Genomic DNA, 42,780 nt, shown 5'->3' on the forward strand with positions numbered 1-42,780 from the left:
GACAGCAGACAGCAGACAGCAGATGCCACTACTTTGACTTTTTGAGGATAGCAGCAGCATTCGGAGTAATCGTTATGCATACGTCTATGTGGCGTATATATTTGAGGGAGGTAAACTCATTTAGTTTTCTGTCTTCAATCATCTATACATATCTGTGTGAATGGTCTGTTCCTGTGTTTGTCATGATAAGCGGGGGATTATTCCTCAGCAGGGATATACCCATCAGGAAAATTTACGGCAAGTACATATTCAGGATATTTACGGCGTTCATATTCTGGTCATTCGTTTATAGCGTATTATTGTTTATATTCAAGAAAGCCGGATTTCTGGAATGCCTTAAACACTTTATAAAGGGCAACTATCACATGTGGTTTCTTTTCATGATTGCGTGGATGTATGCTGTAATGCCTATTGCGAAGAAGATTGCAGAATCTGAACACTTAGCGAAATATTTCATTGTGTTATGGTTCATATCGTTTATCGTACTACCCCAGTCAGCAAATATAGCCGGATTGTTCTCAAAAAGTCTCAGGGATTTCATGAAGGAAATTACCGACAGTTTTTATTTCGGCTTCACAATGGGATTTACGGGATATTTTATTCTGGGCTACAAGCTGAACAACACAGAGATAAGCGCGAGGACTGAACGTTTAATTTATGCCGCCGGGATATTTAGTTTTCTGGCTTCCTGCATGACCGGCGTAATATTTTCCAGAATAACAGGCAATGCTTATACTTCATTGAGAGGAAATAATATCTGGAATGTGTTTGAGAGCATCGCGGTTTTTGTATTCTTCATGAAACATTTTCGCAGCGGCAGCAAGTTGATTGCTAAATTATCACAATACAGCTTCGGTGTGTATCTGGTTCATGATGCCGCTATACAGTTTGTCATAAAAATTTGCAGAGTTACCCCGTTTTCATTCAATGCTGTTTTATCAGTCCTTGTAATTTCTGTGATAGTGTTTGTGATTTCGTTCGCAATTTCCGCAGTGCTGAATCATATTCCATTCATCAACAAGTACATTGTGTAAAGTAAATACAGCCCGTGAATCATTCCCGGACTCACAGGCTGTGAACTTCTTCATGATTTCCCGGCAAACTTAGCGCGCATTAACGGCTTGATTCCCCCGGCCTCAAGAATCTTCATGGCCTGATCTCCGAGCTTCTCGCACGGGAAAATTTCCCCGGTGTCCTCAGATTTCACGGTCCCTGCTTCAAGGTCAAGCGTGAGAGTCTCCCCGGCCTTCACGTGCTGATTGATACCCTTGCAGACTATCGGCAATAATCCCAAATTCACGGCGTTGCGGAAAAAGATTCTTGCGAACGAATCAGCAAGCACCGCCCGCGCTCCCATGTTGAGCAGGGCAATCGGGGCATGTTCCCGCGATGACCCGCACCCGAAATTCCGCCCGGCAACAACGAATCCCCCCGCCGGAAAATTCGCGGCTATGTCCTCATTCACACCGCAGAGGCAGTGAGAGCCGATCTCTTTCGGGTCAGTGATTGCGAGGAAACGCCCGGGGTAAATCTGATCCGTGTCGATATTGTCGCCGATTACGATACATTTTCCCGTCAAAACTTTCTGCATGATATGAGCCTCCATTAGCCGAGATATTCGCGGGGGTCTGTGATTTTCCCGTTCAGCATACTTGCCGCGACAGTCGCAGGACTCGCAAGGTACATCAATGCTTCCGTTGAACCCATGCGGCCGGGGAAATTCCTGTTCGTGCTGGTAATGCAGACTTCCCCCGGAGCAAGTATCCCTTCATGCGCTCCGAGGCACGCCCCGCAGCCCGGAGTCGAAATCGTTGCGCCCGCGTTCATTAAGTCCGTGATATATCCTCTTGCTATGCACTCAAGCATTACTTCACGGGAGGCCGGAATCACAACAAGCCGCGTGTATTCGGGAATGTGTTTGCCTCTGAGAATCTTTGCGGCGATCTCTATATCCTCGACTCTTCCGCCCGTGCATGAGCCTATATAGCCCTGGTTGAGTTTCACGTCTCCCTCAGCAACAACGCTCCTCAGTGTGTGAACGTTCTCGACACTGCTGGGACATGCTAATTCCGGCTCTAATGTCGACACGTCAAATATATAGCTCTCGGCGTACTTATAGCCCTTGTCGGTGTGCTGGACTTCATACGGTCTTACGGCTCTTTTGCTGACGAAAGCAATCACATCATCATTCGGCTGCATGTAGGCAGTTTTCGCGCCCATTTCTACGGCCATGTTGCAGATTGTCATTCTCCCGGCAACGTTAAGCCCGTCAACGTAGCTTCCTGTGAAATCGATTGCCTTGTAGACAGCACCGTCAGCGCGTATTCTCCCAAGCACAGCGAGTACGACATCTTTCGGGAAAACGCCCTTGGGAGTCTCGCCCTCTAATCTGACCTCGATAACTTCCGGGACTCTGAACCATAATTCCCCGGTCATCAGAATCGTAGCCATGTCGGTAGCACCGCAGCCCGTACCCATTGCGCCGAAAGCCCCCTGAGTCGTGGTGTGGCTGTCAGTCTCAACAACAATCATCCCCGGATAGATGAGTCCGGCTTCCGCCAAGACCTGATGACAGACTCCGGCGTTTGTGTCAAAGTGATACTTCAGATTATTCTTCACGGCAAATTCGCGCATGGCCTTGTGATTTTCCGCGCTCTTAATGTCGGGGCATGGGGCGTAATGATCAAACACGAAAGCGCACCGCGTATTGTCCCAGACTTTTACCCCGCCCATCTCGTAGAATGAGTAGACAGTCTGCAAATACAAGTCGTTGATTTCGGCAAAGTCAATTTTTGCGCTGACTATTTCGCCTGTCTGAATGGATGATTTTCCGCTGTTCCTCATCAAAATTTTTTCGATGGCGTGCAAACAGATTCCCTCCTCTGAAATTTTTTGTGTGAATGCTATGATTATATATTATGGCGACTAACAAAATCACAAAATACATTTGCACAGAATGCGGCCATGTTACGACAACGAAAACGGGAAAATGTCCCTCCTGTGATTCGTGGGGAACGCTTGAAATTTTGCAGGAGACGAAAGCCGAGTCCCAGTCCCAGAATCTTCCGGGCGTGAAAATCATCAGCGCGCTTGACGTTAAAGCCCCTCCGAGAATCGCGACAGGTATCGGCGAGCTTGACCGGGTATTAGGGGGCGGGTTAGTGCCGGGGGGAGTCGTGCTTATCGGAGGCCAGCCGGGAATCGGGAAATCGACTCTTCTTTTGCAGGCGGCCGGGAGTGTTGCACGGAGTCAGAACAAGCCGGTGCTGTACATTTCCGGGGAGGAGGCAGAAGCTCAGGTAGCATTGAGGGCTTCACGGATTAACGTTGCGGCGGAGAATTTGTACCTTTACTCAGGTGCGAATCTTGATGACGCGCTGAGGAATGCTGACGGGGGAAAATTTGCGTTCATTGTATTGGACAGCGTACAGGCCATGACGACAGGAGGCGACTCAGGCTGGCCGGGGACGGTTACGCAGGTTAGAGCGGTCGCGCAAAGGGTAGTAGAAACAGCGAGGCAGCAAATGATTCCGGCGGTAGTAATCGGACACATCACAAAGGACGGAAAAATAGCCGGGCCGATGATGCTTGAGCATATGGTTGACACTGTGCTTAGTTTTTCGGGCGAGGGGTATTCGTCATACAGAATGCTGCGGGCTGTGAAGAACCGTTACGGGAGTACGGACGAGCTTGGAGTGTTTGAGATGACGGAGGGCGGGTTGTCGCCTGTTGCTGACAAAAGCGGGCTGTACTGGAATCGTGATGATGCGGCTGTGGCGGGAGTGGCTATGACGATTGCGTTAGAGGGGAACACGCCACTTGCAGCGGAGATTCAGACATTGGCGGTCAGGACAATATTCCAATATCCGCGGCGGACATCACGAGGGATTGAGCTTAACCGATTTCAATTGCTGACGGCTGTAATAGATCGGCGGTGCAGTATCTCAACGAACAATCACGATTTATACATTAATGTTGCGGGCGGGTTAAGCCTTCAGGATCCGAGCGCGGATCTTCCTGCATGTGCGGCGATAGCCTCAGCCCTGAAGAATATTCCGCTGGCGGCGGGAACGTGCTGGCTTGGCGAGGTTGGACTCGCTGGTGAAGTCCGGCCTGTTACGCGGATTGATTTGCGTCTGAAGGAGGCTGCCAGGCTTGGTTTTCACACGGCGGTAGTAAGCTCGCGGGAGAATGTGAAATTTGACGGTATAAAGATTGTGCGCGTTACTCACATTGACCGGGCATTAGCGGGAATGATTACCAGCTGAAGCCCTCAAGATTATTGAGCTTCCACGATGCGCGGGAAACGTAGACTATATGATGAGAGTATGTGCTGTAGTCTCCTGTTCCCCATTCTGATTCTGTCGGGTGAGCGTCCTTCGGCCATGTTTCCGGGCGTTTGTTGTTGAGGCTCTCATCATATCCGCCGGTGGCAAGAACCCAGAGCGTGAAAGTGTTGCTGTCTTTGTCGCGCTCCATGTAAATGTCGAGGATTCCCTTCTCCTGATTATATGTCTTGTCCCAGGCACTGCCGCCCTCCTGAAGCTCACGGTACGCGAACTGCCTGCCCTCTCCCTCGTCAGTCCCGTGTACGAACATCTGCATACAGTCGAGTCCCATAAGCTCGCCTGCCGATGGCAATATTATATTTGTCGACTCTGATTCCGGCACACCATAGACTCTTATGGTCAGCCCCGCAGAAATTGCCGAGCCGTACAAATGTATAGGGTATCCGAATGATTCCATGACAGCATATGATTTTATGTTTCCCTCACTGCCGCCAAGTTTGAACAGACTGCTTTTGTTAAGGAGATTTATGTTTTTGGAGCTGTTATCAAGCAACGGTGCTGTGCCATATACAAATCCGGCATAAGCTCCGTTTGAATATTTATAGGGAGTAAGCGTTGTTGCTGACTTAAACGCTGAAATAACCTCATAATCTCCGCCCGCCGATAAATCTCTCTGCGCGTAAAGTAACGTAAGCACATCGCCTTTTGCCTGATTGTCGCTCTGGAGTGGCATATCATCTTTATTTGTCCCATTTATACCCCATTTGAGCGAAACAGGCAGCTTATAGCCGTGGCTTGCGTAATGCGTCCAGCTCAACATGTTTATCTTACTGAGACTTGCTGCTATTGTCTCAGAATTTCCGCACCTCCACAAACCCAGCCCCGCATAGCGTATTTTGTTGTCCACGAACGAAATAACCCTCTCGGCGTGATTCCTAGCGGTCATAATCTGCTGAGTCTGGGTGTAAAATGTGGTGAGCATATAGAACGACATGCACAGCACGAGGATGAACCCTGCCTGAAGCAACATAGTCATCAATTGTTCCGTCAGAATGAAAGCTCTTGAACGTTTCATGATATGCACCTTATTTGCGTAAATTATTCTTGCCTAAAATTTTGACACAGGATATTATTATTAGCATTCTACCAAAAATACAATAGGGGGTAAAATCATAATGGAGAAACTGAGCGTATACAAGTGCGGGAAGTGCGGCAACATCGTTGAAGTCATGCATGTCGGTGGGGGAACTCTGTCCTGCTGCGGCGAGCCTATGAAGCAGCTGAAGGAGAACACGACAGACGCGGCAACGGAGAAGCATGTGCCAGTGTTTGACGGCGGAAAGGTGAAAGTCGGAAGCGTTGCCCACCCGATGGCGGAAGATCACTATATCGAGTGGGTAGAAGTCATCAACGGCGAGAGGGTATGCCGTCAGTTCCTGAAGCCGAATGAGTCGCCCGAAGCGGGATTCGAGTGCGTGAAGGCCGGAACGGTAATGCGGGAGTACTGCAACAAGCACGGACTCTGGAAGGCCGAAGCGTAAATGAAGCTGTCCGACTCAATGGTCGCCGCCATAAATGACCAGATAAAGGCGGAATTTGACTCAGCGTATATCTATCTTGCGATGTCGGCATATTTCGAGGACTGCGGGCTTTCGGGAATGGCTCACTGGATGCACAAGCAGTACAAAGAGGAAGAAGAACACGCCGAGAAGTTCATAGAGTATCTTTACAGGCGCGGTGCAAGGGTGATAATCCCTGAGATTGCCCGCCCGAAAGAGTCCTACAATGACGCGCTTGATGTTTTCAGGACGGCTTACGCTCACGAGCAGTATGTTACCTCGCGTATCTACAAGCTGGTTGACATGGCCGAATCCGAGAAGGATTACGCAACGCTGTCAATGCTGAAGTGGTTTGTTGACGAGCAGGCAGAGGAAGAAGAGAACGCCGGCGCGATAGTGTCAAAGCTGGAATTTCTCGGTTCGGACAAGCACGGTGTCTACATTGTTGACCGGGAATTATCAGCAAGGTAATGTGAATTTTGACGGGGGAGTCTTACGGGGCTTCCCTGTTTTTTGCTGACATGGACACAAGGCTGAAAGCATTTCTTGACGGACTATATTACGTATACCAGCGGCGCGAATTAATCAACCCTGACCCGCTTTATTTCCTGTATAAGTATGATGATGTGCGGGACAGGGAGATTGCCGGGCTAGTTGCTTCATCGCTTGCGTATGGGCGAGTAGCTCAGATAATGAAGAGTGTTGAGCGAGTATTGTCCTGCCTGACTGAAGAGCCGCATAAATTTCTTCTCACAAATAATAGGTTTGACATAGTGCCGGAGGATTTCAAGCACCGTTTCACGACAAGCGAGGACATTAACATACTGCTGAAGAACTCTGCTGAAATTCTGCGTGAATATGGAACTCTTGAAGAATTTTTGCGTGAATGCCTGAAGATTTCTGACGGTGATATATTTTGTGCGCTTGATGAATTTTCGCTGAGACTGTCGCGGGGGAGGAAGCCGGGAAGTTTTTCGCTTGTTACAGCACCTAGGGATGGGAGTGCGTGCAAGCGTTTATTTTTGTTCCTGAAATGGTTAGTGAGAAGTGATGAAGTTGATCCTGGCGGATGGAAAGTGTTGCGGCCGGGGAATTTAGTTGTGCCTACTGACACTCACATGCATAGCATAGCGATGAAGCTGGGATTTACGCGGAGGAAGAACGCTGATTTGCGGTGTGCAATTGAGATAACGGAAGGTTTTCGAGAAGTCTGTCCAGAAGATCCTGCGAAGTATGATTTTGTGCTTACGAGATTTGGTATAAGAGCGGGGCTGAGTATTTCCGAAATATGTATGACCTAGCGAGCGCGAGAGCGCATACGCCTATATTGCAGACTGGCTTGTTTGTGCTTGACATTTTGCGGGGGGATTGCGTATAATTCTTGCCGTTGTTCACATACCGGGGATATAGCTCAGTTGGGAGAGCGCTTGAATGGCATTCAAGAGGTCAGGGGTTCGAATCCCCTTATCTCCACCAGTAAAGACTTCGACACAAAATTTGATTGTCGATTTAAGATAGATACAGGGTTTCTCGATTTTAACGGGAAGCCCTTGAAATTTTTTGTGGCCTTCTTACGTTGCACTTATCTGACACAAATAACGTACACAATTTTTTAAGAGCAAAAAAAGAGTACCCCGTGTGTGAGATACTCTAAAGATTTTTCATCACTTCAGCACTTTTACTCGTAATTATCAGTTATTGCAAGTATTTACGCGACTTCACTCTCAAAAATTCGTCCCTTTTTCGGCACTATTCCGGCACTGCTATGACCTTTTTCAACGTCCTGATACTCAAGCCGTAAATTTTTCACGGTCTCTTCGCTTTTCATCGGGGCTACTTCACCAGTCCCTTTATCAAAGACATTGACCTTAAAAAATACCTCAACTTTTTCATTGTAATCTATAACATTTTCAACGTATGACTTAATGAAGTTTCGACACTCTGAGATATTATGCGCCCTGATAAATTCGCCTGACCTGATAAATATCTCTTTTACCTGTTCTTCTGATATTAGGCTTGCTTTGTTCTTGAGTTCAAGCTCTTTAAGCGTATCTTCAAATTTTTGTCTTTGCGCCTCTAATTCTTTCAGCTTGCCCCCTATAGTGTCAATTTTAACGCCTCCATCTGATACTAAATCGAGAAGATTGCCAATCTTACGGTCTATATCCTGAATTTGCGTTTTTATGGCGGTTATTTCGTTGTCTGACTGAGAAGACATCATAGCGTTATAGTCATTCAACATCTCCGTCAAGTTCTTTAAGGAAACTTTAGAGAACAGACGGTTATATAGCTCATCAAGTACGTAATTATCTACATAGTCCCTTCGGATTTCCTTATTGTGGCAGCCCTGCTTATTATGTTGCCTTGAACATCTATAAGAGGCATAATTACCTGACCGCCTGCCGTTAGTCCTGACATTTCCGCACATGCTCCGACCGCACTCACCGCAGAAAATTAACCCTGATAATAAATAAATCTCTTTTGCTGTGTATTGTCCGGCTTTGCATTTATTCTCTGACTTTTTGGCTTGAACTATGTCAAATGTCCTCTGGTCAATTATCGCAGGTATTACATCTTCAGCAATAATCCATTCTTCTCTTGGTCTGACTGTCGGATTTCGTTTCCTGCTACGTTTTTCTCAAGTCGCTTATTGAAAACATAAGTCCCAACGTACTTTTCATTTTCAAGTATGGAGTACAGGCTATTTTTACCGAACTGGTTACCTCTCTTTGTACGATAGCCAATACTGTTGAGATAATTCAAGATTTGATTATAACCTATTCCGTCTGCATACTTTTCAAAAATTATCCGTACTATTTCGGCTTCTTTCTCGTTGAGAGACATATTTTCGTGTATCTGGGTCAACTTCAAGACCTAAAGGCGGAGTTCCTCCGAGATGTTTATGCTGTAAAGCCGTTTCTCTCTGCCCTTTTCTGACTTCACGGGCTAAATTTGAACTGTAATATTGCGCCATGCCCTCAATCACTGACTCAAGCATTATGCTTTCTGGCGAGTCATAGAGATTTTCTGTTACTGATATGATAGTTACGCCATTCATGCGTAGTTTTTTCTTAAAAATTACAGCATCGTACTTATTACGAGAAAATCTATCTAATTTGTGAATTAAGAGATAACGGAATTTTTTATCTCCGCTGTCCTTTATCATTCGCTGAAACTCTTCACGTTCTGAACTTGTACTAGATTTTGCCCTGTCTGCATAAATTTCAATAATTTGCAAACCATTACGTTGAGCATATTCACGGCAAGCTCTTTCCTGAGCATCTATTGACTCGTCTCTTGGGTTATGGCTTGAAAATCTCGCATAAATTACCGCTATTAGAGTCTGTAAAGTTTTCTGTGTATAGGCACAATTTTTTCTAGATTTTCTAGAATTTGCAAGGTGTTCGTTTCATCAAAACACACTTTTCTGCACAGACTCCTCTATTATCAGAATTATTGGTGTTTAACATATTATTGTCTCCTTAGTGTATAAACTATGTTCATAGTTATAATATCTTTCTATCATGCTTATTCTTACGGCGGAAAGAAGCCGGAAATAATAAATCTCCGGCTCTCGGTCTTTCATACCGTTTAGCAGTTTTTCACTTGCTGATAGACCGCATAAAGCATTTTAATCATTGGCATTATTCCGCCTCGGTCTAAATTTATTGCGTACACTCTACCTTTATCAAAAGCTATCCCTTTTCTATTGCTGTTCTGATAGTCAGCTTTTATCTTCTGTCTTGTTGTAGTACTAATCATCATTTAGCAACTCCTCTCCGTCGTTCTTCTTGAAGCTAATTCCACGAATATACGGCTTGCCTCCGCTTTTATAGGGTTTACCGTTACTGCCAGTATCCTCATAAATCAAGCCGGAATCACACTCACCGTTTCAGGAGTCTCGTGGAAAAATATTATCCTGCTTGGCGCGAGGCAAAACAAATTTTAGCGGACATGCCTTTAGATTATTGGGAAAAAAACTATGCGTAAATTTCCCCTTTTGTTTTCATAGCTGGCAGGGATTATTTTTTCCGCGTATTTTTCGTTAATGACGCTTGCCAAAAATTGTTATCGTAGTGTAATATTCACTCATCCAAAAAATTTTTTGACAACCAATCTTCACAGAAAAGAGATGCAGCTATGTCATTCAAGTATGCAGGGCGTTTCAACTCCTTTGTGTTCAAGAATGCGACTGTTTATGACGCAATAGACAGCTACACGAACATGAAGGGAATAACACATCTTGAGTTCAATTACCCGGAACATTTCACGGGCTATGACATTGAGGAGATAATCAAGCGCAAAAAGCATTTGGGCGTGAACGGACTCGCGGTTCGCTGGCGCGGTGCTGACTTTAAGCCCGGAGATTTCACGAACGAGAATCCCAAAACACGCGAAAGAGTCATCACAATGTGCCGTGAAGCTGTTGACGTTTGCAGAAAACTTGACGGCTCTGTAGTAACTTTGTGGCTTGAGAATGATGGATTTGATTACCCGTTTCAGATGGATTACTCGCGGGCATGGGAGCAAATTGTAGAGGGCGTGAGAGATGTCGCGGATTATGCGGCGGGCAGTGAGGGCAAAAAGGAGATAAAAATATCGATTGAGTACAAGCCCTACGAGGAACGTAATTTTGCGATGATCGACAGCACCGGGATGACAATGTATCTTCTTGAGGAAATCGCCCGGGATAATGTCGGCTGTACTCTCGACTTCTGCCACATGCTAATGAAGCACGATAACCCGTCATTCGGAATCGCACTTGCGGCGCGGAAGGGAAAACTTTTCGGCCTCCACATGAATGACGGCTACGGATGGCAGGACAGCGGGATGATTTTCGGCTCGGTGAATCCTGTTTTAGCGTTAGAGTTCATATATTATCTCAGGAAGTATGACTATCAGGGAGTCGTATTCTTTGACACATTCCCGATTCGTGAAGACCCGTTCAAAGAGACTCAGGCCAATATTGACGCATTCGAGAAAATCAACGGGATAATTGACCGCATAGGCATGGAGGAATTTGCAGAGGTAATACGCGCTAAAGACGGCGTGAAGGTTAGCGGGCTTGTGCTTGACATGTTCAAGTGAAAGCATAAATACACAAGGAGGAATAATCGTAATGAAGAGAAGTTACACCGCGTTAATTTTGGCTGTGCTTGCAGTAATGGCACTCGTATTCACGGCATTTGCTGACGAGTTCAACCCCGACTCAGATCCCAGCGCAAAGACAATCGAGCAGGTTCGCGCGGAATTGGGCGAAGAAGTTCCCGTAAAAGATGTGCATAACCTTTCAGCCATCATGAAATCAATCTCAAATGAATTTTGGCGCAGTCTCAAAGAAGGCTATGACCTTGCGGCGAAAAATTCAGGCGTGAATATCCGCGTTGACGCAACAACAGATGAAGGCGACGAGATCGGCCAGCAGACAATGATGGACAACGCAGTGAATCAGGGAGTCAAAGCTGTAATGGCAAGCCCGATTTCAGACTCTAATCTCGCGGCGGCTGTCGATAATGCAAAGTCAGCCAAAATTCCTGTCGTCAATGTCAACGATGGATTAATCGCAAATTGTGATTACTACGTCGGCCCTAACGCCTACATGAACGGACAGCTCGCGGCTGAATGGATCTCAAAGAAGCTCGGCGACAAAGGCCAGGTGGGAATCGTTATCGGAATGGCGAAAGCGTTTGCGGCTCGTGAAAGGACTCAGGGCTTCGAGGACTGGATAAAGGATCACAAATCAGGACTCGAAATCGTTGCGAAACAGAATGCAGACTGGGACAGGCAGAGGGCTAAAGAGCTTGCGTCAACATGGATAATGCGCTTCCCTGATATGAAGGCTATCTTCTGCAACAATGACGATATGGCACTGGGAGTCGTCGAGGCTGTCGATGAGGTTGACGCAGATATTCTTGTGGTCGGTGTTGACGGAATCGGCGAGGCTTATACGTCAATCAAGGAAGGCAAACTTGACGCGACTGTCGACTCATTCCCCTACTACATGTCGCAGGTTGCTGTCGAATGCACGCTGAGAGTCTTGGCAGGCCAGAAAGTTCCGCATGTCGTTGCGACTCCTCAGGCGTTAATCGACAAGGACAACGTGAACAAGCCCGCAAAAGAGATAATCAACTGGGTAGATACAGTGTACACGAAATAGCATAAGGCAAAAGCAAACGGGGTGTGAAAGACTGCATCCCGTTTTTGTTTAACAGAATGGAGCGTGTCAATGTCTAAGGCAGTAGAATTTGTGAAAATCAACAAGCACTTCCCCGGCGCACACGTCCTAAAGGATATATCATTCAGCGTTGAGGAAGGAGAAGTAACAGCTCTTCTCGGTGAAAACGGCGCAGGAAAATCTACAATCCTCAACATACTTCACGGCGTTTACCCCGAATATGAAGGCGATGTGTTACTGCACGGGAAAAAAGTACAGTTCCGCAACCCGAATCAGGCAATCGTTGACGGCAAAATCTCAAAGGTACATCAGGAGACATTAATCGTCAGAGATTTGACGGTCGGCCAAAACGTAACACTCGGCCATGAACCTACAAAGGGATTCTTTATCGACTACGCGAAAATGCACCGTGATGTGAACGCGATACTGACGGAATTACACTGCAACTTCAGAAGCGAGGAATTAGCCGACAAATTAACGTCCGGCCAAATGCAGATGATGGCGATTGCGAGGGCGTTATATCACAAGTCAAACATAATTTCTCTTGACGAGCCTACAGCGTCATTGTCGATTCGTGAGACTGAAGCACTTTTTGACGTAATCAAGCAGCTAAAATCTCAGGGAGTAACAATCCTCTACGTTTCACACAGGCTTGAAGAGATATTCAGGATTTGCGACAAGGCCGTTATCATGAGAGACGGAGAATATATCACGACTCTTGAGGTCGCAAAGACAACCCGCGATGAATTGATACATGCGATGGTCGGGCGTGCGGTGAGTGCTGTTGCGTCGCGTAATGTTCCCTGCATGGCAAGTGATGAAGTTGTGCTGAAGGCTGAGAATCTCACAGGGCCGACGGGATTCAAGGATGTATCATTCGAGCTTCACAAGGGGGAAATTCTCGGCTTCTTTGGGCTTGTCGGCGCGGGACGTACTGAAACAATGCGGGCGATTTTCGGGGCTGACATGATTACGGGCGGAAAAGTCTACATGAAGGGCAAGCGCATTCCTACAGGCTCGTGGAACACGTCAAAGGCTCTGAAGGCAGGTATCGGACTCATTCCTGAAGACAGAAAGACTCAGGGCTTCATGAAACTCTCAAGCAACACACAGAATATTTCAATCTCAAGCCTTGAGGATTACGCAAACGCATTCGGATTCCTCAGCGATGACAAAAAGCTGAAGAACGCCGAGCACTTTTTCAAGGAGCTAGAGATTCACCCGAACAAGCCCGACTATCTCACGCTGAACATGTCAGGCGGGAATCAGCAGAAAGTAATTCTTGCGCGGTGGATGAGTACGAAAGTCGACATAATAATATTCGATGAGCCGACAAAGGGAGTCGACGTAGGAGCAAAGGCCGAAATTTATCGCCTCATGGAAGAAATGATACAGAACGGAAAAAGTATCATCGTCATATCATCGGAGCTTCCTGAAGTAATGGGACTCAGCGACAGGATAATTGTCATGGGTGAGGGAAAAGTGAACGCGGTCTTGAACCGAGGGGAATACGGAACAAGTGATCAGATGCTTGACTATGCTATAGGAGGATAACGACAGGTGAAAAACTTTGTGAACAAATACAAACGCGAGCTTGTAGTTCTGCTTGCGACATTCGGAATGGGATTAATCTTCACGGTAATGAACCCTAACTTTATGCGGGTCAGCAACATCATTACGATACTTCAGCAGATGGTGTTGAACGGAGTATTAGCCGCGGGGATAATGTTTGCGATAATCACGGGCGGTATTGACCTGTCTATAGGCTGTACGTTCGCGATTACTGGAATCGTTACGGCCTCGATGGCGGTGAAGGGGATTAATCCGTGGATCGCGATTCTTGCGGGGCTTGCGGTCGGCGCGGTTCTCGGTGCGTTCAACGGCTTTCTTGTTACAGGTCTCAAGCTACAGCCGTTTATAGCGACTCTCGGCACAATGTCATTATATCGCGGTATTGCTTACGTAATCACAGGAGGAATGCCCGTAACAGGAGTCCCGTCAGTGTATCGCGACATCTTCAACGGCAGGATGTTCGGTAATGTCCGCTGGTATATCCTCGTAATGATAATCATATTCATTCTCATTCACATAATGCTCTCACGGACTCGCACGGGCGATTACCTTTACGCTGTGGGCGACAATGAAGAGGCCGCGAAATTATCGGGCGTTAATGTCGTGAAAGTGAAGTATGTCGCGTATATCGTCTGCGGAATCTGCTCGGCTGCTGCGGGGTTAATCATGCTTGCGAGTCTGGGAAGCGCGGAGTCAACAGCGGGACTCGGCTATGAGACTAACGCAATTGCGGCGGCGGCTATCGGCGGGACTCGTATGGCGGGCGGACGCGGTACGGCATTCGGGACGTTTGTCGGAGCGTTAATGCTCGCGGTTCTCCGTGTCGGAATGGTAGTCATTAATGTTGACTCATTCTGGCAGTATGTCGTTACGGGTATCATCATCATAGTAGCGTCATATTTCGAGTTCATTCAGCAGGACATCGCTAACTTCCTCGCGAGAAGAAGAGCCGCGAAATAATGAAGAGAGTCATAGCTTTAGTATTAGCGTCATTGCTTGTTACGGGCGTTTGTTTCGGTGCTGAAAATGAAATGATTCTCGGACACCTTACGAAACTTGGAGTCGATGAGGAGACTCTTAACGCAAATCTTGCAGAGCCGTTTTTCTCTCTGACTCCGTTTTCCCGCTTCAAGTATTTCAACACTCTTTACGGAATGATTGCGGCGTTGATGAGCGGAAGAATAGCGGCTCTTGAGATTGACAAGAACACAGCTGATTACCTAATTTCACGGACGAAACGATATGCAGTATTCGGCCTTCCGAAAACATCGGTGTACAACGTGAAATTTTCGATGCTTCTCCGTGAGGAGGACGCGGAATTTTGCGAACGTATCTCATCAGCAATCAGGGACATTAAATCAGATGGCACACTTGCGGCCATAAAGAAGAAGTACATTGACGACTGCATAGCCGGAACAGACCCTGAAACCGTGAAGCCTGAACATTTTGACGGAGCTTTGACATTCAAAGTAGCGTTGACGGGAGATCATCCGCCGATGGATTACTTTGCTGATGCTGGCGACCCGATAGGCTTTAACACAGCATTAGTCTCTGAGATTGCGAAACGCCTCAAAATGAACGCAGTATTTATTTCTGTACACAGCGGAGCGCGCGCGATCTGCCTTGAGTCAAAGGCTTGCGATGTAGTTTTATGGACAGAGGAAGGAGACTACAAAGACCGTGAGGGCTGGGAACTGGATGACAGACCCGAACATACGCTAGCAACAGAGTCTTACTTGGACAGCACGCTGACTTACGTAACAATGTCAGACTCACCGCTGCTGAAGAAGTTAGCATAACGATCAACATTTATCCCCCTTCGGCGCGAGGGGGGTTTTTTGTGGAGAATGGAGAGCGAACAAATGATAGTAGTAGCAGGAAGCATGAATTATGACATTATCCTGAAGGTTAAGAGAATGCCTCGTGAGGGCGAAACAATGACGTGCGAGTCAGCGTCAACATCTGCGGGCGGGAAAGGCGCGAATCAGGCTGTGCAGTCGGCAAAACTCGGAGTCAAAACGTTCATGATCGGCGCGGTAGGTAATGACAACATGGGAGAATTTCTGCTTTCTGAAGCTGTGAAATACGGCCTCGATGTCTCACACGTGAAAAAGTCTTCAGTGTCGAGCGGTATGGGATGTGTTCACGCATTGGAGGACGGGAGAGTCTTTGCGACAATCAACAGAGGCGCGAATTACGACATTAACGCGAAAGATATTGACATGGCCGATGAATTATTCCGTCAGTCAAAAATATTAATCCTGCAGAATGAAATCCCGCATGAAGTAAACATTTACGCCGCGAAAAAAGCAAAAGATTCCGGCCTCAAAGTTTTGTACAACGCCGCTCCGTCATTCACAGACCGCCGGGAAGTTCTGCCCCTCTCAGATGTCGTAATCGTGAATGAAGTTGAAGCCTCTGAATATTTAGGCGTGAAAATTTCTTCCGTTGATGATGCTGTTCGTGAGGGACTCAAAGTTTCAGCGTCAATGAAAAATACGTGGGTTATCACTATGGGCGGCCAGGGTTCTGTGATATGCTCTGAGGGAAAATCGGAAACCGTGAGGCCGTACAAAGTTGACGCAATAGAAACGACAGGCGCAGGCGACTCGTATATCGGCGGACTCGGTTATGCACTGCTTCAGGGAATGGATATATTCACGGCGGCGAAATTCGCGACAAAGTGCAGTGCGGTTACAGTCTGCGGAATCGGTGCACAGTCATCAATGCCGACACTTTCACAGATTCACGAAAAATTCGGGGAGGAATAGTCATGCTCAACATTGCGTATGTAGGATTCGGAGTAAGCGTGAGGGAGTATCACATACCCTACGTAGAACACAGGAAGGATTGCAGGGTCAAGTACGTATTCAGGCGCGAGGAAGATATAGCGCAGTTCGCGGAATATGAGCCGTTTTACCCGGAAATAACATTCACGACAGACTTCAGCACGGTGCTGAATGACCCGGATGTTAATCTCGTTGTCGTGAGTGCGCCGGATAAATTTCACGTCTCATACGCTGAACAGATTCTCAACGCCGGAAAACATGCGCTCATTGAGAAACCTTTTGCACCCACAGCAGAGGAAGCCCGCAAAGTTTTCACGCTCGCAAAAGAGAAGGGGCTAATATGTATGCCGAATCAGAACAGGAGATTTGACGCAGATTTTCTTGCGCTGAAGGAAGTATTAGCCTCCGGGAAAATCGGTAAGCTCGTCAGGCTTGAGAGTCATTACGATTACTTCAAGACTAACGGATGGTATGACCATCTCGGAACGCTCTACAATCTCGGAGTTCACACAACCGACCAGATAATAAGCCTCTTGGGAATGCCCGACAGTGTTCGCTACGATGTGAGGAGCATACATCATCCGGGTGTCGGCGATGACTATTACGACATAGAATTATTCTACGGGAACGCGAAAGCCTCCGTGAACACGTCAATGTGCGTATTGATTGATTACCCGCGATTCACACTTCACGGCACAAACGGCAGCTTCACATTACCGCCCGTAATCCACAACTCCGGCAAAAAGAAAGTTATCGGCCGTCATGTTATCGACACATCACCCGCTCCCGAATCGCGCTGGGGGACTCTCGTCTACATGAAGGACGGCGAAAAAGTTACGGAGAAAATCCCGGTCGGCTGCGCTCACTATGAACGGATATATGACAGCCTGATTGACGCAATCGAAAACGGCGGGGAAAAATGCGTGAAAGATTCTGAGGTCGTGAAGGTGCTTGAGATATTAGAGTCAGCAACGGAGGTCGCAAAGTCATGGAAGCAATAAGGCTCGGCACAATAGGATCGGGCGTTATCGTTCATTCGGTTCTCGACAATGTAATGAAGACTGACGGGATTTCGCTTGAGGCTGTCTATTCCCGCACAAAGGACAAAGCCGAATCCCTCGCAAAAGTCTACAACGCTCCGAAAATTTACACGGACATTAACGCGCTGTTGAGTGATGAGAGAGTCAACACGATATACATTGCGACACCGAATCTATTGCACTATGAGCAGGCAAAAATTTCACTCATGGCCGGGAAAAATGTCATCTGCGAGAAGCCTTTTACGACAAAATTCACACACGCTCAGGAGCTTTTCACCCTCGCAAAGTCAAAAGGACTCTTCATCTTTGAGGCTGCTCCGACAATTTACCTTCCGAACTTCCGTCTATTGCGCGAAAAATTGAGTCTCATAGGCCGTATACGTCTCGTAATGTCGAACTACAGCCAGTACTCAAGCCGATATGATTTAGTGCTGAAAGGTGAACGCCCGAATATCTTTAACCCCGAATTTGCCGGCGGGTGTCTCATGGATATAAATTTCTACAACGTATTACTGAACACGGCATTGTTCGGACGGCCTGAGAGCGCGAAATATTACCCGAATATTTACCCGGGACTCGCGGACACTTCCGGGGTATTTGTGATGAGATATGACGGATTCGTTTCGACGAACGCGGGCGCAAAGGACACATTCGGGCTCAATCACTTCACGATTGAGGGGGAAAAGGGATTTATCTATGTCGATGAGCCGAACGGGTTAAAGAGCGTCAGAGTCGTAACAAAAACTTCTGACGAGACATTCAATCTTCAGCCAGTCCCGGACAGATGGCACTACGAGATTGAAGAGATTGCGCGCTTAATGCTGAGTGATGATTACGAGTCTGCATATTCATTCATGGGCGTAACACTCGACAACGTAGCAACGATTGAGACTGCCCGCAAGAATGCAGGAATAATTTTCCCCGGCGATGAATAAGATAATCGGAATCGACATAGGCGGGACGAATTTCCGAATCGGTTTTGCTGACGACTCCGGGAATGTTCGAGATTTCCGCAAACAGCCAGTGAAGAGCATACTGAAATCAGATGATGTACTGAGAGATGTTGCGGACTTCATAGAGAGTTACGCGGGAGGCCGGGAATTTGACGCTGTTGCGGCCGGTTTCCCCGCGACTCTTAACCGTGAACGCACGAAAATTTTGCAGGCTCCGAATCTCAGCTACATGGAAAATCTGCCTGTCGTTGAATATCTTTCAGGCCGTCTGAATGTTCCTGTCTTTGCCGAGCATGATGTAACATTCGCGCTTTATTACGACATGAGGAAGTATGATGTACCTTCAGAGGGAATAACCTGCGGGATATATTTCGGGACAGGGATCGGGAACGCGATAATGATTGACGGAGTGCCGCTGCTGGGCCGTAACGGAGTCGCGGGTGAACTGGGACATATTCCCGTTTATGGGAGTGATGAGCCGTGCGGGTGCGGTCTGAAAGGGTGCATGGAGAATGTTGCGGGCGGGAAATATCTTGCGCGTATTCGGCGTGAATTGTGGCCTGAGTCTGACATCGCAGAAATTTTCACGGAACACGGAAATGATTCGGCTGTGCGTGAATTTGTCGCGATGATCGCGGCGTGTTCTGTAACGGAGATAAACATTCTTGATCCTGATTACGTGATAATAGGCGGGGGAGTCGTGAACATGAAGGGATTTCCGCGAGAGACTCTTCACCGTGAAATTATTGCGGGGACTCGAAAGCCATACCCTGCGGAAAATCTCAGGATAATATATGCTGATGATGAGCCTGAAAAATGTGTTGCGGGAGCGGGGTATTATGCCTGTGATAGGATGATGGCCGATTCGTGATAAAGTTACGCATTGAATCCTATTTTAGCTGGCTTGAGATGGCAAGGGCATAAGAAATGTACGGAGTTGTGTAAAAGGCGACTCCTTATTTTTATGAAGGAATGAAGACGAGCGGAAGTGAAAATACTCGGTGAGATTAAAAGCATCGTCCGAATTGAAAACAGATTTGCCCGCTACACGGCTCGCGCTGTTCTCAATTTTGCCGTCCTTCCACCAGCTAGGCCGTGAAGCGTAAAAGTCTCCCGAAATGTTATACAGTATGTCGGCGATAATGAGCTGTGCTTTCGGCAGGCCGTAAGAGTGTATAATCATCACCATATTCAGGAAAATCACGAGAATGAGGTATAGCTAGACAGCCAAATAGTATGAACAGGTAAAATAAAGTATCCTGAAAAGCACGGTTGACGAAAGGCTAAAGGAGGGTTAATCTGCTACGTAATGTTAGGTGCTGGACAGGCATCACCAAACCTGAGAAATCAGGCTACCTCCGGCTAGGGGGGAAGTAAAAGCCTCTGGACTGCCGTACAAACTCAAGTAGGCTCGCCGAACGAGGGCAGGAAATGTCTCAGAAATGAGGAAAGAACGAGGAAAACTCGAAAGAGTGTACACAGCACTTTATTACACTTTTTACGTAGCAGAGAAAAAGCAATGTTCTCCGACAAATCAGACGGGACTTTCTTCACGGGCTACGTGAAATCTGGCGCACTCGTAAACAGAAAGTTTCTTGAATTTCTTATTCCCACGTTCTTAATGTCAATGTCAGCACAGCTAGGAGTCGTCATGGACGGCGTAATAGTCAGCTACCTTATCAGCGCAGTGGCTATGGCCAGTGTAGAAGCGTCAATGCCATTGACTCAAACCGCCGCGGCCCTGTCTGTAATGATTTCGGTCGGGGCTGTCGGGCATATCACAACAGCATTAGGACTCGGCGAAAAGGAAAAGGCTAACCGCATATTCAGCACAGTGTTCTCTTCGTCGTTAGGAATCGGCATATTGCTGACGGCCTTTCTTTTTACGTTCACTGATGAGCTGTCAGAATTCATATCTCCTGCTAAATCTATGACAGATAACTGTGAAGATTATATTGAAGTTTTATTGTTCCGTTTTCCGTTCAGCGTTTCATTAATGGTTATGTGTGATATTGTCCGCTCCGATGGCATGGCTAAACTTGCAAGCTACTCAGTTATGATTCAGCAGTGTTCAAATATCATCATGGATTTCATATTCATAAAATTTTTCGGACTCGGTCTTGGAGGTGCCGCGCTCGCTACTGTACTTAGTGATGTTGCCGGAATCGTTTTCCTTCTCCGGGTATACAGCCGCTCAAAGGAACGTACACTCAGATTCATTAATCCCCTGTCAGAAGGAATCATGAGATTCATATCGCGAACGTTCGAGATATGCCGCACAGGTCTTCCCGCTACATTCGGCATGATATGCATTGCTGTGAAAGTATGGTGCATATACAAGATTTTAGGGTCAACAGGCGGAGTCGGGGCGACTGAGATTTACGCGGCCTGTATGCTTTATCTCTCTCTGCTCTCGATGTTCGTTTTAGGTACGAATGACTCCGCGTATCCTATAGTGGGAGTGCTTTACGGAGAGAAAGATTACCGCGGTATTCGTATGTTCATGAGGTATGTATTCAGGTTCACGATGATGATTGCCGGTTTCTTTTTGCTTCTGTCGTTCCTGTTCCCGCGTGAGTTTCTGACTCTGTTTGGGCTTTCTGATGAGCTGGCCTTATCCGGCGCGGCGGCGGTTCGGCTTTTCTCCGTGAGTCTTGCTGGCGTGGCGATGACATTCATTATGATTTACTACTACACGGCAGTGAATCAGAACACAGCGGGCAATATATTATCGCTGACGGAGGGATTTTTTGCGGTGATTCCGGCGGCGTGGGTGTTCTCGCGATTATTCGGGCAGATTGGCGTGTGGGCCGCGCTTGTTTTTGCGGAAATTGCCGGGTTCGCTGCGATATGGATTTACGTCAAGTACAAATGCTCTCATTCTGACGGAAAATTATCGGACTTCTATCTCATCGAGAAAAACGGAAGCGAGCTTCTTTATGATGTCTCACTCAAAGCTACGGAGTCTGACGCGTCGAAATTGTCGCAGGAGTCAATTAGTGTTCTTGAGTCTCGCGGAATGGATCACAGCACGGCCATGAAGGTCGGAATCGCTCTTGAGGAAATCACCGCGAACATGGCACTCATTAACGCAAAGCCGGTTGATTTTGACGTGAGAATTTTGGACAGCGGCAGGGATATTCTTCTTGCATTACGCGACAACGGAATAGAATTTAACCCGATAGAATATTAGCCGTCAGCAGAAGAGAAATCCGATTACCGCAGTGATAGAATTATGGTTCTCCGTGCTTTGTCAGGCGACATCAAATATGACCGAGTTTTGTCGCTGAATCAGACACTCATCACGATAAATATTTCAATGAAAGGTTAAGCAGTAATGGAAACAAAAATTAGGAAAGTCCCATTATCGCAGACTCAGTTAGGGATGTATTTCGAGTCCGTGAGGATGGGCGGATGTGCGTACAATAGGCACTACCTTTACACGCTCGACAAGAGTCTTGACATGGAACGATTAGCGCGGGCAATCGAAAAAACCGTGCAGGCTCATCCCTATATGGAAGTCCGAATCTCCCAAGACGATAACAGCGGAGCAATCACTCAGTCAATCCCCGAATCTGAATCCCAATATCAGCAAACCGTAATGAAGATGTCAGAATCACAATGGCAGGAGCGTCTGAAGACTCTCACTTCCGAACCTCTGACGTTAAACGGCGGGCGTTTGTTCCGTTTTGATCTCGCTGAGACCGAATGCGGGAAATACATGCTGAGGACGACTCATCACGCAGCCTTTGACGGTATATCGTACAATGTCATAATGAACGATATTGCGGCGGCGTATAACGGTGAGAATCTGACTCAGGAAACGTATAACGCTCTCGATGTTGCGGAGGAAGAGTCAAAACTCAGAGAAGGCGAAGAATACCAGCGCGCAAAAGAATGGTACGTGAAAAATTTTTCCGGGCTTGATGTCGTAAGTTCACCTCTTGCGGGTAACAGCGGGAATAATTCGGGCGAATGTTTTGTTTACACGTTCGATTTGTCCGAAGCTGACATGAAGAATTTTTGCCGTGAAAAGCACATCAGCACCTCAGCTTTGACTTCAGCAGCATTCGCCATTCTCACAGGAATTTACACGAACCAGCAGGAGTCATTGTTCTCGACAATATATCATGGCCGCAGCAAGAACGCCGCGCATATCATCGGAATGTTCGTTAAGACTCTCCCGGTCTATGCGAAATGGGACAACGACACACGCACCGGGGACTTTCTCGCGGGACTGTCGGAACAGATTCAGGGCGCAAGGGACAATGATATATTCTCGTTTGCTGAAGTGAATACCATATGCCCGCTGAATGAAGCTCCCTTGTTCGCGTGGCACGGGTCTGTGAGGACTCATGTTGAAGTCTGCGGAATGCCGGCAAGCGAGGATCTGTTAGACAAAACTACTGATGACACCGCGCTGTCTGTAGAGTTGATGTCTGTAGCTTCGGGAATGTCGTTGAGAGTCGAATACGATTCGGGGAAATATACACGTGAATTTATAGAGACGCTCGCAGAAACTTACGGCAATATTCTCCGCCAGCTTATGACAAAAGAATTTGTGCGCGAGATTTACCCGTGCCCTGAAGGAACAAAGGCCGGGAATTTCAACGATACAGATTACCCCGTAGAGCTTTGCGCCGTTCATGTACTTTTCGAGGAACAAGCGAGGAAGACTCCCGACACTGTAGCATTTGTTGCGGACGGTGAACGACTCACTTACAGAGAGCTTAACGGAAGGGCGAATCGGCTCGCGCATTCCCTCATTGAGCGGGGCATTCAGCCGGAGGCAATTGTCGGATTGTTACTGCCGAGAACGATTGCCGTCCCGGTCTGCGAATATGGCGTATGGAAAGCGGGCGGAGCGTTTCTGCCTATGTCGGCGGAATATCCTGATGAACGAATTGATGTCTGCCTGCGTGATGCCGGGTGCAAATTCTGTATCACAACTGAGGCGGTAAAGAATCAGCGCAAAAATCTTTTCACGTCCGACAAGCCTTATACCGTCCTGACCGTCGAGGAGCTTTGCGGGAATGACAACGCGGAGAATCCCGGCTTGACGGTGAGTCCCTCATCGCTTGCCTACGTGATATACACATCAGGCTCAACAGGCCGTCCCAAAGGCGTAATGCTTGAGCATGGGAACTTGTGCAATTTCGTCAACGCAAACGAAAAGAACATGGAGACCCGCGAATTTGTCGGGGGCGGAAAAACAGCTCTTGCTCTTGCGGCTGTGTCGTTCGACGTGTCAATGATGGAGATTCATATCTCGCTGACTCACGGCATGACATGCGTTATGGCGACTGAGGAAGAAATACATAATCCGCTGCTTTTGGCCAAACTGATAAAGAATGAAGCTGTTGATATTGTATGTTTCACGCCTTCATATCTCGCTAATCTCTTGCAGTTCCCGGAGGCTGAAGAGGCTTTGCACAGGGTGAAAATGTACGATATGGGCGCAGAGGCTTTCCCGCCATCGCTTTACGGCAAAGTGCGCTCTGCGAGTCCTGACGCTGTAATAGTCAACGGCTACGGCCCTACAGAGGCAACAATAAGCTGTGTCGCCCGCATACTTTCAGGCGGTGAGAAAATCACCATCGGCAGACCTTCAGCGAACGTGAAAGCGTGGGTTATGGACAAATTCGGCCATGAGCTTCCCGCCGGGGCTGTCGGTGAATTAGTGATTGGCGGACTCGGTGTAGGACGGGGGTATGTGAATCTCCCTGATAAGACTTCAGCGGTATTCTTCACGCACAGGGGAGTCCGGGCTTACCGCACTGGCGATGTAGTGAGGCTTCTGCGTGATTCTGACGGCTTTACGGCTGACTATACTGACTATATCGGACGCGGAGACAGGCAGGTGAAAATACGCGGGCTGAGGATTGAGCTTGACGAAGTGGAGTCGGTGATACGTGAATTTCCAGGCGTGAGTGATGTTTCTGTCGTTGCGTTTGACGGGGACTCAGGCAAATTCATGGCCGCTTATGTCGTGTCATCCGGGAAAATTGACATTCCCGCGCTCAATGACTTTATACGCGACAGGAAGCCGCCGTATATGATTCCTTCAGCAACGATTCAGATTGACGCAATCCCCCTCACGCCGTCTAGGAAAGTAGACCGCAAAGCCCTGCCGAAGCCGGACATTTCAGCCCTTACATCAGGCGCGGAAATCATACAGCCAAGAACAGACTCAGAGAAGAGAGTCTGCGCTGTAATTTCAGGGATCACGGGCGGAAATAATTTCGGTGTGAATATGACGCTTGAGGAAATCGGCATAAACTCGCTGGCTATGATGAGGCTTGCAGTAACACTCAGCAGGGAATTTTCGCATCCCATGAATTTCGCGGATCTTCAGCAGAACAACACGCCGGAGAAATTAGCGGCATTTCTTGAGGGCGGGACAAACGATGAGGATTTCCCCGTTCTTGATGATTCCCCGCTGACAAAGATACAGGAAGGAATATTTTTCGAGACGCAATCACATCCCGGGACAACAATCTACAACATTGCCACACTGCTTGAGCTTGCCGGGACTCCTGATGTTTCGCGAATAAGGGACGCTGTAATCTCTGCGGTGAAGGCTCATCCGTATTTGCTGACTCGATTTTTCCTGAATGACAACGGGGAAATACGGCAGAAACGCCCGGAAGATTTCGCGTTTGACGTTGAGGAGTCTCGCTTCAGAAATCTTGACGAGCTAAGGAAAAATCTTTTGCGGCCCTATGACTTGCTGAATGACAGACTCATACGCGCCAATATTGCCCGGACTGATGACGGGAAAATTTACGTTTACTTTGACATGAATCACGCTGTCTTTGACGGAATGTCGCAGCAAATTTTCATGCGTGATATTGAGCGGGCATATAACGGTGAGACATTAGAGCCGGAGAAATTCAGCGGATGGGAGGCGGCTATTCTTGAGGAGCGTTTGAGGAGCAGTCCTCAGTATCAGAAAGCGAAAGACTATTACACCGGGCTGTTCAGGGATTGCGAGCCTGACTGTCTGCCCTTGCCCGACATGCAGGAGGACGCAGAAGGAAGCCTCTCGATGATTATTCCCGGCCATGCTGACGCGGAGTCGATCAGAAAATTCTGCGATGATAACGGCATAAGCGAGAATGATTTTTACACGGCGGCTTTCGGGTATGTCATCGCAGGTTTCAGCGGGCGCGAGGACTCAATCTTCACGACAAACAACAGCGGACGGAGCGACTCCAGATTCATGGACAGCGTTTCAATGTTCGTGAGGACTTACCCGGTAATCTGCAAAACCGCAAAAGGCACTGTGCTTGATTATATCCGTGAGACAAAACGACAGCTAACCGACAGCCTTTCTTACGGGGCGTACTCATTCGCAGAAATAAGCCATGACTTAGGTATTCCGGCTGATATTCTCTTTGCGTTTCAGGGTGCTGTGAGCGGAAAAATAGAGTCATTCTGCGGCTGTCCCTGCGTTGAAGTGGATGTATCACTTGACGAGGCAAAAGCGGGTATTGAGATGTCAGTATTCCCGGAGAACGGCGGACTCTCATATCATTTCACATGCCGTAAAAATCTCTATACTGATGACTTCATTCGGAATTTCGCGGGCATTTATGATAATGTTCTCACGGAGTTTACGCGAAAAGTGAATCTCAATGACGCAGAATTTCTTGACGCTGAAACAGAGTCCCTTCTCGACAAAGCCAATGACACAGCAACAGACTACGACAAATCGGACATTGTAACCCAGTTCAGGGGGACAGCAGAGAAATTCCCGGATAATATCGCAGTAGTGTACAGGGAGAAGCGTTACACCTACAGAGAGACGGACGAAATCACCGAAAGAATCGCGGCATACCTGAAGGGGCGCGGAATAGGTGCGGAAGATGTCGTGTCGGTTCTGATTCCCCGCTGTGAGTATATGGTGATTGCCTCGCTTGGAGTCCTCAAGACTTGTGCCGCCTATCAGCCGTTAGATCCATCGTACCCTCCTGAACGGCTCGAATTTATGATTACGGACGCTTCCGCAAAATTGTTGATTGCTGACAGGAGTCTCATCAAAGACTGTGTGCCGAATTATCACGGGGATATACTCTTCACTGACGAAATACCCGCATTGCCACCCGCGCAGAAACTCACGGAGACTCCGAGTCCGTCAAGCCTCTTCATTATGCTTTACACTTCCGGCTCAACAGGAGTCCCGAAAGGCGTAATGCTCGAACATGGAAACCTCGCCTGCTTCACAGCGTGGTACAGTAAGACGACTCATCTAACGGAAAAATCAAGAGTCGCGGCTTATGCGAGTTACGGATTTGACGCTTGCATGATGGACATATATCCCGCTCTCACATCGGGCGCGGCTGTTCATATACTTGACGAGGAAATAAGGCTTGATTTCGCGGCTATTCAGAAATATTTTGATGACGCTGGAATCACTCACTGCTTCATGACAACACAAGTCGGGCGGCAGTTCGCGGAATATTACACCGGGCAATCGCTGAAATATTTATCTGTCGGCGGTGAGAGGCTTGCTCCAATTTTCCCGGAGAATAAGAGCTTTGCTTTGCTCAATGGCTACGGGCCTACAGAATGCACAATCTTTACGACAATTTTCCCCGTGAAGAAACTTTACAGACGGATTCCAATCGGCGCGGCTCTCGACAATGTGAAGCTGTATGTTGTCGACAAGAACGGGCGCAGGCTTCCTCCGTATATGCCCGGCGAGCTTTGGGTTTCAGGTCATCAGGTCGGGCGCGGCTATTTCAACAGGCCGGAGAAAAACGCAGAGAGTTTCACCGCAAATCCTTTCACGAATGAGGAAGGCTGCACGAGAATTTACAGGACGGGCGATATTGTCCGCAATGTTTATGACGGCGGGAAAATGGTCATTGATTTTGTCGGCAGGAATGACGCTCAGGTGAAAATTCGCGGTTTCCGTATTGAGCTGACAGAGGTTGAAGCGGTCATCAGAGATTTTCCGGGCGTGAAGGATGTTACTGTTCAGGCGTTCGACTCAGACAGCGGGGAAAAATATCTTGCGGCTTATGTCGTGAGTGAGGGGAAAATTGATGTTAATGCGCTGAATGAGTTTATCGGCCGGAACAAACCGCCCTATATGATTCCCGCCGTAACAATGCAGATTGACGCAATCCCGCTCAAGCAGAATCAGAAAGTCAACCGCAAAGCCCTTCCCAAGCCCGAAATCACAGCCACGCGCAAAGAATCCGAGTCAGTCTCAGCACCGCTAAATCTCTTGGAGAAAGACATAAAGGCCATAATCGCTGAGATAATCGGCACGGACTCTTTCAGCATAACAGACGCTCTCGGCAATTTCGGACTCACGTCAATATCAAGCATACGGCTTGCGACTCAGATCTACAAGAAATACGGCGTTCAGTTGCAGGTGAGAAAGCTCGTCTCAGAAGGAAGCATACAGAGCATAGAGAATGAAATTCTGCGTAAAGTTTTTGCTGAGACTCACGAGGAAAAATCAGAGCCGGAAAAATCACATGAGCCGTCAAAAAATTCATGCCCCCTCACGTTTGAACAGCAGGGTGTTTACGCGGAGTGCATGATTGACCCGTCATCGACAGTCTACAACACTCCTTTTTCCGTGAAGATTCCCGATGGCATAACAGCAGGACAGCTCAAAGAGGCGTTGCGGGAAGTCATCGAGGCGCACCCGTATATACTTTGCAGGTTCACGGCAAATGACAGAAACGAGATAATACAGGAGGCAATTCCCGATTTCACGCTCGACATTCCCGAAAAAGAAATGACTCCTGAGGATTACGAGTCCTACTGCAAAGAAGGCTTTGTGCGTCCGTTCAATCTCGCTGAAGGGCCGCTTGTGCGTTTCGAGATCGTGAAGTCTGACGGGCTATATTTGCTGATGGATATGCACCATCTTGTTACTGACGGTGCGTCTGTTGATATTTTCCTTCAGCAGTTGTGCGCGAAACTTGACGGCCATGACATAGAGCATGAAGAATACAGCTACTACGATTACGCCGCCGATGAGAGAATGACGGACGGAGCAGACGAATTTTTTGCCGGAAGAATGGCACTCTCAGACGAAGCGACTCAGATTATCCCGGATGTTTATGCGGAAAATCTCACGCACTCGGAAGACTCCGTGAGCGTCAAGACAGACATCAAAGCCGTGAAAGAATTTGCCCTCAAGCACGGCGCAACACCCGCTGAAATTTACCTTGCAGCCGGATATATTACGTTCTCGCGTTTCGTGTGTGATGATACTGTCTCAATAATGACAATCTCAAACGGTCGCGGAAACATGAAGATTGCCGGCACTCTCGGAATGTTCGTTAATTCACTGCCTCTCGTTGAAACTGTTGACAATTCCGAAAATGTTGCGGACTTTATCAAGCGTTCAGCAAAAAATTTCAGCGATACACTTCTTCATGAAAATTACCCGTTTGCGCGCGCTGCCTCAAAGTTCGATTTCCATCCGAGTATCTCATACGCATACCAGATAGGAGTCCTCAGCGAGTACAGGACAAAATACGGAGCATTAACCGCAGAAGAGCTTACATCGGACAAGGCAAAAATCCCCGTCGCGGTCTTCATCACAGGAACAGAGGACGAAGCCGAAATCAAGATAAGCTACGATACAGCCATGTACAGCCGTGAAATCATGCAGGGCCTGACAGAGTGCTACGAAAACGCCGTGCAGGGACTCCTGACTCATGACAAAATTTCTGACATCAGCATAACGGACTCGCACCAGTGGGAAATTCTCGACTCGTACAATCCTGAATGGGATCTGAATTATGACATGAACGACACGCCCGTGTCAGCCTTCAGGAGGAACGCAAAGAACAATCCCGACAAAGTTGCGGCGGTATTCAGGGATAAGCAGTACACATACAGGGAGCTTGACAAGCTGACAGACAGACTCGCGGCGAAAATCTACAGCAGAATGAAAGCCATCACAGGCAGGGAAAATTTATCAGAAGAAGTAATCTCAATCATCATCCCCCGAAATGAAAACGTATTCATTCTCCCTCTTGCTGTCGTGAAAGCCGGGTGCGCTTATGAGCCGTTAGATCCTTCATACCCGCAGGAGAGGCTCAATTTCATGGTGAAAGATTCCGGCGCAAGACTCCTAATCGCTGATGACTCTTTGCGCTCACTCGTGAATGAATACGCGGGCGATGTGCTGACTGTCAGCGAGTTATACAGCATGAATGACTCGAACGACATACCGCCGTGTCCGTCCCCTGATGATTTATTCGTCATGCTCTACACATCTGGGTCAACCGGGACTCCGAAAGGCTGTCAGATCGAACACCGCAATGTTGTCGCGCTCGCTCACGGAATCGAATTGGCCGGATTCTACCGTGAAGACGACAGAATCGCCGACTATGCGTCATTCGGTTTTGACGTGAACATGGCCGATGTCTTCTGCACGCTCATTAACGGCGGGACGGTTTATATCATTCCTGAGGATATACGCATGAATCTTGACTCACTCGCAGAATATTTCGATGACGCGGGAATTACGGCGTTACTTCTCACGACTCAGGTCGGCGTTCAGTTCATGCAGAATTACCCGCACTGCAAGACGCTGCGACTCCTCTTAATCGCCGGGGAAAAACTCCCTGCTGTTGACCCTTCCGGCCTGAGCTACACAATCGCTAACGGCTACGGCCCTACGGAGAACTGTTACGGCGTTAGTATCTTCCCGATTCGCAAATGGGAGAAGAATATCCCAATCGGCAAGCCATTCCCGACAATTCACGGCTACATTCTCGACAAGACAGGACACAGACTCCCGGCAGGCGCGGCGGGTGAATACTGCCTCTCAGGGCCGCAGGTCAGCAGAGGTTATCTCAACCGCCCGGACAAAACAGCAGAGGCTTACGAGCAATGCCCCTATAACAATTTCCGCATGTATCACACCGGGGATATTGTGCGTTATCGTCAGGACGGAAATGTTGAGTTTGTCGGGCGCAAGGACGGACAAGTGAAGATTCGCGGCTTCAGGATTGAGACGAAAGAAATCGAGGCGGTGATTCGGAATTTCGGCGGCGTGAAGGACGCTACTGTTCAGGCTTACGATTACGAATCAGGCGGTAAGTATCTTGCGGCGTTCGTTGTGAGTGATGAGGCAGTCGACACTGAGAAATTGCGCGACTACATCAAGAGCCAGAAGCCCGCGTACATGGTGCCTGCGGTGATAATGCAGATCGACAAAGTTCCGCTGACGGTGAATCAGAAAGTCGACAGGAAAGCGTTACCCAAGCCGGAATTACAGAGGCGTGAATATGTTGCTCCTGCCGGAAAAACTGAGGAAGATTTCTGCGGGATATTCGGCGAAATTCTAGGGCTTGAGAGAGTCGGCGCGGAAGATGATTTCTTTGAGCTTGGCGGAAGCTCCGTTATCGCAATGAAGGTTGTTATCGCCGCGGGCAAAAAGGGATATTCCATCGTCTACAATGACGTATTCACGTACACGACTCCGAGACTCCTCGCTGAGTTTGTTACGGGGTCAGAGAGTCAGACGCAAGAAATTTCAGCGGACATAGCACCGTCAGCAGGGAAAATTACGGAGATAGACTCGGAAGGCTACGACTATTCCGCAATAAATGCACTTCTCGCGAAAAACACGATGGAGTCATTCAGGAATGGCGAGCGTCAGAGATTGGGCGATGTACTTTTAGCGGGTGCGACGGGGTATCTTGGGATTCACGTGCTTGAAGAGTTGCTCACGTCAACAGAGTCAAAAGTTTTCTGCCTCATCAGACCAAAAGAAGGCAGCAGCGGTGAAAAACGTCTGAGAAATCTTCTTGAGTATTACTTTGGCCATGACCACGCGGAATATTTTGCCTCTCGTATAACAGTCATTGAAGGCGACGCGACAGACCCGGACTCGCTGAGAGATTTTACGCCCGACTCAAACATGACGGTGATAAACTGCGCGGCCTCCGTAAAGCATTTCGCAAAAGGCAACGAGATCGAACGCACTAACGTTGACTCAGTGAAGAATCTTGTCGCATGGTGTGAGGAAAATGATTCGCGTCTCGTCCACATCTCAACAGGCAGCATTATCGGCGGACGGAAAAACGGACTTCCCCCTGAAGGCTACCGCTTTGATGAGCATGTACTCTTTGCGGGTCAGACAGTGAAGCATAATCAGTACATTCACTCGAAATTCATGGCCGAGAGATTCATTTACGAGGAAATTTTGACGCATGGACTGAACGCAAAAGTATTCAGAGTCGGAGACCTTGCACCGCGTTTGTCGGACGGAAAATTTCAGGTCAACTTCAGAACGAACAACATCATGAACACGCTTAGAGCCTATAAGATTCTCGGAGTGGTGAATTTCGGCGCGCTCACAAATGAGATAGAGTTCTCGCCGATTGACTCCCTCGCAAAAGCTGTTATCGCACTCGCAGGAACTCCGAAAGAATGTATATGCTTCATGCCGATTAACCCGCACCGGGCGTTAATGCAGGATGTTTTCACGGAGATTCGCGGACTCGGCTATGAGATTCGCGCGGTTGAAGATGACGAAATGAAACAGGCACTTGACGCGGCATTGTCAGACAGCAGGAACAGCGCGGTTTCTCCGTTAGTCGCATACGCAGACAACAGCGGAGTAAAAGAACTCGGACTTGATGACATTGATACGGGCTTCACATCGCAGGTGCTGTACCGTTTGGGCTTCTCATGGCCGGAAACAGGCGCGGAATACATCAGGCAGTTTATCAGGAAACTTGACGGGCTTTCATTTTTTGACGAGTAAAATATCATCATGACACTAATTCACGAAATCGTATCACAATACGCCGTGAACAATCCCAAAAAGAAGGCTGCTGAGGACTCATTCGGCAGTCTCTCTTACAGGGAGCTTGACGGCAAAAGCAATTCAGGCGCAAAAATACTTTATGGACTCGGAGTCAGCGCGGGGGATTCTATCGGCGTTTATGTTCCGTATGTGAAAGACGTAATCACCGGGGCTTTGTCCGTGTGGAAGGCTGGCGGGGTCTATATCCCTATGGATGACGCATATCCCGCTGAGAGACTCGAATACATCCTCAGAGACTCAAACGCAAAAGCTATCCTCACATGCCGGACTCTTTGGGAGAAAAAGCCGCTCAGTTTTCCGGCGGAAAATGTGATATTCCTCGATGACATCACAGACATCACATCATCATTCACCCCTTGCGCGGACATCACCGAAAAATCCCCGGCCATGATTCTCTACACTTCCGGCACAACTGGCAGGCCTAAAGGAGTCCTTCACAGGCACGAATTTTTGACTCACATTGTCGATTGGATGAACGTAACGGAAGATTTCTGCATGACAAAAGACTCACGAGTCGGACTCATTTCGCGGTTTACGTTTGTTGCGACTGTAACATTCATGTTCGGCGCGTTGCTGAAGGGAGGAACGTTATATTTTGCCCCCGAAAACGCAAGGAATGATATTGAGCAGCTCTATAAATTTCTCGCGGACAAAAAGATTTCTCACATATTCATTGCTTCAGGGCTTGCGGCAATTCTCGCTGAGGATTACGACATTTCCGGCGTGAATGTTTTTGCGGCGGGTGAAAAGCTCCCTAACTTCCGGGCGCATTCAGACTCCGTATATCTCCGAAATATTTACGGCTCAACAGAAATCGGCGTTGTTACGTCAGCGGAAATTCACGGCCAAGAGAATCCCATCACAATCGGCAAGCCCGGCCCCGGCACAAAAGCAATGCTCATTGATGAAAATCTCAGTCCGTCAAAACCTGATGAAGCTGGCGAACTCCTCATAGCGAATGAATACATGTCGAGGCAATATCTCAATCTCCCGGAGCAGACAGCGGAGAAATGGATTCAGATTGACGGCCTCACCTGGTACAGGACAGGCGACAGGGCTACAATGACTCATGAAGGGGATATATGCATTCTCGGACGAACCGACAACATGATAAAGCTGCGGGGATTCAGAATCGAAACGGGCGAGGTTGAGTCGCAAGTGTCAAAAGCTGTAACAGGAATCAGGCGCGATGACGTGAAAAACATTGTCGTGTGTCTTCGAACCGTAAGCAGGAATGATTATCTTGTCTGCTACTACGAGTCGGGAAATGACCTTGCCCCTGACGAAATCAGCGCGGTGAAAAATGAGTCCGCAAAATATCTCGCTGACTACATGATTCCAGATATATTCATGAGAGTCGCCCAAATGCCCCGAAACCTTAACGGCAAAATCATACGCAGAGACCTTCCGCAGCCAAAATCGCACACGCACGAAATCACAGCTCTTGACAGTGAGACTCTTGCGCGAGTCGTGTGGGCTGTTTCTGACGTTCTCGGAATCTCATCGGCTGAACCTGAAGACACATTCACGGAGCTTGGCGGGTCATCAATCACGGCCATGAAGCTGGCGGCGTTGTTGCGTCCGCAGGGCATAAAGATTACGACAGCGCAAATACTGAAGCTGAATGTATTGCGGAAAATTGCTGACGCGGCTGAAGTCGATTACGCTAAATTGTGGTCAGAGGAAGAATACAGCGCGGTTATTGCCGATTTTGCCTCACGCGGTGAACACATACAGAAAGTGCTTCCCATTACGGCGGAGCAAGATGATATGCTGTTCGACTATATACTTTCCCCGGACAGAAACAGCTTCAGATCTGTTTACATGCTTCAGGTTGACAGCGTTATAACGGAGGAAAATTTGCGGCTCGCTCTTGATACTGTCTCACAAGAAAATGAAGAGTTGCGCTCATCTATCGTATTTCACCGCACGCGAGTTATACAGCAGGTGATAACAGACAGGAAGATTCCCGCAAAATTCGTGAACATAAATAATCTTGATGACAAGAATCTCGAAGTCGCATGGAATATATTTCAAAGTCCCATTGATTTGCAGAGAGACACATTAATGCGTGTCGTTTGCGGAGAGTTTTTCGGGAAAAGTTTCCTGTACATAATGACGAGTCATATCAGCTTCACGAAAGCGCAGGCGCGGAAATATTTTGCCCGTATAATGTCGGTGCTTGAGGAAAAATATCCGAGCGACAAAGCGATTCATGACTGGCGGGAAATTTTTGACGGGACTCTAACGGAAGATTTGACGGAAAAACCGAAACCCCGCGGCGAGTCAAAGCTGAGACAACTTGACCGCCCAAGAAGCAATATCCCCCCGGAAATCTGCGTATACTCCGAGAACAGCGGCCCTAAAATGACGTTCATTCACACAGGCAACACAGGAAGCGAGGCATATTACAGGCTGGCCGACAGAATCAGGGATAAGATTTCTTTCTCGGTGATTGAGCCGTTCAACCTGTGGCACATTGAGCAGGCGACATACGGTATACCGAACATCGCAAAAAGGTATGTAGAGATTCTCAAGCGTCATCAGCCCGAAGGCCCGTATATTCTCGGCGGCTGGTGCTACGGCGGAATGATAGCCCACGAAATGGCATGTCAGCTTCAGGACGCAGGCGAGGAAGTGAAATATCTGTTCATGCTGGACTCACACGCTACGACAGATCCGGCATTAAGGCAAATGGCTAAAAGCATGTATGAAGCGTCGGGGCGGGAATATTTCGAGACAAGCCCGCTGTTTTCTGACCTGCGGGAATCAGGAATGCTTGAAGCTATGATAATCAACTCGGAGCATGTATATCACGACATGGCCACTCATATGCCGTCATTCTTCAGCGGCTCTGTAACATACTTCAAGCCCGATGTTGTTCCGGCAGAATCTTCCGGGAACGCTCGTAAATATTGGGAGAAAATGATGGAGTTCCCCGCCGGTAATTACAGGCCATTCTGCAACAAAGATTTATTCCGAATCATTCACACACCGCACGAGCATGATTTGATGATGGATGATCCCTCGCTTGAGATTATTGTCCCGGAAATTTACAGGGCATTGGGCATAAAGTGATAAGGCTGACTCTTCTCGACATTCGCGGACTTAGGCCAAAAGCTGAAGAGTTACTGCGGGGACTGCCTGAAGAGTTGCGGAAAAAGGCATTGCGTTACAGAAAAGAAGATGACCAACTACGCAGCATAGGGTCATCTTTTTTGTTGCTGAAAGCCGCAAAGGGTCAAGAGATTCATTACAGCCTTGAAGGAAAGCCGTTTGTTGACGGAGAAAAATACTTCAGCATTTCACACAGCGGGGATTATGTCGTTCTCGCTGAAGCTGATTCGCCTATTGGTGTTGACGTTGAGAGAGTCGCGGACATTGGGATTAATGATGACTTGAAGAATGTCGCATTGACTGAGAGGGAAAAACTTTGGGTGAAAGATTCACTGCTGAGATTCTATGTTGTGTGGACGAGAAAAGAGAGCCTCATAAAATGCGAGGGACACGGCTTCATTTCAGAGCCTTGCGAAATTGACGCACTTCCTGAGAATGATTTTGATGACCTTGTGAAGTATGAGGGAAAATTTTACCGCATTGAAAGTTTTATGTTTGACGGGCATATAATATCACTTGCCATAGAGACTGTACAATGAACTGTGTAAGAGGAAAATACACAGGAGGTTAGCATAATGAAAGAGGAAAGACAGGAAAAACTCAAGATTAGCAACGACTTGCTCGATGCCATGCTCGTAGGGGTCAAAACTCAAGACGATTTGGGTCTGTCAAGTAAACTGTGTATGAGATTTTTCTATGACACTTTCCGGCTTTGAAGGGTACATAATCAATTTCCGCAAGTTTTTTCAGGACGGCTTTTCTCATGGTGCTTAGAGAATGCGAGACTGCATTCTGCAAATACGGGTTAGAGCCTAGATTGTATGTCAGCCCGTCATCAGGTGAGACAGCGTAATAGCTAGTGGTCTGCTTCCTGATGTTGACAACAGAAATGCCCGTGTATCTAGTGGAAAAGTCGGAGAAAGTACAGCCCGTGAATCTGTGAGCATCATCGATAACATCAGCGGGCTGACCGCCGTACTGTCTGAAGAGAATCCCGCCCGACCTCGAAGCTGTAACGAAACAGCAGCAGGTTTGAGCAATCCACGATAAAGCGTCCCTGTAAGTCTTGATGTCATTCTCCGCGTAAGCCAAGCCCTTACGGGTTCAGAGATACGCGGCATTCTCGCAAAGCATAAAATAATACTCCCCCTCCGGCGAAAATATTACATTGAGACAGTCTACAGCCATTACGCGCACACTCATGACAGAAGACACCTTGACACCGCCCGTGAAATTATTGCCTCTGACTGCCCCGAATACCTGCCTTCATTCGACAAAGTTATGTCGCGGAACTGGGCGCACATCTTCAACATGTTTATTATGCCCAAAGCACTGGCGGATGATTATTGCTCATGGCTATTCCCGCTGCTTAAAGGAGTTGAGGAGTGTACAGACAAAAGCAGGTTCAACGATTTCCAGAAGCGATTTGTCGGAGTGGTCAGCGAAATGATGCTTGATGTATGGATTGTACGGCAGATTGAAACAGGGAGTATAACGCCCGGCGATATAACCGAAGTTCCGTATATTTACACCAGAAAAATAAACTGGCTGAGGAAAATAACCTCATTCCTCCTTGCAAAATTTTTCGGTGTTAAGTACTATCGCAATTTCTGACACTCTGCGGACATGAGCGCGCACACGGTAATTTTTCTCCCGGCAGACAGCAGGCAGGGAGATTTTTTTGTACACATTAAGCTATAATCTATGCAAAATCCCAAGTCAGGAGGCAGTTTAATGGCAGAAAAATTCTACACGTCAGAGGTCAACAAGCAGATACTAATTCAGCTCCTTAAAGCCCACAACATTCACAAAGTCATAGCCAGTCCCGGCGCAACAAACATAACATTTATAGGCAGCATACAGAATGATCCGTGGTTCGAGATATATTCGAGCGTTGACGAGAGATCAGCGGCGTACATGGCCTGCGGAATGGCGGCTGAGTCCGGGGAGCCTGTAGTCCTGACATGCACGGGTGCTACAGCCTCGCGGAACTATATCCCCGGACTGACTGAGGCATTTTACCGCAAACTTCCTGTACTGGCCGTAACAGCGAGCCAGCATTTTGGCCGGGCAGGGCAGTACATCCCGCAGATGTTAGACCGCTCGCGCCCGCCGATAGACTGTGTGAAAATGAATGTCAACATACCGATGATACACACGGACGAAGACAGGCAGCTATATACGGTCAAGATGAACGATGCAATATTAGAGCTTAGGCACAGCGGAGGCGGCCCGGTTCTGATAAATATTGTTACGGAATACAGCCCGGATTTTTCCGTTCACGAGCTTCCCCCGGTCAAAGTAATCAACAGGATAGAGCCTGAAGACGAAATGCCCCCGATAAAAGCCGGGACTGTCGGAATATTCATCGGCGCACATCCGGCCATGTCAGAGAGACTCACAGGGCTTATTGACTCGTTCTGCGAGAAATATAACGGTGCTGTACTCTGTTCCCATATCAGCAACTACAGGGGGAAATATGAAATTCACCCGAATCTTGTCCCGCTGTCGCCGCGTCAGGGAATGGACTTGATGATTTATATCGGCACTACTGAGGGAGCGTATACAAGTCTGAGGCCGAGTGAAGTATGGCAGGTTAATCCTGACGGTGTTGTGAGGGATAGATTCGGGAAACTGCGCTATGTGTTTCAGATGAGCGATGAAGAATTTTTCTCTCGGTACGTAAATATGCCTACCCGTGGGGGGGGGGTCAATTGCAGTTATTATACGGCGTGGCGTAATGATTATGATTATGTCCGCGCAAGAGTCCCGGAATTGCCCTTCTCAAATGCTTGGATAGCACAGAACACGATCGACAAACTTCCCGCAAATTCGGTACTCCACTTAGGAGTCAGCAATACCCGCCGTTGCTGGAATATGTTTGAGCTTCCCAAAACTGTAAACGGTTACTGTAATACTGGCTGTTGCGGCATTGACGGCTGTATTTCCTCTCTGATTGGCGCGTCTCTTGCGTCTCCCGGAAAATTATTTTTCGGGGTAACAGGAGATTTGACATTCTTCTACGACATGAACTCAATCGGGAATCGTCATGTCGGCAAAAATCTGCGTATCATGATCATCAATAACGGTATTGGTGCTGAGTTCAAGCTATACACGCACCCGGCCGCAAGTTTCGGCGATGACGCTGACAGGTTCATGGCCGCACGGGGTCATTTCGGGCAGCAGTCGCGGGACTTAGTGAGGCACTACGCGCAGGATTTAGGGTTTGAGTACATGACAGCCGCGAACAAGGAAGAGTATCTAGCGAACGTGATACGCTTCACGACACCTGAGACGCTGGACAGGCCGATGCTTTTCGAGGTCTTCACGAATCCCAAAGACGAGAGCGATGCACTATACGCAATCAACAATATTGACGTTACGGACATTCTTCCGCCGTCAATGAGGGCAAAGAATCTCGCAAAACAGACAGTAAAAAGCGTACTGGGTTCTGACGGAGTGAAAACGCTCAAAAAAATTATAGGGAGGCAGTAACGGTGAAAGTGTTAGTTACAGGCGGCACCGGGGCAATGGGCGGCTATCTTGTGAAGATACTGTCAGAGGCCGGGAATACAGTAGACGTTACAACGAGGCAGAATCGCGAATCCTCAGCGGAAAATGTGAGATACATACAGGGGGACGCGCATAATATTGACTTCATCAGGAAGACTCTTGAGGCCGGGAGCTATGACGCTATTGTAGACTTCATGAGCTACACGACAGAAGAATTTAGGAAACGCGCTGAGATTATGACGGGTGGGACGGGGCATTATATGTTTCTCAGCTCGGCGAGGGTGTACGCAAAATCAGATGTCCCGATAAAAGAGACTTCACCGCGTCTTCTTGACGTATGCACGGACAAAGAATATCTCGCAACAGACGAGTACGCGCTCGCGAAGGCAAGGGAAGAAAATATACTGCTTGAAGGGAAAGCGGGCAACTTCACCATAATACGCCCTACTATCACGTACAGCACTGAAAGATTACAGCTCGGAGTCTACGAGAAGGAATCGTGGCTTTACCGGGCAATACACGGAAGGCCGGTTGTATTCTCGCGGGACATTGCCGGGAAATATACTACTATGACATATGGCCATGACGTTGCCGGAGCGATTGCGGGTCTTGCGGGCAGGCGTGAGGCTTTCGGGCAGGCATATCATATTACGGCTGATGACTCGATGAAGTGGAGCGGCATTGCGGAAATCTACAGGGAAGTTTTTGCTGACGTTACCGGGCGTGAAATGGAGATTGTGTACATTGACCGGGCATTTGATGACACACCGCAGCTGAGATACAGCAGGCTTTATGACAGGAGATTTGACATCAGCAAAATCAAAGAGGCCGTGAAAAGTTTTTCCCCAGTTCCAATCCGCGAGGGACTCACGAAATGCCTGCGTGAATTTCTGACTGGCAGGCAGGTTTTCAGGGGAATTAATGCCGCGAATGAGGCAAGAATGGACAGGATTGCAGGAAGTTTCACGCCGCTGAAGGAATTTCCGGCATTCAGGCAGAAGGCAAAATATTTCCTTTACCGTTACGCGCCCAAACTGGCCGGAGTAATCAGCCGTATTCACTCGTCATAGCCTGAGCGCGTCAGCTTCATTTTCACCAGCTCAGGAATAAGCACAGCGCACGAAAGTATTACCCCGCTTCCATTGGGAGCAGCTCCCCTTGAGCGCAAAGCCCTGTCGAACTCCATCACAGCCGCTATGCCTTCAGGGGTGAGCATTCCGCCCGCGTCAAGCACTCTTTTTGCCTCGTCCTGTATCCGCATAAGCTCACTGATTCCCATTCTCCCGGCTATTTCTGTGTCTTGGTTCTCCGCCATTATCGTTATAAGCGTGTGGGACAGCCTTTCGCGCAGGGATAAATTTCCGTGCATGGCCTCAAGTTTCCTGAGAGTCTCAACAGCTTTCAGCGTCTGAATATATCCGTTCTCAGCTTCTCCCCGGCAGCCTTCAAGACCGTATGACATGTACGCCTTTTCCCCCGGTGTCAGAACTTTCATGTTTCCCGTGTCAGTCAGAGGCCACAATTCCCGCGCCGTTATCCCCTGAGCGAACGCCGAGGCCGTGAGAGCCAATGCGCCCGGAGTCAGTATGCGTTTCTGCGCGATGAGTTTCCCAGCCGCCGCGCACAATAATCCCATGCAGAATATATGACCCTTCACGGCGAATTTTCCGCGAGTGGCAAGAAGTGAGTCATTGCTGCCGATTCTGCCCGGTGATTTCAGGATGGTATATGCCTCCGAGGGTCTGAGGGACTCTGTGTCGGCACCTGCTGAAGCAAGATTTATGAAGCACTGAAACAATGACATTGCCGAGTCGACAAGGCCGGGGAAGTCTGAGCCGTCAAGCGCGTTATTGTCGAGCGGTGTAACAAGTCCCGGCTTGGGATATGCTGAGGCTGAAAGGATTATTGATTTCACGGCCAAACTTGCTATGTTGAATATGTACACTTCATTCATGATTGAGTCCTCCCTGCGTATTTTACACTCTGCTATATTTTCGGACACAAAAAGCGTCAAGCCCCGCAAAATTTCTCTTGACGTAAAGCCCGCTTCAGCGTTTATTTTTCCCTCATCCCAAAAATTACAGGAGGAACAATAACATGAAGCACATCACGCTAATCATCACAGCAATATTCGCGCTCATAGCATCATCAGCATACGCCGCGCCCGCAGTATATTTCACCAAAGACATATCACCCGCCGGAATCATGGCCGTGTATAACGCATTAGGCCGTGAAGCGTCCGGGAAAGTCGCCGTAAAACTCAGCACAGGCGAGGCCGGGAATACTCATTACCTTTCGCCCGCATTGATTGAGGGACTCGTGAAGAAGGTGAACGGGACAATCATCGAGGGAAATACGGCTTACGGAGGTTCGCGCTCACGCACAGCCCTTCACAGGCAGGTAGCTGAGGATCACGGGTTCACGAAAATCGCAAAGGTTGACATTCTCGACGAGGAAGGCGACACAGAATTACCCGTAACAGGCAAGGGAGTAAAGCACCTCAAATTTGACGCTGTAGGCTCTCACTTCAAGAACTATGATTTTGTCCTCGTCCTGACTCACTTCAAGGGTCATGCTATGGGCGGTTTCGGCGGGGCAATCAAGAACATCTCAATCGGCATAGCCTCTCCCCGCGGGAAAGTCAACATTCACACAGCAGGCACGAAAGAGTCCGGCTCAATATGGTACGACAAGCAGGACGACTTCCTTGAATCAATGGCTGAAGCGGCAAAAGCTATCTCCGACAGTCTCGGAAACGGAAAGCGCATAATGTATATCAGCGTCATGAATCATCTTTCTGTTGACTGCGACTGTGACGGAAACCCGGCAGCACCCGACATGCACGACATTGGTATTCTCGGCTCTCTTGACCCTGTTGCGCTCGATCAGGCATGTGTTGATTTAGTGTACAAAGCCCCGGACGGAGCGTCCCTCATTAAGCGCATGGAGTCCCGCCACGGCATTCACACACTTGAACACGCCGCTGAAATCGGACTCGGCTCTCGTGAATATGACCTTGTGAGCATTGATTAACATCATCCGCAGGGAGTCTATATATCTCTGGTACTATTTCTCCCTCCAGTTTGAGCAGATATATTTATACTGGCTGGCGGGAATGGCAATAGGCTCGTTTGTGTCAGTTTTCGGCAAAAGGAAAATTCACGCCCTCTTTGAGTCGATGAACGGCAGAAAATGGAGCTTGTTCGGGATTGTTCCGGCGTGTATCTTGGGCATTGCGTCTCCTCTTTGCATGTACGGGACAATTCCCATAGCCGCGTCATTCAGCGAGAAGGGAATGCGCGAGGACTGGCTAGCGTCCTTCATGATGTCATCAATTCTGCTCAACCCTCAATTAATCGTATATTCAACAGCGTTAGGCACTACGGCGGTAACAGTCCGTATAATTTCGTGCTTCATGTGCGGAATAACGGCGGGGCTTGCGGTGAATCTTTACGGGAAATTGACGGGGGAAAAATTCTTCAGCTTCTCAGGATTCTACGAGACATCAAACCGCGACACAGACCCGAATATATTTCTCCGTTACGTGAAAAATTTCGGGCGCAATGTGAAAGCTACAGGCGTGTATTTCCTGCTGGGAATATTTCTGACGGCGTTATTCATGCGCTATGTACCTGCGGAGTCATTCGCGAGGCTATTCGGGAGGCGGAACGGATTCGGGGTTCTCATGGCCGCTACTGTGGGAGTGCCGTTATACGCCTGCGGGGGAGGGACGATACCGTTATTGCAGATGTGGCTTGCTGACGGTATGAGCATGGCGAGCGCGAGCGCGTTCATGATTACGGGGCCTGCGACAAAGATAACGAACTTGGGCGCGCTGAAAATAGTATTGGGAGCGTGGAAATTCGCGGGGTATATAGCATTCGTGATTCTGTACTCACTTCTGAACGGATTAATTGTTGATTTAGCCGTGCAGTAACCGCAAACTACCCCCCCCCC

32 protein-coding genes, 1 tRNA gene and 1 pseudogene are annotated in these 42,780 nt (G+C 48.2%); 25 read left to right on the top strand and 9 right to left on the bottom strand.

Annotated elements, in window-relative coordinates; translation table 11 throughout:
- Positions 1–1,034: acyltransferase family protein (locus tag IKQ95_08515; GenBank protein ID MBR4196737.1), on the top strand; the 1,034-nt coding region annotated here is incomplete at its 5' end.
- A gap of 50 nt (positions 1,035–1,084) precedes the next feature.
- Here IKQ95_08515 and IKQ95_08520 read toward each other — a convergent pair.
- Both IKQ95_08520 and IKQ95_08525 read right to left on the bottom strand, forming a co-directional pair.
- Positions 1,085–1,591: a 3-isopropylmalate dehydratase small subunit gene (locus IKQ95_08520; GenBank protein ID MBR4196738.1), complete on the bottom strand. Its 507-nt coding sequence runs from the start codon at positions 1,589–1,591 to the stop codon at positions 1,085–1,087.
- 14 nt (positions 1,592–1,605) lie between these two features.
- Positions 1,606–2,868 carry a 3-isopropylmalate dehydratase large subunit gene (locus IKQ95_08525; protein MBR4196739.1) on the bottom strand — a complete coding sequence of 421 codons (1,263 nt, stop codon included), beginning with the start codon at positions 2,866–2,868 and terminating at the stop codon, positions 1,606–1,608.
- Between the two features lie 50 nt (positions 2,869–2,918).
- On the opposite strand from IKQ95_08525, the gene radA reads away from it, so the two are divergent.
- The gene (radA, locus tag IKQ95_08530; protein MBR4196740.1) at positions 2,919–4,268 is read left to right on the top strand and encodes a DNA repair protein RadA; all 1,350 of its coding nucleotides are present in this window, start codon (positions 2,919–2,921) and stop codon (positions 4,266–4,268) included.
- Here radA and IKQ95_08535 read toward each other — a convergent pair.
- Positions 4,258–5,364, bottom strand: coding sequence for a hypothetical protein (locus IKQ95_08535; GenBank protein ID MBR4196741.1), 1,107 nt, complete (start codon positions 5,362–5,364; stop codon positions 4,258–4,260). The two genes, radA and IKQ95_08535, sit on opposite strands and share 11 nt — an antisense overlap.
- Positions 5,365–5,461: 97 nt before the next feature.
- On the opposite strand from IKQ95_08535, the gene IKQ95_08540 reads away from it, so the two are divergent.
- The 4 genes from IKQ95_08540 to IKQ95_08555 all read left to right on the top strand — a co-directional run bounded on the left by IKQ95_08540 (position 5,462) and on the right by IKQ95_08555 (position 7,324).
- A complete protein-coding gene (locus IKQ95_08540) occupies positions 5,462–5,830 on the top strand; it encodes a desulfoferrodoxin (GenBank protein MBR4196742.1) in 369 nt (122 codons plus the stop codon).
- Entirely contained in the window at positions 5,831–6,319 is a 489-nt protein-coding gene (locus IKQ95_08545; protein MBR4196743.1) for a ferritin, read from the top strand.
- A gap of 8 nt (positions 6,320–6,327) precedes the next feature.
- Entirely contained in the window at positions 6,328–7,149 is an 822-nt protein-coding gene (locus IKQ95_08550) for a TIGR02757 family protein (GenBank protein MBR4196744.1), read from the top strand.
- 99 nt (positions 7,150–7,248) lie between these two features.
- A tRNA-Ala gene (locus IKQ95_08555) sits at positions 7,249–7,324 on the top strand.
- Positions 7,325–7,556: 232 nt separating this feature from the next.
- Here IKQ95_08555 and IKQ95_08560 read toward each other — a convergent pair.
- The 3 genes from IKQ95_08560 to IKQ95_08570 form a co-directional block, all read right to left on the bottom strand.
- Complete coding sequence (locus tag IKQ95_08560) at positions 7,557–8,276, bottom strand: zinc ribbon domain-containing protein (protein ID MBR4196745.1); 720 nt, start codon at positions 8,274–8,276, stop codon at positions 7,557–7,559.
- Between the two features lie 140 nt (positions 8,277–8,416).
- Complete coding sequence (locus tag IKQ95_08565) at positions 8,417–8,692, bottom strand: recombinase family protein (protein ID MBR4196746.1); 276 nt, start codon at positions 8,690–8,692, stop codon at positions 8,417–8,419.
- Positions 8,646–9,185, bottom strand: a complete 540-nt coding sequence (locus IKQ95_08570) for a recombinase family protein (protein ID MBR4196747.1) — start codon at positions 9,183–9,185, stop codon at positions 8,646–8,648. Before IKQ95_08570 ends, IKQ95_08565 begins: the two co-directional genes overlap by 47 nt.
- A gap of 524 nt (positions 9,186–9,709) precedes the next feature.
- Here IKQ95_08570 and IKQ95_08575 point away from each other — a divergent pair.
- The 10 genes and pseudogenes from IKQ95_08575 (at position 9,710) to alsK (ending at position 19,248) form a co-directional block, all read left to right on the top strand.
- A pseudogene (locus tag IKQ95_08575) lies at positions 9,710–9,838 on the top strand (M48 family metallopeptidase).
- A 150-nt stretch (positions 9,839–9,988) separates the two neighbouring features.
- Entirely contained in the window at positions 9,989–10,936 is a 948-nt protein-coding gene (locus tag IKQ95_08580; protein MBR4196748.1) for a TIM barrel protein, read from the top strand.
- Between the two features lie 31 nt (positions 10,937–10,967).
- Complete coding sequence (locus tag IKQ95_08585) at positions 10,968–12,005, top strand: substrate-binding domain-containing protein (GenBank protein MBR4196749.1); 1,038 nt, start codon at positions 10,968–10,970, stop codon at positions 12,003–12,005.
- Between the two features lie 69 nt (positions 12,006–12,074).
- Positions 12,075–13,577 (top strand): sugar ABC transporter ATP-binding protein, encoded by a 1,503-nt coding sequence (locus IKQ95_08590; GenBank protein ID MBR4196750.1) that lies wholly within the window; start codon positions 12,075–12,077, stop codon positions 13,575–13,577.
- Positions 13,578–13,583: 6 nt separating this feature from the next.
- A complete protein-coding gene (locus IKQ95_08595) occupies positions 13,584–14,555 on the top strand; it encodes an ABC transporter permease (GenBank protein ID MBR4196751.1) in 972 nt (323 codons plus the stop codon).
- Positions 14,555–15,394, top strand: coding sequence for a transporter substrate-binding domain-containing protein (locus IKQ95_08600; GenBank protein MBR4196752.1), 840 nt, complete (start codon positions 14,555–14,557; stop codon positions 15,392–15,394). The genes IKQ95_08595 and IKQ95_08600 overlap by 1 nt, the downstream gene beginning before the upstream one ends.
- A 48-nt stretch (positions 15,395–15,442) precedes the next feature.
- A complete protein-coding gene (locus tag IKQ95_08605; protein ID MBR4196753.1) occupies positions 15,443–16,366 on the top strand; it encodes a ribokinase in 924 nt (307 codons plus the stop codon).
- 2 nt (positions 16,367–16,368) lie between these two features.
- Positions 16,369–17,385: a Gfo/Idh/MocA family oxidoreductase gene (locus tag IKQ95_08610; GenBank protein ID MBR4196754.1), complete on the top strand. Its 1,017-nt coding sequence runs from the start codon at positions 16,369–16,371 to the stop codon at positions 17,383–17,385.
- Positions 17,373–18,359: a Gfo/Idh/MocA family oxidoreductase gene (locus tag IKQ95_08615; protein ID MBR4196755.1), complete on the top strand. Its 987-nt coding sequence runs from the start codon at positions 17,373–17,375 to the stop codon at positions 18,357–18,359. Before IKQ95_08610 ends, IKQ95_08615 begins: the two co-directional genes overlap by 13 nt.
- Positions 18,352–19,248 (top strand): allose kinase, encoded by an 897-nt coding sequence (gene alsK / locus IKQ95_08620; GenBank protein ID MBR4196756.1) that lies wholly within the window; start codon positions 18,352–18,354, stop codon positions 19,246–19,248. The genes IKQ95_08615 and alsK overlap by 8 nt, the downstream gene beginning before the upstream one ends.
- A gap of 24 nt (positions 19,249–19,272) precedes the next feature.
- On the opposite strand, the gene IKQ95_08625 is transcribed toward alsK, so the two are convergent.
- Entirely contained in the window at positions 19,273–19,566 is a 294-nt protein-coding gene (locus IKQ95_08625; GenBank protein ID MBR4196757.1) for a hypothetical protein, read from the bottom strand.
- A 330-nt stretch (positions 19,567–19,896) separates the two neighbouring features.
- Between IKQ95_08625 and IKQ95_08630 the strand changes: the two genes are divergently transcribed.
- The 4 genes from IKQ95_08630 to IKQ95_08645 all read left to right on the top strand — a co-directional run bounded on the left by IKQ95_08630 (position 19,897) and on the right by IKQ95_08645 (position 35,849).
- Positions 19,897–21,570: a hypothetical protein gene (locus IKQ95_08630; protein ID MBR4196758.1), complete on the top strand. Its 1,674-nt coding sequence runs from the start codon at positions 19,897–19,899 to the stop codon at positions 21,568–21,570.
- 144 nt (positions 21,571–21,714) lie between these two features.
- Positions 21,715–32,130, top strand: a complete 10,416-nt coding sequence (locus tag IKQ95_08635; GenBank protein MBR4196759.1) for an amino acid adenylation domain-containing protein — start codon at positions 21,715–21,717, stop codon at positions 32,128–32,130.
- A 9-nt stretch (positions 32,131–32,139) separates the two neighbouring features.
- Positions 32,140–35,271, top strand: a complete 3,132-nt coding sequence (locus IKQ95_08640) for an AMP-binding protein (GenBank protein ID MBR4196760.1) — start codon at positions 32,140–32,142, stop codon at positions 35,269–35,271.
- The gene (locus IKQ95_08645) at positions 35,268–35,849 is read left to right on the top strand and encodes a 4'-phosphopantetheinyl transferase superfamily protein (protein ID MBR4196761.1); all 582 of its coding nucleotides are present in this window, start codon (positions 35,268–35,270) and stop codon (positions 35,847–35,849) included. The genes IKQ95_08640 and IKQ95_08645 overlap by 4 nt, the downstream gene beginning before the upstream one ends.
- A gap of 103 nt (positions 35,850–35,952) precedes the next feature.
- On the opposite strand, the gene IKQ95_08650 is transcribed toward IKQ95_08645, so the two are convergent.
- On the bottom strand, positions 35,953–36,402 hold the full coding sequence (locus IKQ95_08650; GenBank protein ID MBR4196762.1) for a hypothetical protein: 450 nt from the start codon (positions 36,400–36,402) through the stop codon (positions 35,953–35,955).
- On the opposite strand from IKQ95_08650, the gene IKQ95_08655 reads away from it, so the two are divergent.
- From IKQ95_08655 to IKQ95_08665, 3 genes are all read left to right on the top strand, one after another.
- Positions 36,385–36,924, top strand: a complete 540-nt coding sequence (locus IKQ95_08655; GenBank protein MBR4196763.1) for a DUF4422 domain-containing protein — start codon at positions 36,385–36,387, stop codon at positions 36,922–36,924. The two genes, IKQ95_08650 and IKQ95_08655, sit on opposite strands and share 18 nt — an antisense overlap.
- 120 nt (positions 36,925–37,044) lie before the next feature.
- A complete protein-coding gene (locus IKQ95_08660) occupies positions 37,045–38,805 on the top strand; it encodes a hypothetical protein (protein ID MBR4196764.1) in 1,761 nt (586 codons plus the stop codon).
- A 2-nt stretch (positions 38,806–38,807) separates the two neighbouring features.
- Positions 38,808–39,893, top strand: coding sequence for an NAD-dependent epimerase/dehydratase family protein (locus tag IKQ95_08665; protein MBR4196765.1), 1,086 nt, complete (start codon positions 38,808–38,810; stop codon positions 39,891–39,893).
- On the opposite strand, the gene IKQ95_08670 is transcribed toward IKQ95_08665, so the two are convergent.
- On the bottom strand, positions 39,881–40,777 hold the full coding sequence (locus tag IKQ95_08670) for a triphosphoribosyl-dephospho-CoA synthase (protein ID MBR4196766.1): 897 nt from the start codon (positions 40,775–40,777) through the stop codon (positions 39,881–39,883). The genes IKQ95_08665 and IKQ95_08670 overlap by 13 nt on opposite strands.
- Positions 40,778–40,920: 143 nt before the next feature.
- Between IKQ95_08670 and IKQ95_08675 the strand changes: the two genes are divergently transcribed.
- Together IKQ95_08675 and IKQ95_08680 are read left to right on the top strand one after the other, a co-directional pair.
- Positions 40,921–41,856 carry a DUF362 domain-containing protein gene (locus IKQ95_08675; protein ID MBR4196767.1) on the top strand — a complete coding sequence of 312 codons (936 nt, stop codon included), beginning with the start codon at positions 40,921–40,923 and terminating at the stop codon, positions 41,854–41,856.
- Positions 41,849–42,760: a permease gene (locus tag IKQ95_08680; protein ID MBR4196768.1), complete on the top strand. Its 912-nt coding sequence runs from the start codon at positions 41,849–41,851 to the stop codon at positions 42,758–42,760. Before IKQ95_08675 ends, IKQ95_08680 begins: the two co-directional genes overlap by 8 nt.
- Positions 42,761–42,780 lie beyond the last annotated feature (20 nt).

This window comes from Synergistaceae bacterium (assembly GCA_017540085.1).
In the GTDB taxonomy this organism is placed as follows: domain Bacteria; phylum Synergistota; class Synergistia; order Synergistales; family Aminobacteriaceae; genus JAFUXM01.

Coding starts and splice junctions, on each gene's coding strand:
- IKQ95_08520 (MBR4196738.1), bottom strand. CDS start 1,591: ATGCAGAAAGTTTTGACGGGAAAATGTATCGTAATCGGCGACAATATC.
- radA (MBR4196740.1), top strand. CDS start 2,919: ATGGCGACTAACAAAATCACAAAATACATTTGCACAGAATGCGGCCAT.
- IKQ95_08535 (MBR4196741.1), bottom strand. CDS start 5,364: ATGAAACGTTCAAGAGCTTTCATTCTGACGGAACAATTGATGACTATG.
- IKQ95_08545 (MBR4196743.1), top strand. CDS start 5,831: ATGAAGCTGTCCGACTCAATGGTCGCCGCCATAAATGACCAGATAAAG.
- IKQ95_08560 (MBR4196745.1), bottom strand. CDS start 8,276: ATGTGCGGAAATGTCAGGACTAACGGCAGGCGGTCAGGTAATTATGCC.
- IKQ95_08565 (MBR4196746.1), bottom strand. CDS start 8,692: ATGTCTCTCAACGAGAAAGAAGCCGAAATAGTACGGATAATTTTTGAA.
- IKQ95_08580 (MBR4196748.1), top strand. CDS start 9,989: ATGTCATTCAAGTATGCAGGGCGTTTCAACTCCTTTGTGTTCAAGAAT.
- IKQ95_08585 (MBR4196749.1), top strand. CDS start 10,968: ATGAAGAGAAGTTACACCGCGTTAATTTTGGCTGTGCTTGCAGTAATG.
- IKQ95_08590 (MBR4196750.1), top strand. CDS start 12,075: ATGTCTAAGGCAGTAGAATTTGTGAAAATCAACAAGCACTTCCCCGGC.
- IKQ95_08600 (MBR4196752.1), top strand. CDS start 14,555: ATGAAGAGAGTCATAGCTTTAGTATTAGCGTCATTGCTTGTTACGGGC.
- IKQ95_08605 (MBR4196753.1), top strand. CDS start 15,443: ATGGAGAGCGAACAAATGATAGTAGTAGCAGGAAGCATGAATTATGAC.
- IKQ95_08610 (MBR4196754.1), top strand. CDS start 16,369: ATGCTCAACATTGCGTATGTAGGATTCGGAGTAAGCGTGAGGGAGTAT.
- IKQ95_08615 (MBR4196755.1), top strand. CDS start 17,373: ATGGAAGCAATAAGGCTCGGCACAATAGGATCGGGCGTTATCGTTCAT.
- alsK (MBR4196756.1), top strand. CDS start 18,352: ATGAATAAGATAATCGGAATCGACATAGGCGGGACGAATTTCCGAATC.
- IKQ95_08625 (MBR4196757.1), bottom strand. CDS start 19,566: ATGGTGATGATTATACACTCTTACGGCCTGCCGAAAGCACAGCTCATT.
- IKQ95_08630 (MBR4196758.1), top strand. CDS start 19,897: ATGTTCTCCGACAAATCAGACGGGACTTTCTTCACGGGCTACGTGAAA.
- IKQ95_08635 (MBR4196759.1), top strand. CDS start 21,715: ATGGAAACAAAAATTAGGAAAGTCCCATTATCGCAGACTCAGTTAGGG.
- IKQ95_08640 (MBR4196760.1), top strand. CDS start 32,140: ATGACACTAATTCACGAAATCGTATCACAATACGCCGTGAACAATCCC.
- IKQ95_08660 (MBR4196764.1), top strand. CDS start 37,045: ATGGCAGAAAAATTCTACACGTCAGAGGTCAACAAGCAGATACTAATT.
- IKQ95_08670 (MBR4196766.1), bottom strand. CDS start 40,777: ATGAATGAAGTGTACATATTCAACATAGCAAGTTTGGCCGTGAAATCA.
- IKQ95_08675 (MBR4196767.1), top strand. CDS start 40,921: ATGAAGCACATCACGCTAATCATCACAGCAATATTCGCGCTCATAGCA.